The organism is Solitalea agri, assembly GCF_023914155.1.
Taxonomy (GTDB): domain Bacteria; phylum Bacteroidota; class Bacteroidia; order Sphingobacteriales; family Sphingobacteriaceae; genus Solitalea; species Solitalea agri.
Genome location: NZ_JAMWYS010000058.1, coordinates 173015 through 230685, shown reverse-complemented (window position 1 = coordinate 230685; position 57671 = coordinate 173015). Strand labels below are relative to the sequence as shown.

Genomic DNA, 57671 nt, shown 5'->3' with positions numbered 1-57671 from the left:
TCATCCTAAGGTTGATAAGATCTACTGGCCGGGTTTTGAAGACCATGCGAATCATGATATTGCTAAGAAACAAATGCGCGATTTCGGCGGAATGATGTCGTTTTCATTAAAAGGCGATAAAATGGATGACGCATTGAAAATTTTAAGCGGAACTCATTTGTTCTCACTTGCTGAATCATTAGGCGGTGTGGAATCATTAATTGGCCATCCTGCTTCAATGACCCATGCTTCTATACCTCGTGAAGAGCGCTTGAAAAGCGGTGTAACCGATACCCTTATTCGCTTAAGTGTGGGAGTAGAAGATGTTGAAGATCTGATTGCTGATTTAGAGCAAGCACTGGCGGCAGTTTAATTTAGTCCATAGACCATAGTCCATGGTTAGTAGTTAGAGAGAATGTACTTTAACTATTAACTAATTACTAAAATACTAATTACTAAAACTATGTTAGGCAATTTATTTGAAGCGAAGAAAAAGGCGGAAGAGATCAAAAATCGCCTTGAATACATTACTGTTACCGGGGAAGTTGAAAATGGGGCAGTTGTGGCTACTTGTAACGGTAACCGTAAGTTAATGGATGTTAAAATTAACCCAAGCGTTTTCAACGTTCGTGATAGGGAAGAAGTGGAAGAGTTGATAACTGTTGCGGTAAACAGAGCTTTGGAACAAGCCGATCAGTTAATGGCTGCTGAAATGAAATCGATTATGCCAAATATTCCGGGCTTAGGAAATTTAGGGTTTTAATAATATTGAGGATTCAGGGTTACGTATTGCGAGTTATTAGTTACGGGTTAATTAAATTGTTCTGTACAACTCATAACCCGAAACACGTAACTCGTAATCCAAGATCCAAGATCCGAAACCCGAAACTCATAATTCGTAATGCTACTAGATTTAAAGTCCTTCCTCGACTCAAAAGTTGAACAATACAATCAGCCCGGATTTATTAAAAACGATCCTATTTGTATTCCGCATCAGTTCACTAAAAAGCAGGATATTGAAATCATGGGTTTTTGGGCTTCAATGCTTGCCTGGGGACAACGTATTACCATCATCAATAAATGTAATGAACTGATCGAGCTAATGGATGGCGCTCCTCATCAGTTTATTACTCAACACGAAGAAAAAGATTTAAAACGATTTCTTCATTTTAAGCACCGCACCTTTAATGCAACCGACACCCTTTATTTTATAGAGTTTTTCAAGAACCATTATCTAAACTTTGAAAGTTTGGAAGATGCATTTTTGCCAGGCTCTGAACCTGAAAACCTTTCTATAGAAAATGCTTTAAATACTTTCCAAAAGCATTTTTTCTCTTTACCTGATTATCCTCATAGAACCCGAAAGCATGTTACCAGTCCGAATAATAAATCCACTTGTAAACGATTGAATATGTTTTTACGCTGGATGGTGCGCAAAGATGTTAAGGGAGTTGACTTTGGTATTTGGAATACCTTACAAATGAAAGATCTGCTTTGCCCTCTTGATTTGCATGTTGAGCGTGTGGCACGAAAACTAGGACTCATTGAACGCAAACAAGTCGACTGGCAAACAACACTTGAGTTAAGTAATAATCTACGCCTGTTAGACAAAAATGACCCGGTTAAGTACGATTTTGCCTTGTTCGGTTTGGGGATCGAAGAGAAATTTTAGAATGTATTAATTACGAGTTTTGAGTTGCGGGTTGAATGGCTGTGCCTTCGACTACGCTCAGGCAGACTGTAAGGTCGGTTAGATAATTCATCGATCGTCACGCTGAGCGGAGTCGAAGCGTTTTTTTTTTGATTTACCCCAATCTTTCCATTTAACTTCTACTTTGTCACCGGTTCTGGTGCATTCTTAAATTTTTTATACTTTCCCAGCATCAGACCAAGCCTATAAGTTATTGGAATAATTACTTTTTTAACAAATTTGGGTATTTCAGTGGTGTCGTATTCTGTTGAATAGCGAGTCATAAGGTAGGCGGCATCAAAAGTCTCCGGCCTTCCACTGCCTGATTTGTTTTGGGCAGCATATATAGCTGATAAGTAGAAAACAATTGTATTTGCCGGCTTTATCCAACCTTTGCAATTAAGGGTATCATCGCCTGCGTTCCAAAAACGATGGGGCGTACCACGCTTAAAAAGAACCGTCTCGCCTTCATTGGCATATTTTTTCTCCTGCCCATAAATTTGATAACCGATCTTTCCTTTTACTACCGTTAAAGATTCATCTTGTAACCAATGAGTATGCATTATTGGGCCACTTCCAGGGACAACAAAATTTTCAACAATCAGCCGATCTCCATCAGCCTCCTGTTGTACCTCTTGAAAGATTATTTTCTCTCCAATGCAATTTTCAATTGTGTGCGGATAGATTATTTCCATGACATGTTTAGTTAGTGTAGATTTATGATCTTAAATTTACGATTGAATTTGAGATAGATGATAACTTTATTTCTAAAATCTAATATCAAAAATCTAAAATCACTTGGTCATCTTCGAAGGCATCATTTTTAAATTTAAACAAAAAGGCGAAAAAACCGGCTGGACGTATATCGATGTCCCTTTGTATCTGGCTAATGAAATTAAACCCGGAAACAGGAGGGAAATTCGTGTAAGGGGGAGGTTAGATAATTTACCGGTGTCAGGCATGGTGCTTTTCCCGATTGGCGAGGGCAACTTCATATTAACGTTAAACGCTGCTTTACGCAAAAGGCTGGGAAAGTCCGAAGGAGCGATGATTCATGTGGAGCTGGAGGAAGATGTCGATTTCAAGATCGAAGTTCCCGAAGACCTTTATGAATGCCTTTGTGATGAGCCTGAAGCCATTCAGCATTTCGAAACCTTCAATAAATCAAACCAAAACTATTTCATTAACTGGATCAACAGCGCAAAAACAGAACCTACACGAGCCAAACGAATTGCTAAAACGGTGAGTGCCATGTTGAACAAATGGGATTTTGGTTTAATGATGCGCGATGGCAAACCGCGTGAGTAATTTTAATATGTTGAGCGATTTAATGACCAAATCGTCATCATGAATACCAATTCTTATAGAAAAAATGTGCTCAATTGAGCGTGGCTTCGACTCCGCTCAGCCTGACATTACATAGGTCATCTTGAGTGCGTAGATGAAGTGCAGTCGCGTTGAGCGTAGTCGAAACGTAGTCAAGGTAAGCCCGGCTTAGACTCTTCTCTGCCTCACATACATTTGGTCATCTTGAGTGTGTAGACGAAGTGCAGTCACGTTGAGCGTAGTCGAAACGCAGCATTTAAAAACCAATTTACCGACCAATAAATCTTACTTCGTACTTCTAAAATCTTAATTCCCTAAGTCCTATCTTTGGGCAAAATTGAAATTATGCTACCCGTAAGTCCCTACGCCGAAGATACCATTGTTGCTCTTGCTACCCCAGCAGGAACCGGCGCCATTGCCGTGATCCGCTTATCGGGTCCTGAAGCTATTAAAATTTGTAACAAGGTTTTCTTTGGAAAAGACTTAGAAAAACAAGCTTCGCATACTGTTCATTTTGGCACTATCCGCGAAAATGATGTGATCGTTGATGAAGTTTTGGCAACGGTATTCATTGCTCCAAGTTCATACACACGAGAAAATTCGGTGGAAGTTTCCTGCCATGCTTCGCCCTACATTATTCATAAACTTATTAATCTCTTTATTAAAAACGGGGCCAGAACAGCTAAACCCGGAGAGTTCACTTTACGTGCTTTCTTAAACGGGCAGTTAGATCTTTCGCAAGCCGAAGCCGTTGCCGACCTGATTGCCAGCCGTACAGAGGCTTCGCATAATATGGCTTTAAAGCAGTTAAGAGGTGGCTTTTCAAATGAGTTAAAGGCACTACGTCAGCAACTGATCGATTTTGCGGCGTTAATTGAATTGGAACTGGATTTTGCCGAAGAAGACGTTGAATTTGCTAACCGCCCGCAGTTAAAGGTGCTGATTGGCAGCATTCAATCGGTTATTCGTAAACTTATCTCTTCCTTTGATTTAGGGAACGCGATCAAAAATGGAATTCCGGTAGTTATTTCGGGTAAACCCAATGTGGGCAAATCCACACTTTTAAATGCTTTGTTAAATGAAGACAGGGCCATTGTATCGGAAATTGCAGGCACCACTCGCGATACCATTGAAGATGAAATAAACATTGGAGGCATCAACTTCCGTTTTATCGATACCGCAGGAATTCGCGAAACTTCGGATAAAATTGAAGCCATAGGAGTGGAGAAGGCTTACGAAAAGATCCGTCAATCGGCTTTGGTTATTTATTTATTTGACCCCGAAGAAACTTCAGCTGAAGAACTAAAAGCTATTGTCAACGAACTTTCAACTCATACTTCAGGTGATTCTATTTTGTTGGTTGCCAACAAGCTGGACAAAGGAAATGAAGCAGAGTGGAAGAAACGATATGAAGGTATTAATGGAATCCTGTTTATTTCGGCCAAAGATCGTATTCACCTCGACCTGTTCACCGAAACCTTATTGCAAAAAGCCCACGCCGACCAGCTTAATAATGATGAAACTGTAATTTCCAACGTGCGCCACCTGGAAGCTCTCCAAAAAACCAATGAAGCTTTAGATGATACCTTGCGTTTAATGGAGCAACCGTTTGGTGGTGAATTATTAGCTTTTGAAATCAAACGTGCTCTGCATCACTTAGGTGAGATCACAGGTGATATATCAAACGAAGACCTGCTGGATTCGATTTTTACAAGGTTTTGTATCGGAAAGTAATTTCGTCAACCAAGAATAAGGATTTTATTCAGAACCAGCTACCAACTGGTTCTGAACTCCAACTCAATCTTTTAATGAAGCGAGGATCTTCTCCATGCTTTCCGTAGCATCACCGTACAACATATCGGTATTGGATTTATAGAAGAGCGGGTTCTCAACGCCAGCGTATCCTACCGACATCGATCGCTTCATTACAATAACTTCATCTGCTTTCCAGGCTTCAATAACCGGCATTCCGTAAATCGGACTGGCTGGGTCATCCTGCGCCCCTGGATTCACTACGTCGTTAGCACCGATCACCATCACCAGGTCTGTATCCGGAAGATCTTCATTGATCTCATCCATCTCCAGAACAATATCATATGGCACATTCGCTTCGGCAAGTAGCACATTCATGTGGCCCGGCAAACGTCCGGCTACCGGATGAATGGCGAATCTCACTTTTTTGCCCGCCTTACGTAAGCGCTCAACCAGGTCGTGAATGGGATACTGCGCCTTGGCCACCGCCATGCCATAACCCGGAACGATCACTACAGATTTTGCTTCTCTCAAAAGATTGGCAACTTCTTCGTGCGTCATAGCAGTTACTTCTCCTTCCATGGCTTGTGCAGAACCTGTAGCTGCCACCTCTCCAAATCCTCCGAAGATCACCGAAAGGAAGGAACGATTCATGGCTTCGCACATGATGATGGAAAGAATGGCACCTGAACTTCCCACCAAAGCACCTGTAACAATCAGTAGATCGTTTCCCAGCATGAAACCCGCTGCCGAAGCCGCCCATCCCGAGTAGGAGTTAAGCATCGATACCACTACAGGCATATCCGCTCCTCCAATAGCCATTACCAGCATCACACCAATAAAAGCCGAGATGGCTGTCATGATGTAGAGATACAGCATGCCATCGCTTCCTTCAGCCTTTACAAATAAAACCCCAAGAACAATGCAAATAAACACTAACACAATGTTCACTACATGTCGTCCGGTATATAAAAGGGGTTTACTACGGATTTTTCCTTCCAGCTTGCCCCAGGCAACAATGGAACCGGTGAATGTAATGGCACCAATAAAAATCCCAACGAATACTTCAACTAAATGAATGATGTGTTCGGTAGGAGGAAGTGAGTGAGTGGATGAGTCCATATAAGAACCAAAGCCCACCAGTACAGCAGCAAGTCCCACAAAGGAGTGAAGGATAGCTACCAACTGAGGCATAGAAGTCATTTCTACTTTTGCAGCCAGAAATACGCCAATCACCGAAGCAATAGCGATAGCAGCGACGATATAGGTATGTCCTTCAACGCCTTGACCAAGTACAGTGGCAAGTATAGCGATGGCCATACCGATGATGCCGTAATGCACACCTCGTTTTGCAGATTCCTGTGAAGAAAGTCCGCCCAGACTGAGGATAAATAGAATACTGGTAAACAGATAAGCTGCTGTTTGTATTTCTTTTGCGATCATCATCTTTTTTTATTTTTTGAACATTTTCAACATACGGTGAGTAACAAGGAATCCGCCAACAATATTAATGCTAGCCACAAGAATAGCGACAAATGCTAAAATGGTAAGCGGACTAGAAAGATTATTGGTTGTTTGCAGAAGCCCTCCGACAATGATGATACCGCTAATAGCATTGGTTACTGCCATAAGAGGGGTGTGTAAGGAGTGAGATACGTTCCATATCACCTGCCAGCCAACGAATACGGCGAGCACAAACACCGTGAAATGCTGCATAAATTCGGCAGGTGCAAAGCGGCCAATGAGCAGCAAAAACAAACCAATCATAGCCAGACGGATGATCATGGATGTTGCTTGTTTTTTTGCAAGCTGTTGTTCATTTACTTTCTTTTCTTCAGCTTTCTCTGCGGCTGATTCTGTTTTAGGCTTAACAGGACTAACAGGCAGCGGCTGTGGCGGCCAGTTGATCTGACCATTATAGGTTACCATGGCGCGCGACACCACCGCATCTTCCATATCGATCTTGAAATGCTCTGCTTTGCCCATATCATCAAGCAAATGACAAAGGTTATTGCCATAAAGCTGCGAGGCTTGGTTGGGGAGCTGATTGAGTTTGCCAAGAATAGTAACACCGTTTGCAGTAGTATAAATTTCGCCGGGTTTGGTAAGTACACAATTACCGCCAGTTGAGGCGGCAAGATCAACGATGACAGAGCCCGGCTTCATTGCAGCCACGTGATAATCGAGGATCAGTTTTGGAGCTTCCTTGCCTGGAATCTGCGCGGTGGTAATGATGATATCCACTTCTTTGGCTTGTTCCAAAAAGAGTTGCATTTCGGCCTCCATGAATTCCTTGCTCATTTCTTTAGAATAACCTGAAGCAGTAGCACCGTCTTCATTAATGTTTACGGTTAGGAAAGAGGCGCCCATCGATTCGATCTGCTCGGCCACTTCTTTTCGGGTATCGAATGCACGGACAATAGCCCCGAGTGAATTGGCTGCACCGATAGCTGCAAGACCGGCTACACCGGCACCGATCACCAATACTTTGGCGGGTTCTACTTTTCCGGCTGCCGTGATTTGCCCGTTTAAAAAACGTCCGAAGTGATAGGAGCCTTCAATTACAGCGCGGTAACCCGCAATGTTGGCCATGGAAGAAAGTACATCCATTTTCTGAGCCCTGGAAATACGCGGAATGGCATCCATTGCCACGGCATTTACTTTTTTCAAGGCCAGTTTCTTAAGGAGTTCCGGATGTTGTGCAGGCCATAAATAGCTGAGCAGGACGAGTCCTCCTCGCATCATGTCAACTTCTTCAAGGTTTGGCTCTTTAACTTTTAATACAATATCTGATTGACCGTAGACTTCGGAAGCAGTTTGAACTATTTTGGCGCCAGCTTCTTCAAATTCTTTGTCGGTAAAATTTGCCTTAACACCAGCATTTTGCTGTATGCTTACCTGGAAGCCTTGCTTTATCAGGCGTTTCACTGTTTTGGGAGTTGCCGCTACCCGGAGTTCGGTAGGGGATACTTCCACTGGAATTCCAACTTTCATAAGGATTTGATTGGTATATCAAATAACTGAAAATGATTGACAAATTAAAATGACTTTACTCATGCAGCTATATTTCTTTTTAAATGCGGGAGAAAGGTGGATTGTGAGCAATAAACTGATTCTTTACTAATATTAATTACAACCGACACACAGGGTTACACAGAGAAGATTGAATTGTGAAATGTGAGCCTACTTTTTGTTTTGGGTTACTTTTCAAACGCTGAATAATCAAATTTTTGGCCACCAACAGATGCTTCGTACATCAGGCCGCCCTTTTGATGAGTAAATATCATAATGCCGTTGGTATACTTAGCATTTGCCGAGCCCCCTTCAGTAATTGCCACAGCAGAAGCTTGGGCCGAGAATTCAACCTTATCGGCCATAAAGTGATCTAATGATTCTTTATTTTCAAAAAAAAGCAGTTCCATGTACGCCTGACCGCCAAACTGAAAACCGATCGTTACCTGGGTCATTTTAGCTTTCCCTACAATTTTACCATGCTCATACACGATGCCTTTTCCCGAAGCTCCACCTACACCTACAGCTCCCTTGCCTACATTGGGAAAAATTGCGTACCCATAGGCGCCATCAAACAATTTTTTCAATAAGGCATCCGTGTGAAGAAATTCTTTTTTTGCATTATCACAATCAGCAATTAATCCCTTGTCCTTGTCTGATTGAGCTTTTGCTACAAATGCAATTAATAATATGAAGCAGAGTACTATTGATTGCACAACTGGTTTAATGAATTGCTTTTTCATTGCGATAAGAATTAATTTTAAAAAACTGATAATAAGATAATTAGAATACTACTCATCTTGTTTTAAAACGATTGAAATCGTTCAAATTCAATGCCTGTTTGCAACATCTTCATAGAGTAGGTAAACAGCTGATCTAATGTTAACTATTGATGATTTTTTTACCAAAATTGTGATTTGAGGAATAGAAAAGCATTGAAGGCATTTTCACCTTAATTATTTAAATATAAATCTGATAATCAACTCAAAACATCTTCTCGTAAAAAGCTCTGTTCCCCCAAAAGCCCTTTTTCACACCTGCTAGAACTCGATAAAGCCTCTTGATTAATTTAACCTAAAATATATACCTTTACCTCCGTACTTCGAGGGGAGTCCTGCCTTTTGCGTTGTACTTGTTAACTCTAAACCAAAATTATGAAGTTTAAATGTAGCCGTGCGTTGCTAGGTATTGGCCTTGCAGGGAGTTTGATGGCTTTTGATACGCCCACTAATGAATTTCCCAAAAATGATAAGTTGATTATTTTATTGCTGAACAGAATGATACAGTCAATGCATTATGATCCGCAGAAAATAAATGACGATTTCTCGAAAAAATTATTCTGGAGCTATATCGGTAAAATGGATGTTGAAAAGAAATATTTCTTGCAGCAGGATATTGAATATTTGAAGAAATATGAACTTCAACTGGATGATGAAATTAATAAAGAACAGCAATTAAGTTTTTTGAAAGCTGCTGACTCCCTGATGGATATCAGAATTGGCCAGGTATCGAAGTTTTATGGAAAAGCCTTTGAAAAACCGTTCATTTTTACTGAAAAGGAGGTTATTCAGCTCGACTATAGCAAAGTTTCTTATGCAAAAGACATAGCGGAACTTGAAAAATATTGGGCTAAATCGGCCAAATATAGCACACTGATGAAATTAACCGATATGATGGATTTGCAGAAGAAAACAAACGAAGCTGCTAAATCAACGGCCGAAATGGAATCAGAAGCAAGGGCCAAAGTGAAAAAACGCTACGAGAAACTGTTCAATAGTTTTGAAAATATTCCAAGCAAACCGACCCGTTTCGAGATGTATGCCAACAATATTGCAACTATTATGGATCCACATTCGTCCTACATGTCGCCAGTGAGCCAACGTAGCTTGACGGAACGTGTGTCGGGCACTTATTGCGGAATTGGCCTTGTTTTAAGTGAGCACGACGATTATGTGAAGATTGAAGATATTAGAACTGGTGGCCCTGCCTGGAAACAGGGAGAGCTAAAAACCAGTGATTTGATCCTGAAGGTTGGTGAAACCGGCAAGGAGCTGGTGGATGTGTCGGGCTATTCGATTAATGAATTAGTTAAACTTACAAGAGGCGCTAAGGGAACCTCGGTAACCCTGATGGTGAAACGATTTGACAATACAATTAAATTGATCAATGTGATACGTGACGAATTGAAACAGGATAATGTTTTCGCACGTTCTTTCGTGTTCAACGGTAAGCATAAGATCGGAATGATTGTATTGCCCGAATTTTATCTGAATCCCCAAAATCCTCTTGGGCCGGGAAGCAGTTCGTATGATATGGCCAGGGAGGTTCAAAAATTAAAAGAAGAAAATGTAGAAGGCATCATCATTGACCTTCGTGGCAATGGGGGTGGTTCTATGAGGGATGTGGTTAATATTGCCGGATTATTTATACCGGAAGGTCCGGTGGTGCAGGTGCGTACAGGTGATGGAAAAGTTCAAAGTATGGACGATAAAAATCCGGAAGTGGCCTATGATGGTCCACTTGCTATAATGGTAAATGAAAGGAGCGCTTCCGCTTCGGAAATTTTATCGGCTTGTATGCAGGATTATAAAAGGGCAGTAATTGTTGGCAGTCCGAATACTTTTGGCAAAGGAACCGTTCAACGGGTATTTGACTTAAAAGGAGCACTTACTGCAAATATGAACCAACAAGATGAAGATCTGGGTGGAGCAAAATTAACCATTCAGAAATTTTACAGGGTTAATGGAAGTTCTACCCAACTAAAAGGTGTTACACCCGATATCATTTTAAAAGACCAGTACTTTAGTACTGCTGAAAAGAATGAGCCTTTTGTGATGAATTGGGATGAGATCGCTCCTACAAACTATACTGCATGGCGCACTCCGGTGAATGTAGAATTACTACAACAAAAGAGCAAAAAAAGGGTAGCAGCTAGCCAGGCTTTTAAATTAATTGACGAGAACATTGAGCAGTATAAGAAACGGAGCCTGGATAAAACGGTGCCATTAAACATGAAAGCTTTTATGGCAGCGGAAAAAGCGAATTCAATACAAGCTGATAAGCAAAATAAATTGAAAGAGTTGGATCCGAAGTTAGATATGGTAAATATGAAAAACGATATTGCTGCCATGGAGGGTAATACATATTGGTCGGACACCAATAAAAGTATACTTAAAGCTTATAAAAGCGATCATTATATTGCTGAAACACTCAATGTGATCTACGATATGATCAATGAAAATGCTCAAACCCATAAATAAAAAATAAAACAGTATAAAGTTCGATAAGTGCTCTAGTATGGAACACAAACCTCCGACTGTAAAAGGCGAATTTAACCACCTTAAGTTAGGTGATAAGCCAATTAACAATATCCTTGCTACAATTCAGGAATTCAGGGATGGGAATGAAAAATGGTCTAGAGAAGGAGATTGTAGTTTAGGAATTGAGATCATCAAGCAATTTAACTGCATTATAAATGTGGCTGCAGGTGAATATTACCTAACTCCAAATATGAATTTCAAAAATTAAGATTAAGGAAGATCAAATAATAGTTTAGAAGGGTTGTTAAAATCCATGATGAGGACGACTATTGCTTATAGTCGTCCTTTATTGTTTCTTTTAGATTCTAAGTGACTATTTCAATCTCGCAGTCAGTACTATTTGGCACTTGAAAATGTTTACTTATTTTCGGTCCCAAGTTAGGTTGGAATTCATGGATGATATTTTAATACTTGAACAATTAGAAGCTGATGAAGCTAAAGGGTTCAAGATTTTATTTGATAAATATTACAAGTCACTCTGTTTGCAAGCTTTTATTTTATTGGATAATAGCGAAGAAGCTGAGGATGTTGTCCAAACTTTTTTCTTGAAATTATGGCAGGAGAAGCAATATCTTCAAATTGAAACCTCCCTAAAATCTTACCTTAAATCTGCGATTAGAAACACTTGCTTGAATAAGATCAAACAAAGAAAGACTTATTCAGAAGGCAGTATGGAAGATGCTTATTTGATAGCAGATGAAAACTCAGATAATGGTCTAGAAGATAAAGAATTGCAAATCCAGGTAGAAAATGCACTTAATTCGCTACCAGAGCAGTGCAGAAATATATTTATAACGGTTACTTTAGAAAATAAAAAATATCAGGAGGCGGCAGATCAGTTTGGGGTAAGTATTAATACGGTTAAAACTCAGTTAAAGAGGGCTTTTTCTAAAATGCGTGAACAAATGATTGGATTTAAATAAAATTTACAATTTCTTGTCACCCGATTTATCAAAAAAAATGTCTACTTATAAGGAATGAAGAATATTCTTAAAGAAAATATAGAACAATTAATCATAGATTATTTAATCGGAGATATTACCGATGAAGATCGTGTGCTATTGGAACGATTGATAAGTGAGGATGAAGAGGTAAAAGAATTATATCAGCAATCCAGGGAATCGTTTTTAGGTGCAAAGGCAGCTTTGTTTTTAAAACAGGTTGATCAGCACGCAGCATGGGATAAATTAAGCAAAACAATTACTCCTTCATTAGAGGTTAAAACAGCAAAAACTATTCATTTTAAAAAATGGCTCGTGGCAGCCTCCATTTTATTGCCCTTAGCCATGGTTTCTATTTTTATTGCAAGAAACTATTTTTCAAATAAACAGCAACCCCAACTGACTTATAAAAACGAAAAAGTAAAACTTTTTTTAGCCTCCGGAGAATCAATTGCCTTAGATCGTACTGCTAAAAACAAAACGGTAAATACAAATATGGCCGTTTTGCATAATGAACAGGGGACATTGCAATATGAGCTAAAGGATCAAAAAGATGCATTGAGTTATAATACCCTGGTGGTTCCACGTACTAAAGATTATAAAATCAAATTGTCGGATGGCACTGAGGTTTGGCTTAACTCCGATTCGGAATTAAGATTTCCTTTGGAGTTTAACGCCGATCAACGGGTGGTTTACCTAAAAGGCGAGGCCTTTTTTAAAGTAACGAAGAACCCCAAAAAACCATTTATTGTTAAAGTGAACGAATCATTGGATGTTCAAGTTCTCGGAACTTCTTTCAATGTAAATAGTTATGCTAGTAATGCTTTAAAGGTCGCATTGGTGGAAGGGTCGGTTAAATTAAATTCAAAAGGCGAGGAATCATTACTGAAACCAGGATTTATGGCGACTTACTCACCAGCAGGTGGATTTTCTCAAAGTACGTTTGATGATCAACTGGTACTTTCATGGATGCGAGGAATTTACTTTTTTAATAATGCGAATCTTAATGAGATTAATGAAATTGTACAGCGTTGGTATGATGTAAAAATTATGGCTGAACCCGGTGCTGACATTAGCATTTCAGGTGCTATTGAAAAAGATAAACCGCTTGAGGAGTTTTTGCAGAATTTATCCGCCACTTCTCAATTAAAGTACAAGGTAAAAGAGAATAACATTATTATACTTAATAAATAAAAAAGCGTTCTTTTCAATAAATAGAGCTATTCCTATCGCCTGATTTATTGAAATGGTTTTCGGAATTAAAGATTTACCCCATATAACAGCCACATAACAACGGCCCTTGCCCAACCGCAGGGCCTTTGTCCTTATATAAAGGTTTTTAATCCACAACAAAAGGCAACTCAACACTTCTTTCAATCCTTTATTTACTTCGCATTTTTATTTCAGTAACAAAATAGCACAACTGCTAATCCACATCTTCCTTTTTGTAGCAATAAAGTATAGATACAAAATGCGCTTGTAGTGATATTGTAGTAACAAGTCGCTCCTTATTAATCGCAGAAAAAACGCTTATTTATAATGTATTAAGGATATTGAAAATTACTTCAATCTATTAGCTGACATAATCAAAAAGTACCTCCAGGCTTCTTCATACGAACGTTCATTACAAGACAGATTTTGTAGGGAATAAAAAAAATACAAATAAAAAAAAATGTTGTCACCCGAAAACCAAATTTTATTGTCTTAATACAGAAATGAGCAAAATTTAACCTAAGTAACCAATTATGAATGGAGAAAATTTACAATTAAAGAAAAGATTACCACGAAGTCGCCAACTCATTGTGTTGCTAACTTTGCTGCTTTTTATTTGTAATTCTTTGCCATCCTTCGCCTTTCAACCTAAAGCGCAGGTAACATTGAAAGCAAATAATATCAGCATTGGCAGAGTACTCGCTGAGATTAAAAAACAAACCGGTTTAATTGCTTTTTACAGCAACAAGGTATTAAATGATCAGGAGAAGGTTTCAGTTGATTTCCGTCATACGGACGTTGAAGAAGTAATGAAATCGGTTTTAAAAGGCAAAAGTCTTCAGTTTGAAGTAAACGATAAGTTTATTTTGATTAAAACCTTAAATGAAACTAATTCTTCGTTAAACGCAAGTGAATTATCACAGGGAAAACTTAATCAAGATATTACCGGTAAGGTAATTGACGAAAAAGGAGCGCCACTTCCGGGAGTTAATGTTGTGGTTATGGGTACCAACCTTGCAACTCAAACCGATGGTGATGGTCAGTTTTCCTTACAGAATGTAAAAGAAAATGCGATCCTTACTTTTTCATTTCTGGGGTATCGCAGCTTACAGTTACCTGCGAAAGCTAAAATGAAGGTTAAGCTTGAACCAACTGAGCTTAACCTCAAAGAAGTAGTTTATACCGGTATGGGTATCAATCGTGATGCTAAAACTTTTACCGGTGCTACTGCAACTTTTACCGGTGACCAATTAAAAACCATAGGAAACATTAATTTAATTCAAAGCCTAAAATCATTAGATCCTGCTTTTATCGTTGTTGAAAATAATTTAAAAGGATCGGATCCGAACAGCACACCGATAATTGAAATTCGCGGTAAAACCGGAGCCGCAGGCTTGAGTTTAAATGATCAATTTGGCTCTGATCCCAATCAGCCATTATTCATTTTAGATGGTTTTGAAACCACCCTTCAACGGATCATTGATTTGGATATGAACCGTATCCAATCGGTTGTGATCCTTAAAGATGCGGCTTCTACGGCCTTATATGGATCAAAAGCGTCAAATGGTGTGGTGGTTGTTGAAACTGTAAAACCTAAAGAAGGTAAACTCCGATTTTCTTATACGAGTGACTTTAGGGTAGAAGCACCTGATCTGACGGTCTATAATTTAATGAATTCAACTGAAAAGCTCCAGTTCGAAAAGCTTGCAGGAAGGTACACAGCTAACACTTCTGAAGATCAGATTGGTTTGGACCAATCGTACAGTGCCCACCTTACTGCAGTTCAGCAAGGAGTGAATACGTATTGGTTAAACGAACCTGTTCAAATTGGATATACTAAAAATAATTCAGTTTCAGTGAGCGGTGGTGATCAAAATCTTCAATATGGTGTGGGTTTTAATTACAAACTGCAAGATGGTGTAATGAAAGGATCGGATCGTAATGGCTGGGGAGGAAATATGAATTTAGTTTATCGCAAATCAAAGTTATCTATTGCCAATAACTTTTCAGTAAACGGTACTTCTAATGCTAATTCTCCTTACGGCAGTTTCTCCACCTGGGCACAACAAAATCCTTATTATAAAAAGGATCCGGATGCCAAATGGCTTGAGCAAACCAGTGCCCCTGCTTTAAATTCAACTTTCATTCTTCCGCTGAATGTTCCAAATCCTTTATATAATGCTTTGCTGGGCTCATTTAATAATGGCAAAAGTTTAGATCTTACAAACAGTACGAATGTTAAGATTGAATTATTGCCGGAATTACGCTTAGACGGAGGTTTTCAAATAGCTAAAAGCGAGGGTTCTACTACGGTATTTACCTCTCCTGACAATACAATGTATGAGAATACTGATTTTACCCTTAAAGGAAAATATATAAATGGTAAGTCAGAAGGCTTTTCATATACAGGAAATGCCCTATTAACTTTTGGGAAAGTATTAGGTAAACACTCTATTACTGCGAATGCCCGTACTGAACTTTCTCACCGTTTTAACAGCTCTCTGGGTAACACTTATGTGGGTTTCCCTACTGGATCTAATGGAAACCCCCGATTTGCTTTTGGGTATGATGATAATGGTAAACCATCAGCTTCACAATCTGTCTATCGCACGGCTAATGCATTGGTATCGGCTAACTATTCTTATAATGGACGATATCTTTTTGATGGGTCGTATCGTTTAGATGGTTCAACCTCTTATGGTACCAACAATAGGATGACGCCTTATTATGCAGGTGGTATTGGCTGGAATCTTGCCAATGAAAAGTTCATAAAAGGTATTTCCTGGATAAATAATTTAAAACTTAGTTCAAATATTGGAGTTACGGGTAATCAAAACTTTGGAAGCGTAGCGGCATCATCTGTTTATACTTTTAACCCTTCATTTAACAAATTTGGACAGGCATTAAATTTAACTACGGTTGCAAATCCTGATATTAAAGCACAAAAGACCCTTCAACTGAGTAATAGTTTTAATTTCAGCTTGTTCAATAACAAGCTGGGTGGTTATTTTCAGTTTTATAATAAGTTCACAGACAATCTTGTTGTTAGTGTTAGCAATGCTTCTGCTACCGGCTTTACTAGTCACCAGGAAAATTTAGGAAATCTTACAACGAAAGGTTTTGAGATGAGGTTGACCTATAATGTCATCCAGAACCTTAAGAGCCGAATTAATTGGACGATCAGTGCAACAGCAAGCCATACCCAAAGTGCATACGGTGGGCTAGGAAACAAATTATCTAGATTAAATGCTACTCAAGAAGCGAGTAAAACTTATAAGCGTTTCCAGGATGGATACAGCCCTTCGGCTATCTGGGCTGCAAAGTCTTTGGGTATTGATCCTGCAACAGGCCGTGAAATGTTCCTGACACCAACCGGCGATTATACGTTTGAATATAATTATGCCGACATCCAACGTATTGGCAATACAGATCCATTTATTCAAGGGGTAATTACTAACGCTATCCGAATCAAGAGGTTCAATGTCAACATGTCTATGAGATATAGTCAAGGGGCCGATATCATTAACACAGCCTTATTTAATAAAGTTGAAAACATTTCTTATGCTCAACTTTCTTTAAACCAGGATGTAAGAGCCTTATATGAACGTTGGCAAAAGCCGGGTGATATAGCACAGTTTAAAGGCATTTCATTAACAGACGCAACTCAAATGTCGTCGCGATTTGTACAGCGGGAAAATGTATTTTCATTCGAATCGATCAGCGTGGGCTATAACTTCGAAAATGCAAAATGGATGAAGAACATGGGGATGAATGGTTTGAATTTTTCTGCCTATACCAATGATATCTTTAGAATTTCTACTGTTAAAAATGAAAGAGGAATAGACTATCCGTTTGCCCGTTCAGTTTCATTCAGTTTAAGGGCCTCATTCTAAAATCAAGGAATAATGAAAAGAAATTATATAAACTTAATATTAACGGCTGCTGCATTACTCGGCCTTGCTTCTTGTCAAAATTTTTTGGATGTGAAGCCTGAAGATCAGTTGTTGGAACAAACTGTTTTCTCTAATAAACAAGGTGTAAACCTGGCTTTAAATGGCTTGTATACCCGAATGGCCGGGGGTAGCTTATATGGTGAGAACCTGACATTAAGCACTGTGGAGGTGTTGGGACAACGCTACAACCTAAACAGTCTAAATGGCGCTTTTTATCCAGCCTCACAATATGCTTATGCTGAGAGTTCAGTGACGGGTAGAACAGGTGCGATATGGAACGAGGCCTACGCCACCATTATGAACATCAATCATTTTTTAAAAAACCTGGATGTTAATCCTAATCTTATAGATGCTAAAACGGATTCGATTTACAGAGGAGAGGTGATAGCCATGCGTGCGATGCTGCACTTTGATGTGTTGCGCTTATTCGGCCCGAGGTACAGCACCGCTGATTCGACACAAATTTCCATTCCTTATTATGATAAAGTGGAAAATGTGGCGAGACCTTTATTGCCTGCTAATGAGGTAATGAAAAACATTGTAACCGATCTGAACACTGCTGAAAAATTATTAAAAAGTGATCCTGTAATAACCGCTGGTGTAATGTCGACTACTACCAGTACGGATATGATGATGAATAGAAATTATCGCTTCAATTACTTTGCGGTTAAAGCCTTACAGGCCAGGGTTAATTTATACAGGGGAGATAAAGCCCTTGCTTTGGCAGCGGCCAAGATTGTTATTCAAGACGCTTCAAAATTTCCCTGGACAACATTTGCAAACAGTAATGAAAAAGTAAATCCCGACCGAATTTTTAGTACGGAGATGATTTTGGGTGCGTTTACTACTCAACTCTATTCTGCACATAATAGATTGTTTTTAGAAACATTGGAGGATAACACAATACTTGCTCCAACTGATAAAATTTTGAAAAGTGTGTTTGAGATAGATGATTCAGGAGCAGGTGTAGGTGCAAGGGATTATAGATTAAGATTGAATTGGGAGCAGCCTTCTTCTACCTCTACAAAACCATATCGTACATTCAGTAAATATGCTGATATCTCTAAAAAGACTCTTGGTTTTAGAAACACTATTCCACTGTTAAAGATCTCTGAAATGTACTACATCGCTGCTGAGTGTGAGTCTGATCAAAATCAAGCCCTGACTTATTTAAATACTGTACGAACTAACAGAGGATTAGATGCCCTTACCTCAGCTCCTAATTTACAGAATGAACTATTGAAAGAATATAAAAAGGAATTTTATGGAGAGGGTCAGTTGTTCTTTTACTATAAAAGAACAAATACAGCGTCTATCCAATCAGGAGTAGATGGCGCTCCGGCAATTGCAATGAATGCAAGCACCTATGTAGTTCCTCTTCCACTTTCTGAATCTCAATATCATTAATCGAATTAAATCATGAAGAAATTAGTATATCAACTTAGTACTTTATTGTTCATTGGTGCATTGACCTCTTGTGAAAAAGGTTTAATGACCTATCAAGGAGAGGATAATATTTATTTTGAGGAAGCAGGTGGTGCAATAGATACCAGACTTGCAAAGGATTCGACGGCAATATCTTTTGCCCCGGTAACAAATGCCGACTCTGTTGTAAAGGTGGTTGTAACAACCTCAGGTCTTCCGGTTAATTACGATCGGGAGTATAAGCTGGAAGTAGACCCACGCTCAACGGCTGTGTTAGGCACCCATTTTGAATTGCCGGCAGATAAAAAATTTGTAATCAGGAAGAATGTTATTCACGACACGATTCTCGTAAGATTAGTTCGCACTCCTGATATGTTAGATAACCAGTTTAACATCATCTTTAATTTACTGCCTAACGAGAGCTTTAATATCTTATTAAAACAGCGCTTGAATTCGGGACAAAAGCCGGTAAACTGTATTACTAAAAAGTTTATGGTTACGGATGCCATTCTGAAGCCAAGGACTTGGCAGATCGGTTTCTTTGGTAATTTCACCAGAAAAAAACTGTTTTTGATCTGTGAAGTTTCCGGCGCAACACCACTATACATGGATAAAATGTCACCTGGAGAAGGCTTATTTTATGGCAGACAGACACAACGCTACCTCAATGAGCAAAAAGCCTTAGGTAATATTATTTTGGATGAAGATGGTACAGCAATGAAGATGGGAATCTCCGCACAGTAAAGGAGTTTATTTTAAAGAAAAGGAAAACATGAAAAAAATATATTCTTATTTATTAGCCGGTTCAATACTGTTTGCAAGCTCGTGCAAAGAAGATCTTGGTAACTATGAATATCATGATATTAATAAGGTTACAATTGAGGACATTAGCGAAACAGGGGAAATTACTGCCATTTTTGGTGCGCCATTGACCATTAAGCCGGAGGTTTCTTATTCCCTGGATACCAAGGCTGATCCTTCCCGTTATAGTTATGAATGGACCTATATTGATCCTATCGATACAAGAATTCACGTATTAGCTACTACCAAAGATCTGGAGCTTGCGGGTCTTCCATTAAAGGTGAATTCTTATAAATTTTTTTATCGGGTTACAGATAAAGAAACAGGTGTTCGGTTTGACAAACCTTTTACATTAACTGTTAGAAATGAGATTAATGAAGGTTGGTTGTTAATGACGGAGGTTAATGGGAAGGCACAGCTAGATTTGCTTTCACTTAATCTGGATAATACAACATTTACCCCCATTAATGACTTATTGGCTAAAACAGGTTCGGGTTTAACATTAAAAGGTAAACCCCTAATGGTCTATACCTATGACATGGGTACTTTTATTGCCCCTGGAATTAACTTGCCTTATGGTTTTTACGTTGGAACCGATCAGGAAACGAATCGAATTAATCCGGAAAATTTCAGCTATTCAAGTAATTACAATGTTCAATATGAGATGTTTGGCTATCCTCTTCCGCAAAACTTTCATTATGATGTAATAAGAAAATGCGGACTTCAGCATTCCTACATGATTGCTAATGGGGACCTTTTTAATTATGATAAAACATATGGGCTTAGATACAGTACACCGCTTAATTATTCAAGTGGAAAGATATTTAAAATAGCTCCATTTATGGCCTTGAATGAAAATGACGCCAATACTCCCGTTGTAGTATTTGATGTGGAAAAAAAGCGTTTTGTAAAACATTCAGGCGGGACTCTTGCTACTGTTGCAATATATACGGATCCAACTGGAACTAATAAAAAATTCAGTTATAGTATTGGGATGGATCTTGTCTATATGGATTATTATCTAGGATTAAAAGAAGTATTGGCTATTTTGAAAAATGGGTCTAATCAGTACTATCTGGCTGGATTTATTCCAAATACCGGTGTCCAAAATTATTACGATCAGCTAACAGCTACCGATTTTGATAAAGCAGAAAAAATTGCCATCAGCCCTGACTTGGGATATATATTTTATAACGTTGGTGGAAAGGTGTATGAATACGATATGTTTTCAAAATCTACTAAACTTATGTTAGATATGGGTGCGCAAAATATATCTGCTTTGAAGTTTCAGGTATTTCATAAAACAAAATACAAAGACTCAAATAAGTTGATCGTATGTAGTTATGATCCGGCATTACCGGCAGAAACAAATGGTAAAATGGAAATGTTCACCGTGCCTACTGCTCATGGGGATTTAGTGTCGTATAAAACCTTTACCGGTTTTGGCAAGGTAGTAAGCTTACATTACAGGGAGCGCTAAAAAATTATGCCGGAAGTTAGCTCAACTTCCGGCTTCTTTACACCAATTGATTAAAAAACAGTAATGAAGAAGTTTTTGGTTTATGCCGCATTATTTTGCGGATTAGGGAGCTCTATCCCTGCTTTAGCAGATCAAGGCGCTAAAACAATAATTAAGGGAGATAATTTACAAGCGAGCGGAGTTAACGTATGGATTAAGAGTTCATTCCCTACGCTTTTGGCAAAGACTGCCGTTTCAAATGGTCACTTTGCATTGGAGATTGATTTAGCAAAGCCTGTTTTTTGTAACATGATGATCTCTGATCCGCGTTTCAAAGGAGGAATTGAAGTATTCTTAAATCCGGGCGATGATCTTAACCTTGCTGTAAAAGAGAATAAGCTTGTTTTTAGTGGCAAGGGAGGTCAGTTAAACCAGTTTTTTGTTGATCTGACACACAAATACGACTATCAAAATTCACAATATACGTTAAAACAGGTTTATACTAACCGGGTAAATGACATCAAAGCTTCAACTAACGAGGAAGTTGTACGGTACCGGGAAGTTTTATTAGGTTATACACAAGGGGAATATTTGGATAAGGTATTCGGTCCTTACATAGAATCTAAGGTGGTAGGTGAAACCGGTCTGATCAACAAGGTTAAATTCGATGATTTGGACATTCAATTGGTTCCGGGAATCGTTAATTATTATAACTGGTATTCGACCATTTCCGAAGTCATGTTTGCCAAAATGGAAACCGGTAAATTGAACGTTAAAAGCTTAAATACCTGGGTTGCAGACTTTGCCAAAGAAGTTAAAAACCAAAAATTAAGAGAAGATTACATCGTTGCTTTATTAGATCATGCTGCATTGGAAAGCGATGTTTTCACGATCAATGAAGTAGCTAAAGAAGCGATGCCGTTAGTAAAAGATCCTGCAACTATTTCGATGATAAATGCCGCTTTGGCAAAAGCTGAAAAAGGAAAAAAGAACTTTATCAACGCATTGCCTGGTACGGATATGAGCGAATTCACCTTCGTGCGTCCTGATGGCAGTACGGCTGCTATTAGTGATTATAAGGGTAAGTATATTTTCATGGATCTTTGGTCTACCTTCTGTCACCCATGTGTGGCTGAAATTCCTTTTCTTAAAAAACTGGAGCACGAAATGCAAGGTGAAGCCATTGTATTCGTTTCTCTATCCGGCGATAATGATGCTGAATTGTGGAAGCAGTTTTTGACGAAACGTAATCTCAAAGGTGAACAATTACTCATGAAAGAGGGAATGAGAAAAAATCCGTTTTTCAATAAGGTTGGCTTAACAGGTATTCCTCGCTTTTTGATCATCGACAAAGAAGGGAAAATGGTAAATGCTAAATGCTGCCAGCGCCCTTCAAATCCATTGTTAAAGATCTATTTAAAAGAATTATTAAGTAAGTAATCATAAAAATTAGAATGAAAAAAGTTTTAATACTTGCCGCGCTATTGCTTTCAAAAGTTTCATTTGCTCAGTTGAGTGAAATTCGCGGGGTGGCAAAAAATACAAATGATAATGCAATCAACCTCTATAGCATTGAAGATGGTGACTTGAAATTGGTAGCTAGTACAAAGTTATCTAAAGATGGGGCTTTTGGTTTTTTGTTTGATCCAGAGGCTGAAGGTTTCTTTGTTGTTGGTTCTAATAAAGCAATGGAAGGCCAGTTTCCGATGTACTTTAAAAAGGGTGATAAAACCGAAATTGCTATTGATGGCAAATGGATGAAGTTTATCGGTAAACAGACTCCTGAAAATACCATTCTTTCATCCTGGACCGATCTGACGCAGAATATAAAGGTAAAATCACTTTATTCTTTTTCATCGAGTACTTACGTAGACTTTTTCCCTGAATTTACCAAAGTTGCCGCTCAGGCTGATGCGTTCAGAAAAACGATTAAAACAAAGAATGTCAATTTTAATCGTTTAATGACCGCCGTGACCACTTTCGATTTGGACTTTTATGCGCTTAACTTTAAACAAACGCCTCGTAAAGCCCATCCAAAAGAGGAGGATCTGATTCCTTATTACAAAACCATTAAAAAGGAAAACTACCCTAATGATGATATTTTGTTGACCATGTATGGCGAAAGGTTCATCAATGGATATTTGAATTATACTGCTAAAGGGGACATGGATGCTAAAATGAATTTACTTGCAACTGATCATCAAAAAGGTGTATTTATTTTAAATAGAAACCTGGCATCTACAAAGAATTGGACTTACCATACATACGAGAATTTTGTCAAGAAATACGACCGCTATCTTCAAACATCTCCGGGCCTGCAACAACAAGTAAAAGACTTGGGGCTGAAATTATATTTGAAGTCATCGGGTGGAACGGGTAAAAATTTCAGCTTCCCTGATAAAGATGGCAAAATGGTGTCATTCAATGATTTTAAAGGCAAAGTGGTTTTGGTGGATGTTTGGGCAACCTGGTGTGGACCTTGTAAACAAGAGCTTCCTTATTTGAAGCAATTGGAAGAGGAGCTGCACGATAAAGATATTGCCTTTGTAAGTGTGACGATGGATGCTGAAAAAGATAAGGACAAATGGTTAACCATGATCAATGACATGAAAATGGGAGGCATTCAATTGTTCGGCGGCCCTCAAAATGAATTGCTGGATTTCTATCAGATCAAAACCATTCCACGTTTTATGGTATTTGATCGTGAGGGAAAAATTGTGAATGCAAATTCTGCGCGACCATCACAACCTGAATTAAAGGAATTGTTGCTTAAAGAACTTTCAAAAGAACGGTCATTATAGTGGACTAAGAGTTCATTCATAATGTCTGTTTGATCAGAATATTTTATTCATTATTTCAACTGCGGTCCCCAGGCCGCTGTTGTTTTTGCCAATCAATATAAACCTAACCTGCTCAAAGGTTACATAAAATAAATATGAAAAAATTAGTGATGCTGGCCTTCGCCATGTTGCTGGGCAGCACCTTGTTTGCCCAAATGAATGAAATTCGGGGAAAAGTAGGGTCAGATGCTTATCATGATCAAGACATTACCTTGTTTTCTATTGAGGATGGGGAGCCGGTTGAGGTGGCTAAAACCAAACTGGCGGAGGATGGCTCTTTTGGCTTTTTGTTTACCCCCGCATATGAGGGTTTTTATGTTATTGGGTGGACGGACTTTCCTAGAGGTAAATTTCCGATCTATTTTAAAAAAGGGGATAAAGCTGAGGTCTCGATTTATAATAAATCTATAAAATTTGTGGGCAAGCAAACTCCTGAAAATACCATTCTGTTTTCATGGATTCAACTGACAGAAAGCCTGAAGAATAAATCCCTGTACTTTGCCGACAATAGCACGTTTCGTGATTTCTTTCCGCAGTTTACTAACGTTGCAGCCAAAGCCGAAGAATTCAGAAAAACCATCAATACCAAAAATGCCGGCTTCAATGAGTTAATGAAAAAGGTGACGGGTTATGATCTGGATCTTTACGCATTGAACTTTATGCGATCACCGCGTAGTGAATATCCTAAGAAAGAAGAGCTTATCCCTTATTATAATACCATTGTTTCAAAGGATAAATTTAACAATGACGAGGTATTGCGAATGCTTTATGGTAAGCGTTTCATGGACCTGTATGCTGATTATGCAGTGCAAGGTAGGTCAACCTTGGACAATAGATTAACCTTCTTTAATTCCGACAAGGTTAAAGGAGCATATGTTCTGAGCACTGGTTTAGCGATCAAGCAAGTGAAAAATTACGCTCAGTTTCAAGCGGTAGTTGAAACATACGGTAAGTACTTTCAATCTGAATATCAAAAAAAGGCAGTCGAAAAACTGAGTTCGAAATACTATAGCGCTGAAACCGGTGCCAAGCCGGCAGCCAATTTCACTTATCCTGATCAAAACGATAAGATGGTTTCATTGAGCGATTTTAAAGGAAAAGTGGTATTGGTAGATGTGTGGGCTACCTGGTGCGGTCCCTGCAAACAGGAGATTCCTTCATTAAAAGTGCTGGAAAAAGAATTCGAGGGAAAAGATATCGTCTTTATTTCAGTATCACTTGACGAAGAAAAAGACAGACAGAAATGGAAGAATATGGTGAAGGATATGAATTTGGAAGGTGTTCAACTTTTTGCAAGTGGCTGGAGCAAAATCACCCAGGATTATGACATCAAGGCCATTCCCCGATTCATGGTATTCGACAAAAAAGGAAACGTGGTAACCGTTGATGCTCCTCGTCCTTCGAATCCTAAACTGAAAGAATTATTGCTTTCTGAATTAAGCAAGAACCAGGAAGCCGTTTTAGGAACCAAATAGATTAATAGTAGATTATCAATAACCTTTTTGTAATTGACGGACCACATGAAAAAGCTATTTGCATTTTTAATTTGTCTGCAAATTTTTAAGCCAACATTTGCTCAAAATAACAGTTTGAATGTTGAGCAATTACAGGCCGAAGTTAAGCAAGGCATTAAACAGGCCTACAATGCATCAGTTCGTATAATTGCTTATAATTCCGAATTACAAAGCGGAGTGGGAGGCAATTTCAGTGGCGTGGTGGTGGATAAAAAGGGGCATATTCTTACCGCAGGACATGCGATAACACCCAATGCTATTTACCTGGTAACTTTTCCCGACGGGCGGCAGGTTAAAGCCAAAGGCTTAGGAGTGATCGCCAATGCAGATGCCGGCATGCTGGTAATTACCGATAAAGGAAAGTGGCCGACTGCGAAAATGGGATGGTCTTCAATACTGGAAAACAATATACCCTGCCTCAGCATAGCTTGCCCCGGTAGTTTGGGACTCAATAACCCTACAGTACGGTTTGGATACATTTCTAACAAACTGCATGATAATGGGTATATACAAAACACTTGTTTAATGGAACCCGGAGATTCCGGAGGGCCACTTTTTGATCTGCAGGGAAGAGTCATTGGCATACATAGCCGAATAAGAGATGTCCAGGAGGACAATTTCGAAACCCCTATAGATGTTTTTAGAAAATACTGGACAGTATTGCAGTCACCGCAAAATCATACCGCCTTTATTCCGGAAGATAAGTTTTCACCGGATAAGAAGGCGCAAGAAAAACCTGTTCCTGAAATAGCAGCATTAAGTTCAAGCTTTAAGGCACAAAATTCAGAATTACAGCAAACAGTATTTGCGGTAAAAGATTCGGTTCAAAAGGCTTCGATCTTGTGTACCCTGGTCAATTTGAAGGGCCTATTTCCTGAGTCAGACTTAAGTGGCAAAAGTTTCTTCATTAGCAAAAGTTCTGAGATAGGAGAGTATCCGACAATTGAAGTGGTTGCTGGGAAGTTTGTAAGTGCCAAAGTGCTTAATCGTGATGAAAAGAACGATTTGGCACTGCTGGAAGTTTCTATGGAAATAAATGGCGGCGTTGCTCTTCAGTCAATTAATACCGATTCGGTTTCTTTTGAAGAAGTCGGCAACTTTTTAATTTCCCCACAACCACAAAAAGAAGGGATAATGAGTGTGCTGGGCAACCGCTTTTTAGCAATACCCAAGTCGCCAGCCGCTTTTTTAGGGTTAGGTGTTAATTTCAATACAGATACCCATAAGATCACAGTTACAGCTATTTATCACGAATGGACAAACGGGAAGGCTGAAAATATTAAAAAAGGTGAAAATGATATTCAGATCGGTGATGTGTTAACCAGAATAAATAATGAGCCGATCTTAACTGTGGATGGCTTGTCGAAGGAATTATCCAAGCATGATATTGATCAATCGGTAAGCCTTCAATACACTAAAAAATCAGGAAATACGCTCACCAAAGATGTTGTTCTTAAACATTATTACGTAGCGCCTAGCACTTCTGTTGATCACTTTATAGAAGGAAAAAGCCAAAGGCGGGATAATTTCAAAGAGGCTTTGGTTCATGATGGAAAATTAAACCCCACCGATTGCGGAGGGCCTTTATATGGAATAAATGGCAAGTTTTACGGAATAAACATTGCCAGGTTCAGCCGTACAACAAGTTTGGCAATGCCGACTAAAGTAATTGTACAATTTGTTAAAGAGTCTAAAATAATTTTATAGGAATCCAACCAATTTTATATTAAAAAAATGAAAAAACAGATTTTAAGTTTTCTGCTAATAATCAGTGCGATGGGAGCCTGGGCTCAAGGCATTGAGTTCGAGCATTCTTCATGGAAAGAAGTTGTTCAAAAGGCAAAGGAACAAAATAAGCCCATTTTTGTGGATGTATATACCAGTTGGTGCGGTCCGTGCAGAGTGATGGCTGCAACGGTGTTTACTAAACCTGAGATTGGAGATAAATACAACAAAGGATTTATAAGCGTAAAAATTGATGCCGAAAAAGGTGAAGGAATTGACATTAAAAAGAAATACGAGGTACAGGCTTATCCTACCTATTTATTCATTAATCCGGCTGATGAGTCTCTTATTGGGAAAGCGACAAGTTCCATGTCAGCTTCAGAGTTTGGAGATGTAGCCGACAAGATGCTGGCTAAGTTTTCCGGCAAAACCGAAATCAGCATAAAGGAAATGACTGCCACATTTGATTCGGGCAATTATGATGAGGCCTTCCTACAGACCTATATAAAACGTTTAAAGGCTGAAAGGTATAATAATATGGTAAGCCGGCCTTTAGAGCAGTACCTAAATAAATACATGTCACAACTGCCTACCAATGATCAATTGTGTTTTTTAGCTGAAAACTTTAAGGGAGGGGCTAAAGTATATGATTACCTGGTTAAAAACTATAAAACAATTGATGCGCTGCTTTGCAAAAAGGATGGTCTTTCAGCCGCAGATTTCGACCGTGAATTAATGAAGGAGACCGAAAAGTCATTCGATTATTTAGGCGGAAAATCGAAAGCTGAAAAGGAAGATCTGTTAAACAAGAGAATTGCTAATCTGACCGCTATTGTGTTGAACGAATCGAAAAGAGATAAAAAGATTTTGGAAGCCAAAATGAAAGTCTATTCTGCAACAGCGGATAGTATTCAACTTTTACAGGCAACGCGCGAATTTATAACCAGGTTCGTTTTGCCGGAAGATCAGACTGGGTTCATAAATCGTAGTGTTATTATCATCGATAAAAATGCTCCTGAACCCATTCTTCCAATCGAATCTGGCCATGCAGCAAATTCATGTGCAAGTTATGCTTCTGCACTTTTAAAGCTGTCTACTCAAAAACAGGATAAAGAATTGGCTATGAACTTGTATAAAAAAGCTCAAGCGCTAACTCCTGCTTCTTGCTACTTTACCAACGTCATGAATACAGCATTGTATAACCTTGGCGATAAAAAAGCAGCAATAAAACAGCAAACGGCCGTTCTCAAAGAGATGAAGAAAAATAATGACGAATACCTGGAAGATGCCGAAAATTTACTTCAGAAAATGAAGAATGATGAGACCAAGGTTACATTCGTGTCTTATAAAACGAAAAAGATAGCTGCCCATTAAGATTTTTTTCAATACTATTTTAGCTTTAATTACCCAGACAATATAGGTCTGGGTTTTTAATTTTTAAGTTTTTAACATGCTAGTGAACAGAATAATTAAACGAATTTTAGTGCTTACTTTATTGGTTGCTTTTGCCTTTAATGGTATTGCCGGTATGGTCCTTCTGTAAAGCAGCTGGAATTGTTGAAAGACTTTAAAGTGCTTTATAAAGGAATTAACAACAGTATGGGACATAGAACTCCGACTGTTCAGGGTGTATTTAACCATCTTAAGCTAGGTGATAAACAAATTAACCAATTACTTGGTACAATTCAGGAATTCAGGGATGGAGATGAAAAATGGTCGAGAGAAGGGGGATGGGAGTTTAGGAATTGAGATCATCAAGCAATTTATCTGCATTATAAATTTGCCTGCAGGCCAATACTATCTAACTCCAAATAAGAATTTCAAAAATTAAGAATGATTTGAAAATCAAATATGAAGAAGAATTGGCCTTGCTAATAGAGAAGTAACCAAGCGAAATAAACAAATAATAACTTTATAGAAACCTATACAAAAAGCCCTAATTACATGGCTTTTATGTATAGGTTTCTTTTTTGGTTGTTGCAAATCTATTTATAGACAATGAAATTTTCTCATCCAGCAACAATTGTTGGTACTTAAAGAGTGGTTAAGTTTTATTTAAATGGTTGATAGTTAGTAGTAAAACGCCGATATTTAACTTGCTTTGAGAGGCTCATTTGGGTAAGGCTGGCAAGCGTTTGTTTTTATCGTTTTCCGTTATTACAGGTTAATTTCTTTGTATTCCACTAGGTGCTTTAAGGTAAAATTGACGGACTTAATGATCTTATGCCGTAATGTCTACCCGCGCTTGCAAATAGCTTAGTTATCTATATTAAATTTTGAAGCTTTTTTAAGTTTTTGAATACTTATTGAATGCAGAACTAAGGTTTTTAAGGCTTCGCTATTTTGTAAGGTTTTAGGTGAATTTAATGAGCTTTAAAAGATTGCCCAGCTGCTTATTTAATTTGAAAAGTAAAAGGTCATAAAACTTAACAGTCATAAATTTTGTTCGAAATACACTAAAATATTTTCTCTTATGGAGATAGAGAAAGGAAGCCCTTTAGACAGCAACCATGACTCGGATTTGTACTACAGAATCTTGGTGGAAAATTCAATGGTAGGAGTTTATATTATTCAGGATGACAAAATTCAGTATGTAAATCCACGGGGTGCTGAAATATTTGGCTATGAACCAGGTGAAGTGATTGGATTGCTGGTAGAAGACTTTATTATTGATGAGGAAAAAGAAAGAACACGGATAAATATTCGTACCAGAATTCAAGGGGAAAAGGAAAGTATACATTATGAAACAATAGGTCGGAAGAAAACCGGGGAATTAATTTACATAGATGTATACGGTAGTACAATTATTTATAAGGAAAGGCCTGCGATAATAGGTTCTATGATAGATGTTACCGAGCGTGAAATAGCAAAGCAGCAATTGTTGAAAGAAAAAAATCTACTTGAGTCGATCACAAACAGTCTGCCTGGGCCATTTTCACTTTTTGGTCAGGATGGAAAATTTCGACGCTGGAATAGGCGATTCGAAATAATTTCTGGATTTAGCCCTGAAGAAATACTAGAAATGACACCAAGTGACCTCTTTGAAGGTGCCGACAAAGAAAAAATTCAGAAGGCCATTGAACAAACTTTTAATGAGCGACCAACTGTAGTTGAAGCAACCGTTATTTCCAAACAAAAAAGGAGAACACCTTATGTTTTCAGCCCCAGTTTAATTGAATATGACGGTATACTATGTATAATATCTCAAGGCTTTGATATAAGCACTAGAAAAAAAAATGAAGAAAAATTAATAAGATCAGAAGCCAATCTTCACATGATTTTTAATGCTAGCGACACTGGCTTTATCTTATTGGATAATAAATTTCACATTGTATCATTTAATCAAGAAGCAGCGGATATGATTGATCGGGAGTTTGGGGTAAATCTTAAACGCAAAGCTAATATTATTCCTTTCCTTTCCGACGACCAAACAGAATTAAAAACCTTTATGAATGAGGTGATTAAAGGGGAGCAATTTAATTATGAAAGAAGTTTTATTAGAACAGATGGTACCACCCATTGGTATTCAATTAAAATGTTTCCGGTTAGGAATACCCAAAAAGAAATTTTTGGTTTGATGATTTCTCTCTCAGATATCACGGAGACAAAAAATAATGAAATTATTCAGCAGCAAAGAAACAAAAATCTTGAGCAATTTTCTTATATCGTAGCCCACAACCTAAGAGGACCTATTGCAAGAATTCTGGGGATTTCAGAAGTTCTTAATGGGCCCTCAATTAGTCATGAAGAACATACTGAACTAGAGCATTTTTTGTTTGATGCTGTCAATCAGCTCGATGAGACTATAAAAGATCTTTCACATATATTAGAGATAAAGAAGGGTATTCGGGATAAGGAAGTTGTGAACTTTTCACAATTAGTGGAGGAAATTAAAATGAGCATTCAGGATGTATTTGAGAAAGAAAATGTTCGTATAACTACCGACTTCTCTGCTGTTGATGAAATGAACACCACCCACAGCTATCTTAAGAGTGTTTTCTATAATTTAATATCAAACAGTGTAAAGTATAAACAACCAGGGAAAGAACAGGTCATAGAAATAAGAAGTGAGAAAAATAATGATGATATTAAATTGTTTTTCAAAGACAAAGGACTCGGTATAGATCTCAAGACAAAAGGAGATGAAGTGTTCGGCCTTTATAATCGATTTCACCAACATATAGAGGGAAAAGGACTTGGTTTATTCATGGTAAAAACGCAGGTGGAACTTTTGGGAGGTAGTATTCAGATAAAAAGTGAACCCAATGTTGGTACGGAGTTTATTATTGAATTTAAAGAGATTGTTTAAAATAGAGTTTATAAAAACTAAAAAAGGTCACTCCATAATAGATTGTGACCTTTTTTAGTTTCTTATCGAACTAATTCTTAATGAAAGCTATTCTTCATGGCATTGTGCATGGTATTAGCACTCCAATAACCACTAGCAATAATACGGCGAATAGTGAAAAGTGGATCTTCCTGATCTTTTTTATCAGCCAGGCTGAATGCTGCTTTAAAGCCTCGTTTCTTTAACTCTGGAAAGGCTTCTTTGTTCCATAAGCCAAAAGGGTAGGCAAAGTAGTCAATTTTTTTACCAGTAATTCCCTCCAGGGTTTTTGTAGGCTTTTCAATTTGAGTTACCCAATCTTCGCCCTGGTATTTTTTAACGTTATGATGATCCCAGGTATGGCTGCCAATTGTGTTGCCTTCGTCAGCAAGTTTTTTTATTTGATCTTTGGTCATGTATTTAGGTCGGCCAATAGATACCGTCATAATAAAGTAAACTCCTTTATATCCGTATTTTTTCAATTCTTCATTAGCGATCAAAAATTGGTTTGCTTCTGTATCGTCAAAGGTCAACATAACCGGTTTCGATGGAAGCGGATCGCCATAAACCAAATAATTATAAACCTGATCAGGTAAAACAGTATGATAGCCACTGTCGGCAAGCAGTTTTATATGTGCCTTAAATGTATTTACCGGAATAATATAATCTTTGGCAACTTTTGAGTCTGATGCTTTCCAATCGCGGATTTGGTGATAACAAAGAATTGGCACTTCTTTGCGAGCCAAAATTTCGGCAACCGAAGCAGCTTTTCTATTGCTGTTATCGGTTGTGGCAGGAGTTGAGGCAGCTGCTGAATCCGCTTTAGGTTCAGCTACAACACCTGAATCCGCAGTTGATTTTTCTTCTGTCGATTTACCTTTTTGACCACAAGAAACGGTGGCAAACAGCATCCCCGCAAGTAGTGTATATTTTAAATAGTTCTTAATCATAACATGAAATAAAGGCTGCAAATTAAATGAATGGATAGGTGTAAATCAATGGTTGAGTGAAAAGAATTTTTTAAGAGATAAGTACCATGGATATTGGTTTATAGAATTGGTAGCATCCCGGCATTAAGGAAAAATTAGGGCTGCAATGAGACTTATTGTGGTAGGCGGCCATTTGGTTGAAATGGTGTTTAAACAAGTGATTTAATAAGTTTTATTAACGAAAAATTTCTCTTAAGTTCTATTAATCCATCTTTACAAACAAGGTAAATTTTATTGTTATCGTAAATGATAGATCCATAAGGTTTCTCTGTAATCTCTTTTTTAAAACTAACAACATCCCATTTATGGCTATTAAATTGAGGTAGGTGAATTGTATTAATATGTGTCATAGTCCCACGTAAAAAATGAAAAATCCGTTCAATTGGCCAATTTTGCCAGTCTATAATTATATGGTATTCAATAGGGTTAATTCTTCTTGCTCTAACAAGCTTTTCGGTTGATTGCTTATGTGGATTTATTGGTCTATTATTTTCTAAAGCCGTTAATACCTGAAGCATAAGTTTGCTCCCTATTTCCAAATATTTTTGTCTGTATTCTTTAAGCGAGGTTCCTAGTTTTAACGGAAAACTCTCCTGCAATAAAATATCGCCTGAGTCTTCTCCCGAATCTATTTTATGTACTGTTACTCCTGGATTTAAGTCCATATAGTAGTAAACCCAAAAATCAGGGTTGGGGCCTCTGTAATTAGGTAATAGTGATTGATGCAGATTAATGGCACCGTATTTAGGTATATTAAATATTTCTTTTTTTAACAATTCCGTCATTCCATGAATAAGTATAATTTCAGGATTTAAACTTGAAACCCATTTTTTAAGTTGATCTTGTTTGTTTTTGAAAGCAACAAAAAGTGGTATTTTATACATTTTAGCAACAGATGGTAGCTGTGTTACTTTTTTATGATTTAAACGTTGAAAATTATCATATATAACACATAAAATCGATCTCAATTGGGTAGGATTATTAGATCGTGACTCTACTATTCCAATAACCTGATGACCAGATGTTATTAATGACTCAAGAATAATTGAATTCCTTGTTCCTATATAGATAACTTTCATAGAAACTAAAGCAGTTAATAAACCATACTTAAATTAATTAGTTGAATTTTTTGAGTAGTACAAAAAATATTGTAGCTTGATTTTCAGCTATTTATAACAAGTTTCTTCTGTTAAGCTGAATGTGATAACTAATCACTTGTTCATCTGGAAAAATGCACAAAATTAAAAAATTAAATAAATGATTATATGAGTGGTATGTTAATTGAATTCTATTAATAGAACCATAGGTATATTATGAAAATAAGGTGCCAAAAGATATCTGTAAACTAAAAGGGCTGTGCTTGTAATTATCTGATTGTGTGAAGTTTGTGTAAATATTTACACAGTTTGTTGCATTTTACTTATTAATTATTAATTGTCAAGACCTAAATGGCATAGTTCTTTCATTACTATAATTAAATCATTAAAATGAAAAAATTATTCTTTGTTATGGCAACTGTAGCAGTTTGCTTAACCTATATTGGTTGTTCGTCTCAACGTGGCGAAAATAAATCCAACACGAGTGATTCAACGAATTATGATAACTCAGGTGTCAAAACAGATAGTATTCCTCCTGTAGATACAACCAAAAGAGATACTTCGCGCAAAGACTCTATTTAAGAAAAACAGAGCTTTTACTCAAAGAGGTAAAAGAAAAACGCCGGTTTCCTGGCCTTTTCTTTCCTTTTATATTTATATTTTTCCTCTAGGACATCAGCTTTTACTGTATGACCTGAAAGGACAGGTAGCGTTCGGCTTTTTCATCTACAGATTAATCTAAAGCTTTTCATAAAAAAATATTATCGTTGCTATTCTGCTTATCTTGATGATGTTTTCACCTATAAAAATGAAAAACACGAAAAAGCATTCCAACAAACTCCTTCGTTTCTGGAAACTTCTAGGGCCAGGTCTTGTAACAGGGGCGAGTGACGATGATCCATCTGGCATTGCAACTTACTCGCAGGCGGGTGCTGCTTTCGGACTATCAACACTTTGGACCTCTATTGTTGCTTTTCCACTTATGGCTGCCATTCAACAGATGTGCGCAAGAATTGGTTTGGTGACCAATCATGGTTTAACCGGAACACTTAAAGAGCATTACCCAAGACCGATTTTGTATCTCATGTTGTTGTTTAGTTTTCCAGCCATTGTAATGAATATAGGTGCCGACATTGCAGGGATGGGAGCGGTCGGGAATCTACTTTTCCCTGCTATTGATGCTACCTATTTCAGTGTTGTTTTCACCATTATACTCTTAGGACTAATCATTTATTTACCCTATCTAAAAATCGCTTCGATACTTAAATACTTGTGTATTGTGATGTTGGTTTATTTTATTGTTCCGTTTTTGTATAAACAGGATTTGATGAAAATATTTAAAGCGACATTCATCCCAACTATCAAGTTTAACAAAGAGTTCATTGCCATACTTGTTGGCATATTGGGCACCACAATTTCCCCGTACCTTTTCTTTTGGCAGGCATCTGTGGAAGTAGAAGAAATGCAACATAAGAAAAAACACCTGATGGTGAATAAAAAGATAATCCATGACATGAAAGAAGATGTGGATTTTGGAATGGCATTCTCAGGATTTGTTATGTATTTTATTATTCTTACCACTGGCACTGTTTTGTTTAAAGGGGGTATTCATCAGATCGAGACCGTGGAGCAAGCGGCTATGGCATTAAAACCTTTAGCAGGCAATTTGGCCTATCTTCTTTTTGCTATAGGAGTAATCGGTACAGGACTAATAGCCATACCCGTATTGAGCGGCTGTCTTTCATATATTTTTACTGAAACCTTTGGTTGGGAAGAAGGACTCGATAAAAAATTTCATGAAGCAAAAGCCTTTTATGTCATCATTGCTATTTCTCTGATACTTGGATTATCGTTGAATTACATTGGTATTTCACCCATTAAGGCTTTAATTTATACAGCTATTCTTTATGGATTAACAGCTCCCGTTTTAATTGCAATTATTCTTCATATTTCTAACAACAAAAAAATAATGGGAGAATATGTAAATGGAAGAATTTCAAACGTACTAGGTTTTTCAGCCGTAATTATTATGACTGCAGCGTCTGTAATTTTAGTTTACCTACAACTGAGTGGAAACTAATAGAGAGTAGTGATGCTGCCCCAAAACACATCTTCATGTGCTATGGGTAGTTGTGGCAATGGCGTGAGCATAAGGATTGACCAAGGAGAATTTACTCACTTGAATAGTTTAAAATAGAATGACAAAAGATAGGCCCTTCTAATCGACAAGTCCGACGAATAGTCCGACGAATAGTCCGACATCATTTCCTTTTTATGTCGAAATCACCGGTATGGCTTAAAATAAAAAAGCCCTTTAAAGTCAATTAAAGGGCTTTTTTATGTTTTATCTTGTTAAAGACGCGGAAAGTGAGGGATTCGAACCCCCGGACCTGTTACAGTCAACGGTTTTCAAGACCGCCGCATTCGACCACTCTGCCAACTTTCCGGAGGCAAAAGTACAAATTCAGGACAGACTGCCAAATTAAATTTTCAAAAAAACGCTAATTAGCTGGTTTTAAGCTTGTTTTTTTGTCCAGACGGATTGCTGCGTATTTTCCAATTGGGCGATTCACCTTCCGATGCAATTACTAAACTTCTTTTCGATAGCACTATACTAGCATTTAATTCGTAGCCGATCAGGATGATCATCGAGTTGATATACAGCCAGATCATAATAACGATTAAGGTTCCTATGGAGCCATAGAGCTTGTTATAAGCCCCGAAGTGGTTAATGTAATAGGCAAATCCGATTGAAACGATGATGGCTAGAAACATTGCCAATACAGAACCTGGTGTTATAAACTTTTTAGACCTGGAAGTTGAAGGACCGTAGTAATACAATAGGGAAGTGGCGAATAAGAATAACAAGGCAATTACCAGCCACCGGAACGATTGCAATACAAAAACCAGGAACCAACCTTTGATCAACCCTTCAGATTCCAAAAAGTTAATGATGAATTCGCCGGCAATTAAAAAAGTAATACCCACCACTAATGAGATAGCGATATAAACGGTTAGTAAAAGCGCGATTGTTCTTTTCTTAATAAAAGTTCTTCGTTCAGCAACTAAGGACGCTTTGTTAAATGCTCGCATTAACGAGTTTACACCGTTGGTTGAAAAAAACAATGCCGTTATAAAACCAAATGAAAGCAAGCTTACGTTTTGATTCTTAATAATATCAAACAGCGTGTCTTCGGCTGCTTTATAAGCGTTATAAGGCAATATCTGCATCAATAAGGATAACAAATGATCTTGAAAACCGTCAACCGGTATATAAGGAATTAAGGTGAATAAAAAGATAATAGCTGGAAAGATAGCCAGCATAAAACTATAAGCCAGTGACGATGACTTGGTCACTAGTGATTCTTTCTTCAGTTCATTAAAAAAGAATACTGCCACAGTGTAAAGCGGGAGTTGCTGAAATCCGGGCAAAGCAGTACGTTTTGTCCATAAAATGAACATGCGATACAAGCTAAATTTATTCAGTAACCGTTCTACTTTTCCCATCTAATAATTACGAAGTATAAAACTAGCATTTAAAACTATTCAAAATAAGGTTTTAGCTTCTCCATAAATTCTTCCGGAGCGTGACAAGGTTTATTTGTCCTCATGTCAACAAACACCAGTTTTGTATGCGCAATGGTAATTAGATCGCCCGCCTCATTAAACAATTCATAATCGAAGTGGATGCGAATAGCAGGCTTATGCTTAACGGTCGTTTTTATGGTAATCTCGTCATCGTAACGAGCCGGTTTTACATATTTAACATTCAGTTCCAGAACCGGCATCATAATTCCTGATTCCTCAAAACTTTTATAGCTTAAGCCCATACTACGTAGCATTTCAACACGGGCAACTTCCAGAAACTCGGCATAATTTCCGTAGTACATATAACCCATTTGGTCTGTTTCGCCGTATCGTACGCGTAGTTTGGTTTCGTGTGTAAACATTTTATATTAGATATTAGATATTAGATGTGAGAAATAGGATAGCGGAATGAATGTCTAATATCCTAATCTCGAATCTTGCATCCCATTTTATTTGGCTCCCTGACAATACTATTCCGGGAATTTGGTTAATAATTGAGAGATACGAGATTTGAAATATGGGCCATGGTCTCAAATCTCAAATCTCAAATCTCAAATTTCAGGTCTATCTTGCTCCCGGAGGACAGTGCTCAACTAAATAAGTTGTAAGAAGATTAAACAGGTGCTTATCAGTTCCTTTACCCTCATTTATTGAATGTGAGCGATTAGGGTACACCATCATACTGAAGGGTTTGCCGGCTTCTATCAAGGCATTCACCAGCATTTCATGATTTTGGTAATGCACATTATCATCGCCGCTGCCATGCACCAATAGTAAGTTTCCTTTTAATCCGCTTACAAAATTAATAGAAGAACCTTGTTTATAGGCATCCACCGCTTGTGGTAACAGCCCCATATAGCGTTCTTCGTAAATATTGTCATACGTTAAAAGATTAGCCACTCCAGCAACTGCCATACCCGTTTTAAATATATCGGGGTATTTAAACATCAGGTTTTGGGTGGAAGAACCTCCTCCGCTCCAGCCCCAAACAGCAATGCGGCTGCTGTCTACCCATTTCCATTTTAAGATCTCTTTAGCGGCCATTGCCTGGTCACGAATATTCAGATTTCCGATATTTTTAAAGATCGCTTTGCGCCATTCACGGCCTTTGGCAACAGGTGTACCACGGTTATCCAACGAAATGATCACATAGCCTTGGCTTGCCCAAGATTGGTGCCAGCTGTTGGGTGAAAAACTGTCTTTAACCGTTGCGGCTGCAGGTTCTCCATATAGATCGAATAAAACCGGATACTTTTTAGTTTCATCGAAATTTGCAGGTTTAATTACCCAGCCATCAATAGTAACACCATCAATAGTTGTAACCTGAAAAAAGCTTTTGGGGTTTGGCAAGTATTGTTTTAATTGCTCAGCTGTCAGGTTATAGCTTTGGCCTTCTTTTAACCTTTTTTTAGAAGCTAAACTAATAAACTCTTCAGTTGGAGCAGTTTGATAATTTGAAAATCCATGAACTGCATATTGGGCATCAGGAGAAATATTGTATTTATGCGTGCCTTTTTGAGCTGCCGGAGAAACTAAAACTTCTGAACCTTTTCCATCTAAAGTAATGCAGTATAAGTATTGTTGAGTGGCATTCTGAGTCGAGCCGTAGAAATAGAGTACTTCTTTCTTCTGATCAATTCCAACAATATCCATTACATCGTATTTACCTTTGGAAAGCAATCTTTCATTTGAGCCATCCTTATTCAAGCGATACACATGTCTCCAGCCGTCCTTTTCACTAGTCCATAAAAATTCTTTTCCATTGTTTATAAAATCCCATCCAACGCGATCGTATTGCCAGAAGTAATTCATATCGATCCATGCTGCATCGCTTTCTTCGTAAACCTTTTTAGCCAAGCCTGATTGCGTGTTTACTAAATACAGCTTACAACTGTCTTGCTTACGGTTTAACTGCTGAACCATAACTTCATTGCTGTTACCGGCCCAGTCCATACGTGGAAGGTAGTTTTTTACAGGATCTCCAGGAATATCCATCCATTTTAGTTGGGCTGATTGAACATTTACCACACCAATTTTAGCCTTTGATGGATCATAACCTACTTTAGGATACTCCACCGGAACATTGAATGAATAAATAGAGTCGGTAGTATTCAGCATTAAGTAATTACCAATTTTAGAAGCATCTATTTGCCAGAAAGCAATTGATTGTCCATCCGGACTCCATCTGAAGCCATCCCTGCAAAACAACTCTTCTTCATAGGCCCAATCAAAGGTTCCATTGATGATGCGGTTGGTACCATCGGTTGTTAATTGTTTGATGGCTCCGCTTTTTAGATCCTCAACATAAATATTATGCTTACTTACATAAGCGGCTTTTGAACCATCGGCAGAAAGTTTAGCAAACTGAAGTGAAGATTCAGGTAACGAGTTGCCCAGTTTTTTAAGTGATTTGCTATTAACGTCATAGAGCCAAAAATCACCCCTCGTATTTTCGCGCCAAACCCTCTTAGAGTTGGAGAATAGAACTATTTTTCCAGTTGCAGGGTACCAAGTATAGGCTTCAACCGGAAGTGTAGCATTATTCACGATTAAGCTTGATGAAGCCACGAGCACTTTTCGTGAAAAATTGTTGGCCGGATCATATTCTACTATTTCAAAACCTCCCGTAACTTCTTCCAGATTTGTAAATAGGTGACCAGTTTTATTCCACTGGATATCTCCAAAGTTCATGTTTTCATTTTGAGGAGGTAATGCAGAAAGCGATTGATAGTTAAGACTGGCTGGAAGAGGTTGTGCATTAAGAATAATAACACAACTTCCCCAAAAAAGTACGGAAAGAAGAGATTTCTTAAGGATAGACTTCATAAAATTGATTTTTCAAGGAATAAACAAAAAAATGCAGCGTAATTTACAACGCTGCATGTAAGTTTTTATATCGAAAGGGAATTTACTTAATTCCTCTGGCATCTAAAGCTTTCTGGAACTTTTTAGCATTAATAATATGCTGTTCCATAGTTTCGGCAAAGGCGTGACGACCTGAGAAATCATCTTTTGCACAAAAATAGATGTAGTTGTGTTTTTGATAGTTTAAAACCGCATCAATTGCTGTTACCGAAGGCATTGAAATAGGTCCAGGCGGCAAGCCTGTGTGAACATAGGTGTTATAAGGCGATGGATTTGACATCATTTTACCTCGAACCCTCGAAATGGTAAAATCACCTTCAGCAAAAATCACCGTAGGATCGGCTTCCAGTTTCATTCCTTTTTTCAGGCGGTTTAAATAAACGCCAGCCACGATTGGCATTTCATCAGTTTTCTTGGTTTCCCAATAAACAATTGATGCTAAAACACTTACTTTCTCCGGACTTAAACCCAATTCTTCAGCTTTCTTCTTGCGTTCCGAAGTCCAGAATTTTTGATATTCGTCATACATCCTGCTGAAAAACTTTTGCTGATTGGTGTTCCAGAAAAGTTCATAAGTATTGGGAATGAATACAGTAAAAACAGTTTCAGGAGTAAATCCAAACTTACCCACAAATTGCTCATCGTTAAGCATTGTTAAAAACTTAACAGAGTCTATTTCCAACTTACGGGCAACGTAACCGGCAAATTGCGATTTAATGCGAATATTGTTAAATGTTAAACGTACAGCTTCCTGGTTGCCGGCTTTTAGCATGTTAATAAGCACGCGATTGCTTATGCCTTTTGAAATACGGTAACGACCTGCTTTAATGTTGCTATCGTTGTATTTCATGAAATTGGCACTCCATTTAAAGCTTTCTACATTTTTTAATAGATGATTTTTTTCCAGACTGTCGATCACATTCTTAAAAGTTCCTCCTGTAGGTATATACAGATAGGCTTTCTGTTCAAAATCTCCGGTATTTGGCTTTAAAAGTTTAAAATAGAAATAGCCGCCTATTGATAATGCGCCTATTAAAATAATGGCTAAAACACCTAAAATTATCTTTTTCAATTTGCTGTAGTTTGGTTTAGCTGATTGATTAATTAGTTAGTCTTTTGATTGAAAGTATTCCTCCTTTGAGGTTACGTACATTGGTAAAACCTGATTGTTCCAGTAGCTGAACAGCCGTTTTACTTCTGATTCCATGCGCACAGATCAAGATCAATTCATCTTCTGAATCAAAATCCAAATCCTCTATTGTACTGGTGAGCTTTCCTAAAGGAATATTTGTTCCACCGATATTAAATGTGTGAAATTCCAGTTGGTTTCTAACATCAATTATATGAAGTGATTCACCTTTATCTATTCGCTCTTTTAATTCAGCTGCACTAATATCCATTATTCCTGATGCAAAAATATATTGATCATCGATCCTTGTTGAATGGTTGTTGTATCTCCCAATACGTACGGCGGATCTTGCTTGTAAACTTTTGCCTGAGTTGAGTCAGATATTTCTCCATCATAAGTAACTTTACCCAATAGCAATGAATTACCTCTGATGGTAAATATGGCCTCTTGTAATGTTAAACCGGTTAAGTCGGGAATATTGATCGACGCAGCGCCAAATCCATTTCCCAAAACCAGGCCAACAGTGGCGCCTTTAGGTAAACCGGTGCCGGCATTGATGGTCATGCCACGGTAGGTAACGCCCAAAACAACATCTTTAGCAATGTCTGATTTGTAAATCATTTCACCCATTTTTAGCCCATAACCTTCAATAACAGCGCGAGCCTCAGTTAAGGTTTTTCCTTCCAGATCAGGCAGTTTAATTTCAGGGGGAGTGAATGACTGTATCAATAAATAAACTGTACGGCCTTCTTTAACCTCTGTTTTAGGGTCAGGGTCTTGCTGTACAATTGTTCCTGGGATTTTACCCTGTATAAATACGGTATCTACTTTAAATTCTATATTTCCTGAAGCTGTCAAATCCTCGGCTTGTTTAACAGTTAATCCCGATAGGTCTGGTAAGGTTAAACTTTCTCCATGTTTGGTAAATACTCTTAACGAAAATATTGCGATAAATACCAGCAGAAATACCAATAAGGCTGCAAATATTAGATTTTTACGAAATTCTGGAGTTAGTAAAAAGGCGAAAAATTTCTTAAACATGTAGTGCTGTTATAAAGTTCTCAAACTTAATTAAAGTTTTATAAAAACCTAAATAGACCTAACCTGCAGAAAAGCCGCTAGGTTCATAAAATTGCCGTAAAAAAACAAAATTGTTTTGTGAAATTTTAGCCATTGCAGGTAAGGTGCTTTGATCCAAAGTTTTAATTTGTCGGGCAAATAAAATGCGTTTGTTTTTCTTCATTTCAAACGCTTCAATAGGTAATTGGATTATATTTGCTCAAACCAAAAAAAGACAATCATAGAATTTAGCAATCCATGAAAAAGACAATAGCTTTACTTGCCGGAGGTTATTCTGGTGAACACGTGGTTTCTTTGAAATCGGCAGCTCAAATTGAGAAAAGCATTCCTGCTGCTAAATACAATGTTTATAAGATCATCATTACCCGCTCAGGCTGGACGTATATCGATGCTTCTGGGCAGGCTTATGAAATTGACAAAAATGATTTCTCGTTAACTATTAATGGTCAAAAAATAAAATTCGATTGCGTTTTTATTGCCATTCATGGAACCCCTGGAGAGGATGGAATGTTACAAGGTTATTTCGAAATGCAGCAGATCCCCTATACCACTTGTGATAGCTTCACTTCGGCCTTAACATTTAACAAAAGCTATACAAATTGTGTTGTTGGTTCAGCGGGTGTTAACGTGGCTAAATCATTACAATTGTTTAGTGACCAAACTTATAGTACCAATGATATTTTGTCGAAGCTCAAACTACCGGTATTCGTTAAGCCAAATAACGGAGGGTCGAGTTTAGGTACTTCAAAAGTAAAAGTTGCGGAAGAATTAGCCGAGGCTATTGAGCGCGCCTTTAAAGAAGACGGTCAGGTGCTGGTGGAAGAGTTTATTAAAGGTCGTGAGTTTTCATGCGGGGTGGTAAAGCGTAATAACGAAATAACCGTATTGCCGGTAACTGAAATTATTAGTTCAAACGAGTTTTTTGATTTTGAGGCTAAATATACTCCAGGTTTAACTCAGGAAATTACACCTGCTGATATTGATCCTGAAACACTTAAAGTTGTTCAACAAAACTTAAAAAGGTCTTATGCAAGGTTAAACTGTAGGGGAGTGGTTCGTATCGATTTCTTCTTGCAGGATGGAACCAATGAGTTTTATTTCCTTGAAGTGAACACGGTTCCTGGCCAAACAGAAACTAGTTTAATTCCACAGCAAGTGGCAGCAATGGGATGGGATATTAGCGAATTCTACGCTTCGATAATTGAAGAAGCAATGAGATAAATTTTAGAATTACGGATTTCGGGTTGCGTTTTAAAAATTAACCCGAAATCCGTAACTCGAAATCAATAATTAAATAGCGTACTTCTCAATGATCCACTCAGGAATAACTTCCGACCTTCCAGTCTTTGTATTTACCATCGTGTAATCAAACCAGCCACTGCTACATAATTTTCCAGTTTTATTACGATGGATTTCAAACCCAACTTTCAGATCCTTTTTTGCAATACTGATGATCCAGGTTTTTACGGTAAACACATCTCCTAGCAACAAAGGACGTTTGTACTCAACAAAAGCCGTATTGATCACCCAGCCATAATTCAAAGCCAGAAACTCTTCCATGGGCATTTTATAAAAACGCTCCATCTGATCATAACGGGCAGCCAACACATAATCGAAATATTTACTGTTATGAACGTGATTGTTCATATCTATATCATCGGGACGAACCTTTAGTTCACTTTCAAATGCTGTATATTGTTTTTCACTCATGCTTTAATTTTTCTGAATTGCAAAATTAAGGGAAAAGCAGGAGAGAATTTCCGGCTTTAGTTTTTTATTGTTTAGGAGGATTTACTTGTCATAGTAAATGAGCGATTTGTATCAGTTTTGAAATGGGAGAGAATCTGCTCACGACAATTTAGATATAGAAAAAATAGTTATTTTGGAGGACAGAAGCCGTTGATTTGTTATGATTGAAAATGAAGAAAGGATTCAGTTAAATGAAAAATACACGCAACTAAACTTAAAATAAATACAACGAGTTGCATAAAGCGACTCGTTACTGGCAAGTGTAAAGACTACCACTCAAACAACAAACTGACAAATAAGAAATATGTATTATCCGAACGACATAGAAGAAATTTGCTACGAGCAAGAACATATAGACAAGGTTTGGGAAGAAATGAAACAAATCATTCCCGAATATTTTCAGCGATATATTGACACTGAAGGCGGACACGGTATTCAAGACAGCGAAGCAGAAAAACTTGCTACAAAATTTGGTTCAACTTCAAAACCAAAAAACAAACCGAAAGAAACCAAAAAAATATTAGATAGACTAATTAAAGAAGCAATTGATGACTTTAATAAGGAACGTCAACCCTATTTAGATATTCTTGACTTGGAATCACTTGAAGAATACAAACACGATGTAAACTCTTTTAAAAACACCATCCTAAAAAATCAAATACCAATTATCCGCAAAACACTTCAAAACAAACAGGCAAAAGAACTTGACAAATTTAGAGCTGCCTTTAATACAGCCCAGCCAGGACATTTGTTTGAAGTGACTTCAAACATTATCAAGTTGGCTAATGAATGGAAAAATGACTGGTATGATGGTAAAGAATTTGAAAAAATCGACAACTGCGATGATTTAGGTTATTATGACTTAGATGAAGAAGGCTGCACTGCTTTTGGAGTTATTGGTGGTGGTATAAAAAGTGAATTTATATTCAAGCTATTCCCAGAAATGTATCCTAGTCGAAGTCGAGAAGCTGTTTGGTCATTATATTATTTGAGTAGCAAAAAGAAATTTGGCTGTAAGGAAGATTCTCAATTCTTGATGATAAACGCTGACGAAGGAACAACTCAGCAAAATTATTTCTACCCCTACGGACTTTTCGCATTTTATGCACTACGAATATTTAATAAACTCAAAGAATTATATGCAAAACACGGAATTAGTTTGCCAATAGAATACAGATTTGTTGCAGTTGACAGCTTTCTATCTTTTGTAGCAAGAACACACCAAGAAGAAATAAACGTCTTAAAACAAAATTCTCTAAACTACCATTATGACTACTAAAGCTGTTGAAGTTTTTGAAAAGGAATTTCCTGCCTTAGCAAGACAGTTTTCTCTAAAACCTTTTCAAGAGAAAGTAATCAATCAAGTTATCTCGAACGGTTCAACTTTGGCTGTAATGCCAACAGGTGGTGGAAAATCATTGATATACTGGGTTGGTGCTAAAGCGTTAAAAGGAACCTGTTTGGTGGTTTCTCCGCTAATCGCATTAATAGATGAACAAGCCGAAAAACTTACAGCCTCCGGCTGTAATGTTTTGGCTATTCACGGTGGTATGGGTGCTTCTGAGCAAATTAAGCAACTCAAGGCATTCGCAAAAGGTGAATCCAATCCTGATTTTATTTTTGTCAGTCCTGAAAGAATGTCTACAGATGGATTTTTTGAGTATTGCATTTCTTTGCAAAAGGACAAGATAAAATTAGTTGTAATAGATGAAGTGCATTGTATTAGTCAGTGGGGCTTTGATTTTAGACCATTTTATAAGCATATACCAACTTTTTTAGAATCCGTTTTTGAAAATCAGCGACCAAAAGTTCTTGGACTTACTGCGACCATTAACCCAAGAGAGCTTATTGACGTAACGAATGATTTTCAAATTAATAAACAATCAATATTAAAAGATGATGTTCTTCTTCGTTTTGACATTGATTTGAAAGTTGAAAAACTAACAAATGAAGATGAAAAACGAGAAAGGATTTGGGAGATAATTGATGACCACAAAACCGAAAAGGTATTAGTTTATTTGTATCGCAAATATCACAAAGGAGGCGTTGAAGATTTATGTGAAGTCGCAAATCAGAAAGGTTTTAATGCTTTGTCCTTTCACGGAGATATGACCAGTTCTGAACGGCAAAGAATAATATCAGAATACAGAGAAGGTTCGACAAACCTAGTTTTTGCTACTAACGCTTTTGGAATGGGTATTGACATTCCTAACATTCGTGTTGTAATTCATTTTATGTTGCCCGAATCTATTGAACAATATTATCAAGAAATAGGAAGAGCAGGCCGTGACCAAAAAGGAGCAACAGCATATATGCTCTATTCCAACAAAAATGTTCAAGTTCGAAAAACTCACTTTATTGACAAATCTTTTCCAAACCAAGATGAATTAAAGCACCTTTTTACCAAAGCCACAAACAATGAAGTAGGAAGAAAAACACTTCAATATTTTTCGGAAGAAGAATTACAATCTGCATTACCATATTTCTTGAATTGCAATGCTATATCAATTGACGGAAAAGGCTTCACAAACTTGAAAGTTTTTAAATCAAACTCAAATTCTCGTTTAAAAGAAATTGTTGATTCTTCAAAAACAGGGATGGTAATCCCCGTTTTGGCAAGGTCGGAGAATGCAGGTTTATCTTGTAAAGAATTTTTCAATATCACTTACAAAGCACTGGTTGACGAGCAAGCAACTTTAAGCAAAAACCTTGATAAATGCTTGTTAATAAAAGCAACCGAAGCAGAATTGACAACAGAGCAAATTGAAAATATAAATAAAGAGACAGCTAGAAAGAAAGAATACAAGCATAATCTTTTAGACTATCTTGTTTATTTGCTTGACAACTTTGACAGTTCACAATCATTACACCAAGAAATAGGCAGATACTTAGGAGTAAATAAGCATTTGCTTGGAAAAATACATAAGACAGAAAACGGAATTTGGGTTCGTTCTAAATCAGAAGTAATTATTGCAAACATTCTATACCGTTCGGCTATAGACTTTCAATATGAAGAAAAACTCTACTACAACGAAAGCCAATGGAAAGAACCAGACTTTACAATTAGACATAACGGTAAGACTTGGTTTTGGGAACACCTTGGACTATTAGGTGACGAGCAATACAACGAAAACTGGCAAGAGAAAAAGCAAATTTTTAAAGACCTCGGAGTATTTGACAATGTAATTACAACAACAGAGAGTGCAGTATTGAGTGACAAAGCAAACGACTTAATTAAGAAAATAAAAACGGGCGAACAATCACAACAGAAAGAACACCAGCCAGTAAAAACTAAGCGTTCGTAGTGTCCGCAGGAAGAGCGATGAAGGCTGTGTTGAACGGAATCTTCGGTAGCGGTGGGTCTTATGGACTTGTCGTAGGAGGTATTGAAGAAATTGGAAGCAGGAGGAGTGTCCTGCTTTTTTTTGAGCCTTTTTTCAGGTGAAAATGGCCATGTTCGTTCGCATAGGGAGTAAGTTCCCTTACCCGAAACGATTGGTTTTTACAGGGAAGTAAATTTTGGCCCTCGCCATCGGCAATCTGGTACGTTACGGTTATTGTTTAGGAACTTTCAAATTCTAATGTGAAACTGAATGAGAAGAGTAATACTAAATGTAGCAATGACACTTGATGGCTTTATAGAAGGCCCCAATGGTGAGCTCGATTGGCTTGTAAGGGATGATAAAATAGATTTTGGCGATATTCTGAATGAGATCTTAATATTTGTTGCATACGGCCGGTCTGCGCCCCTTGTATTATTTGTACTTTTAAATGATTCCTTCGTGAATACATAAAAATAACAACGGATGCATGGGTGAGAAAGGACGTTTCTGAAAATCACTATTCAAATTATCCATGAAAATTATTGTAGCCGATACATACGAAGACTTGTCGCTGCAGGTGGCAAATGATGTGGTTCAGTATTTAAGCAAGGCTGGTACGCCTTTATTCTGCCCCGCTTCTGGAGATACTCCGGCGGGTTTATATGCTGAATTAGTAAAACAACAGCAACAAGGCATTATTAACACGTCGAACTGGCGATTTGTGGGCTTGGATGAATGGGGAGGAATGAATGGCGAGGATGAAGGCAGCTGCCGATTTTATTTAAATAAACAGCTCTTCTTTCCAATCCAAACCCCTGAAGAAAACATTGTTTTTTTTAATGGGAAAGTAGAAAATCCCATTGTAGAATGTGAACGTATAGAGGAATTTATCGACCATCATAAAGGCATTGATGTAGTTGTGCTGGGTTTGGGTATGAACGGGCACATAGGTATGAATGAACCTGGAACTTCTTCTGATTTATATTCACATGTTTCCACACTGGATACGGTGACGCAAGAAGTGGGTCAAAAATATTTCTCATCACAAAAAAAACTGTTAACCGGATTAACCCTTGGTGTTGCCTCTATTATGGACGCCAAACATGTGATATTGATGGTTAGTGGCGAAAAAAAATCTTCCATAGTGAAAAAAGTAATTGAAGGAGCGATTACAACGGAAGTCCCTGCAAGCCTGCTTCGTAACCATCCGAGTTTTTGCATTTATATGGATAATGCAGCCGCGGGTTTGGGATAACATTTAGAAACAAAAAGGGGGTGAATGAGTTCAATTCAAAATGCTTATAACGAAAAATCCCAGTTTCCATTCTGAAACCGGGATAATTATTCAAAATCGTCAACTTATTTCAGGAGAAATGTTTAATCAATGATGATGTTTTTTGCCATGGCCATGCCCACGATCATGATGTCCTTCATAATGTTCTGAATACCGAACTTCATCTCTCCATTTACCATTTTTCCAATGTCCAGGAGGGATGTGACGATACCGGTCTTCATGACGGCAATATTCTCTGTAGGTTACCTGACGAGGTCCGCAGTAGCCATATGGATAACGGGCTCTATGCGTGCTGAAATACCGATAAGGATTCGCTCCATTATACTCAAGCACAACCTTATAACCGGCATATAGATCATAATTTCGATAACGAGCAGGCAATGAGGAAACCCTTACCCAGGCGTTACCATTATTGTAGATAAAATGGGCGTCAACAACATCATAATAACATTCAACATCCGGTAAATAATAATAACGAGCCTCGGTATAACCATAAGGAGCCCACATTGGCGGGGTGCCAATGCTAACATTTACAGATACTTGGGCCGCTGACCTTGAACAAACTAATGAGACGAGAGCAACAATCAAAAACACAACTTTTTTCATATCATTTCATTTTATTACTAATAAGTGCCAAAAACAACACCATTAGTTGCTTAATAACACGTTTATTACAATAAACTAAATTGAAAGAAAGCCCTTATTCTCTTCTGAAATTTATTTACCTTGTGATTATCAATAACTTAACATTTTATTCGTTATGAAAAAACTTACGCTCTCTCTCTTTGTATCATTATTTGCTGTTTTTATAACTCAGAAAAGTTTTGCCCAAGATGCTAAATCGCAATTGGAAGTAACACGGAGTGCACTGCAAACCATGAAACAAGATGTAGTTTCTCAGGCTATGAATCTAACCGAGGAACAATCAACTGTTTTTTGGCCTTTGTATCGTGAATTTCAAACAGCAAAGGCCTCATTAAATGATCAAAGTATTAAGCTGATTGAAGATTACGCTAAATCTTATGATACAATTACGGATGATGAAGCGCTGGCTCTTACTAAACAATTTCAATCAATTCAAAAGCAGCACCTGTCACTTGAAAATAAATACATTAAAAAATTTCAGAAAGTTTTACCAGGTAAAGTGGTGGCAAAGTATTTTCAAACGGAAAATAAACTCGAGGCAATTGCTAAATATGATTTGGCAGGTTCAATACCATTAATAAAATAAACAAGTATTAATTGAGGGCTGCTTTTCGTTTTCCGTTATTTAGTTTTATCTTTGCACCTCAATTAATTATTTGTTTAACGCTTTAATACCATTCAAGAATGTATTTAAGTTCAGAAGTAAAGAAAGAAATCTTTAAAAAACACGGCCAGAGTGAAACTAACACTGGTTCTGCAGAAGGTCAAATCGCGTTGTTTACGCACCGCATTAAACATTTGACTGAACACTTAAAGAAAAATAAAAAAGACTTTGGTACGCAGTTAGCCGTTCAGAAACTAGTTGGTAAACGTCGTTCACAATTAGATTATCTAATGAAGAAAGACATTGCTCGTTACCGTGCAATTATCAAAGAACTAGATTTAAGAAGATAGTTTAAGATTTTATTGAAAAGAGCCGTCTTTTATATCCGACGGCTCTTTTTCTTTTACTTCTACTATAACTTATCAGGCTTAACATTCATTTAAGCATTGTGATAAGTTTTCATCATAGGATAAATAAAAGTCCCTAAATATAAATCGCGGTTAACCAGATAAGTATTGAAGTTTTACTTATTTTTAATCGCAAATAAGTTGTAGAAAAATAAATATGTCGCAAATTGGAATTACAAAAACGTTTGATATTGGTGATGGAAGACTAGTATCAATCGAAACAGGTAAACTGGCTAAGCAGGCTGATGGCAGTGTAGTGGTGAAAATGGGTGATACCATGTTATTGGCTACTGTTGTTTCGGCTCAAGAAGCTAAACCAGGTACCGATTTTTTACCGTTGTCTGTAGATTATCAAGAAAAATATGCATCTGCCGGTCGTATTCCTGGTGGTTTTTTACGTCGTGAAGCTCGTCTTTCCGATTATGAAGTATTAATTAGCCGTTTAGTTGACCGTGCATTACGTCCTTTGTTTCCTGATGATTATCATGCTGATACTCAGGTAATGATCAGCTTGATTTCTGCTGATAAAGATATTATGCCGGATGCATTAGCTGCATTAGCTGCTTCTGCTGCAATTACTATCAGTGATATTCCATTTAATGGTCCAATCTCTGAAGTTCGTGTTGCTCGTATCGATGGTAAATTTGTTGTAAACCCTACTATTAAAGAATTGGAATTAGCTGATATGGATATCATGCTTGCCGGTTCTGCAAAAGACATCGTAATGATGGAAGGGGAGATGAAAGAGTGTTCAGAACAAGATATGATTGAGGCGATTCAAGTTGGCCACAATGCTATCAAAATTCAGGTTCAGGCTCAATTAGAATTACGTGAATTAACAGGCAACAAGCCTAAACGTGAATATAACCACGAAGACAATGATGCCGATCTTAAAAACCGCATCAGAGAAGAACTTTATGCTCAAATTTACGAAGTAGCTAAAGGTGGTACCAGTAAAGATGAACGCGGAGTTGCTTTTAAAGCAGTACGTGATGCCTTTATTGAAAAAGTAACTGCTGAAAAAGGCGAAGATGGTTTAGATGAGGTAACGAAAATGCTTATTAAACGTTACTATCACGATATCGAAAAAGAAGCAATGCGTAATATGATCTTAAACGAAGGTGTTCGTTTAGATGGTCGTAGCGTAACTCAAGTTCGTCCTATTTGGTCAGAAGTTGATTATTTACCTGCTGCTCATGGTTCAGCTGTGTTTACTCGTGGTGAAACGCAATCTTTAACAACTGTAACATTAGGTGCTAAAGATGATGAGCAAATGATCGATGGAGCTATTTTCTTCGGTTATAACAAATTCTTATTGCATTATAATTTCCCTGGTTTCTCAACTGGTGAAGTTCGTCCTAACCGCGGTCCGGGTCGTCGTGAAGTGGGTCATGGTAACCTTGCCATGCGCGCATTGAAACAAGTATTACCTGTTGAAGGCGATAATCCTTATACTATCCGTATCGTTTCTGATATTTTAGAATCTAACGGTTCTTCATCAATGGCTACCGTTTGTGCTGGTACTTTAGCCTTATTAGATGCAGGTATTAAGCTTAAAGGATCTGTTTCTGGTATTGCAATGGGGTTAATCTCCGACAGTGAAACCGGTAAATTCGCTATTTTATCAGATATCTTAGGTGATGAAGATCATTTAGGTGATATGGACTTTAAAGTAACCGGTACTGCTAATGGTATTACTGCTTGCCAAATGGACATTAAGATTGACGGTTTATCATACGAAACATTAACTCAAGCATTAAACCAAGCTCGTGAGGGCCGTTTACATATCTTGGGTGAAATGAATAAAACCTTATCTGCTCCACGCGAAGATTACAAACCTCATGCTCCACGTATTATCGAAATGTTGATTCCTCGTGAGTTTATTGGTGCTGTAATAGGCCCAGGTGGTAAAGTAATTCAGGAAATGCAACGCGAAACTGGCGCAACCATCAATATCGAAGAAGTTGGCGAATTTGGTAAAGTTCAAATCTTTGGTACTGAAAAAGAAAGTGTTGACAGAGCGGTGGCTAAGATCAAAGGAATTACTACAGTTCCTGAAATCGGCGAAGTTTATGAAGGTACAGTTAAAAACATTCAGCCTTTCGGTGCTTTTGTTGAGATTTTACCGGGTAAAGATGGTTTATTGCACATTTCAGAAATTGACTGGAAACGTTTTGAAACCATGGATGGCGTTTTAGAAATTGGTGAGAAAATTAAAGTTAAATTGCTTGATATCGATAAGAAAACAGGCAAACTTAAATTGTCACGCAAAGTTTTAATCCCTCGTCCTGAGCGTCCGGCTGGCGAAAAGAAAGAAAACACCAACAACAATCAGCCTCAATAAGCTGATAAATGCAAATACGAAAACGCCTTGGCTTAGCTAAGGCGTTTTTTTTGTCTTTATATTCTGGTTTATAAACAATCAATGTTTAGAGTTATTGCAAGTTGAATTTTGATTTAATCTACTTAATGAACAATACATTGAGTACTTTTGCGCCAGAATGAAAAACACATTATCAATTAGGATAATTTGTTTTCAAAACAAAACAAAATGAAACATATAATTGCTCCTTCAATTTTATCGGCTGATTTTGCCAACTTACAAGATGATGTAGAAATGATCAACGAAAGCAGCGCCGACTGGTTTCATGTGGATGTTATGGACGGTGTATTTGTACCGAATATATCATTTGGATTTCCGGTGGTAACCGCTGTAAATCATCATGCTAAAAAACCATTGGATGTTCATTTGATGATTGTTGACCCTGATCGTTACTTGGAAGATTTTAAAAAAGCAGGTGCTTCTATTTTAACCGTTCATTACGAAGCTTGTACTCACTTGCATCGTACTGTAAGTAAAATTAAAGAGCTGGGTATGAAAGCAGGGGTAGCCCTTAATCCGCATACTCCGGTAAATGTTTTAGAAGATATTATCAATGATCTTGACTTGGTACTGATCATGTCGGTAAATCCTGGTTTTGGCGGACAAAAGTTCATTGAGAATACCTATGAAAAGATCAGAACCTTACGTCAATTATGCGAGCGTAAAAATGCCACTGTGATCATTGAAGTTGACGGAGGCGTAAATAAACATAACACAGCTGCATTATTGAAAGCAGGAGCTAATGCCTTGGTGGCAGGTAATGCTGTTTTCTCAGCCGAAGATCCTATTGCAGAAATTGCCGAATTAAAGAAAATAAACATCGAAGCTCTACAAGCCTAATCGGTTTGTCATAATTTTGAATCTTGTTTTTATAACAGTTAAGAATTTATCGTAATAAGAAGATAATCAATTGTATAAACAGGATTTGGTTTTAAATCTATTGATTATATAGATTTTGAGTTTCGGATATATCTACCTTGTTTGATTTATTTATTCATTAGTAAGGAATAGCTTTGTTCCTAAAATCTATTTGATATTTGATTGAGATATTCCGTTATTGATATGACGGAATATCTTTTTAATTTTTTCATCATAAGCACCTATTTATTCTAATAATTGAACTTTTTTTAAAATATTAGTTTATAATTGATAAATTTGTCAATAATAACTAGTAATTGTTAGAAATAGCAATGTTAAACTGTTAAATTAATAATCTTAAGTAAAAATCATGAAACACAATTTCGGAGCCGGTCCTGGTATTTTACCGCAGGAAGTACTTAAACAAGCTGCAGAAGCAGTTTTGAATTTTAATAACAGTGGATTATCGATTTTAGAGATATCCCATCGTACTGCCGACTTTGAATCCGTTGTTTCCGAGGCTTGTAGTTTAGTTAAAGAATTACTGAATCTTAATGATGATTACGCCATCACCTTTTTGCATGGTGGTGCAAGTACTCAGTTTGCTATGGTGCCTTATAATTTATTAGGAGAGGGAGAAACAGCGGCTTATCTGGATTCAGGAACTTGGGCTAGCAAAGCAATTAAAGAGGCTAAATTTTTTGGAAATGTAAACGTTGTGGCATCATCTAAAGAGGCAAACTACACTTATATTCCCAAAGAGTATTCTATACCAACTGATGCAAAATATTTCCATGTAACATCGAACAATACTATTTACGGTACGCAGTTGCATGAATTCCCTGAATCACCAGTTCCATTGGTGAGCGATATGTCGTCTGATATTTTCAGCCGTGTATTCGACGCCAATAAATTCGGGTTGATCTATGCTGGTGCACAGAAGAACATGGGTGCCGCCGGTGTTGCTTTGGCTGTAGTTAAAAAAGAGCTTTTAGGTAAAATTGAACGTAAGATTCCTGCAATGTTTAATTATCAGTTACATATTGATAATGGATCAATGTATAACACGCCTCCTGTATTTGCTATTTATGTTGCAATGTTAACCTTGCGTTGGGTGAAAGAGCAAGGAGGTGTGGCAGCTATGGAAAAAATCAATAACAAAAAAGCTGCTACTTTATATGCTGAGATTGATAGAAATCCATTGTTTAAAGGTACTTGCGCAGTTGAAGATCGTTCAAGAATGAATGTATGCTTTGTAATGGACAATGCCGACATTGAAAAAGAATTCCTTGACTTTGCTAAAAAAGCTGATATCGTAGGGTTGAAAGGTCATAGAAGCGTTGGTGGTTTCCGTGCATCTATTTACAATGCATTACCTCAATCAAGTGTAGATCATTTGGTAAGTATAATGCAGCAATTTGAGCAATTAAAAAAATAATCGAACTAAATTTTCATTGACCTATATATGGCAAAAATATTAGCAAACGATGGTATCGATCCAATTGGCAAAGCCATGTTGGAACGTGCCGGACATACCGTTGATACACAAAACATTCCTCAAGATCAATTGGCTTCACGTTTAAATGAATACGATGCTATCACCGTTCGATCGGCAACTAAAGTTCGTAAAGATTTAATCGATGCTTGTCCGAACATTAAATTAATTGGACGCGGTGGAGTTGGTATGGACAATATCGACGTTGAGTATGCCAGAGGAAAAGGCTTGGCTGTTGTTAATACGCCTGCTTCTTCATCTCTTTCTGTAGCTGAATTAGTTTTCGCACACTTATTTACTGGGGTACGTTTTTTACAGGATGCAAATCGTAAAATGCCGGTAGAAGGCAACACTCAGTTTAATGATCTAAAAAAAGCTTATACAAAAGGAATTGAGCTTCGTGGTAAAACCATTGGTATTTTAGGCTTTGGACGTATAGGTCGTGAAGTGGCAAAAATTGCATTGGGTTTAGGCATGGAAGTTTTAGCCTACGACTTATATGAGTTTAATCCTGAAGTTGAGCTTACTTTCATGGGCGCTTCAAAAGTTAAACTTCATGTTAAAGTAGCTACCAAAGAAGAGTTGTTGAAAAACAGTGATTTCATTTCAGTGCATACGCCGGCGGTTGAAAAACCAGAGTTAGGTGCAGAAGAATTCGCACAAATGAAGAATGGAGCCTTCGTTGTTAATGCATCTCGCGGTGGGGTAATTGACGAATCGGCATTATTGACGGCTTTAGAAAGTGGCAAAATTGCATTTGCAGGTTTGGATGTTTTCGAAAACGAACCTAAGCCATTAGGAGCATTGTTAACTCATCCACGAATTTCCTTGACTCCGCATATTGGAGCATCAACTGTTGAAGCGCAGGAGCGTATTGGTACTGAATTGGCCAATTTGATCATCGACTTCTTTAAAAACTAGAAAGATTTAGTTTAATATATTGCAGGCTGCCCAAAAGGCAGCCTTTTTTTATGAGTTTCTATGAGAAATAAAGTGGCTGTCTACAGATTTTAAAGGCGATTGCCGCTTTTTTGTGCCTTTATTCTAGTCCAGACTTCATTCCTGTTTATACTTTCTGTCACTTCTTTATAACAGATTAGTTGTAGTTGGCTGTAACTCGGTTGTTACAATTAATGAAATATTAACAGGTATACAACAGATATTGATAAAAACTTTAACATACACTTAACACAAATTACATTTAGAGTATCATAAGGAGTTAAAAATCATGTTTTTATAAATATTATGTAAATATTGAAGGAATACAATAAAAAGAAATTTACAATTAAGCCAAAGGTATTGTTAACAATCAAGGAAGCCGAAAATTGTATAGAGTAGGCATAATTTACTAACCAATTTAAAAATGAAAAAAAGCTTTTACCTTCTAAGTGCAGTTGCCTTACTAGCTGTAGCTTCTTGTCGCAAAGAAAGCGATTCCATTAATCAACCATCGGAAAACACTCACCATGCCTTAGGCTTATTATTTCAAACTGCTGAAAAGTATAACAGTTTTCAGAAAATAGATGTAAATGCCCTAAGAAAGAAACGAGTGGAAGGTGTAAACGCAACAGAAGATGTTCCTACTAGTTATTTTATTGATATGCCAACTCCTGGAGATCAAGGAGGTGAATCATCATGTACATCATGGGCAACTGCTTATGCTGCAACAAGTTCATTTGAGCATAATTTTGATGGTATGGCTTATCCTGCAGCACAAAGAAGCCCTGCTTATGTTTACAATCAAGTTAACTCATCGAGTGATTGTAGTGCGGGTACTTACTTTTCTGACAATTTAAACGTTCTAAAAAATCAAGGAGTGTGCAGCCTTACTGAAATGCCTTATCAGGATGGTTTGTGTAACATTCTGCCTACGTCTCAACAAACTCAAGCGGCTAGTACACATAAGATTACTAGCTGGGGAACAGTTAATTATAAAAATATCACTGATGTAAAAACACTTGTGAGCTCAAATGTACCAGTGCTAATTGGATTTACGGTTGATGACAGTTTTTATAACATGGGTAAAAGCGGTTGGGTTTGGAAAAAGAAATCTGGAAGATCATATGGAGGACATGCCGTAGCGATAATGGGCTATGACGATGCCAAGCAGGCTTTTAAGGTACAAAATTCGTGGGGAACGGGCTGGGGCTTAAACGGTTACTTTTGGATTGATTATGGACTTTTAAGTTCAGGTGCAACTAATCCTGTTTATGAGGGTTATGCAGCCTACAATTAATAAGAAATAAAAGTTAGCTAACCAGGCTTTGATTTCTTAAAAAATAATACCCTTTAAATAGGATCAAAAAACGCGGCTGTTCATTATTGAACAGCCGCGTTTAAATTATTCTGATAAATTTATCGTTGAAATTAATAACCTGTATATGAGTGTGGACTAAACATGCGCAACTCTTCTTTAACAGCATCACTTACATTTAGGCCATCAATAAAATTCTTGATACTTTTTTCGTTAATCTGCTCGTTGGTACGAGTTAATTCCTTTAACGCTTCATATGGTTTAGGATAACCTTCACGACGAAGTACCGTTTGAATTGCTTCAGCAACAACCGCCCAGTTATTGTTTAAGTCGGTATCTATGGTAGCTTTATCTAACAATAACTTGTTGAGTCCTTTTAAAGTGGCTTTAAAGGCAATTACTGTATGAGCTAATGGAACTCCGATATTACGTAATACTGTTGAGTCGGTTAAATCACGTTGTAGACGAGAAATAGGAAGTTTTGCAGCGAAGTGCTCTAGCAATGCATTGGCAATACCCAGGTTTCCTTCAGAGTTTTCGAAATCGATAGGGTTAACCTTGTGAGGCATAGCCGATGACCCAATTTCTCCTGCTTTGATTTTCTGACGGAAATAATTCATGGAAATATACGTCCA

General features: G+C 37.5%; 50 protein-coding genes and 1 tRNA gene (2 of these 51 running past the window's edge). 34 read left to right on the top strand and 17 right to left on the bottom strand.

The window, feature by feature from the left end; genetic code table 11:
- The 3 genes from NF867_RS17080 to NF867_RS17070 form a co-directional block, all read left to right on the top strand.
- Positions 1–352, top strand: partial view of a trans-sulfuration enzyme family protein gene (locus tag NF867_RS17080; protein WP_252589609.1) — the 3' end only. 794 nt of this gene lie to the left of the window's left edge; only the last 352 of its 1146 coding nucleotides appear in the window; the start codon falls outside the window, past its left edge; the stop codon is at positions 350–352.
- Between the two features lie 90 nt (positions 353–442).
- Positions 443–742, top strand: a complete 300-nt coding sequence (locus NF867_RS17075; protein ID WP_252589608.1) for a YbaB/EbfC family nucleoid-associated protein — start codon at positions 443–445, stop codon at positions 740–742.
- Between the two features lie 138 nt (positions 743–880).
- Entirely contained in the window at positions 881–1651 is a 771-nt protein-coding gene (locus tag NF867_RS17070; RefSeq protein ID WP_252589607.1) for a TIGR02757 family protein, read from the top strand.
- Between the two features lie 158 nt (positions 1652–1809).
- Here NF867_RS17070 and NF867_RS17065 read toward each other — a convergent pair whose 3' ends face one another.
- Positions 1810–2364: a cupin domain-containing protein gene (locus NF867_RS17065; RefSeq protein WP_252589606.1), complete on the bottom strand. Its 555-nt coding sequence runs from the start codon at positions 2362–2364 to the stop codon at positions 1810–1812.
- A 103-nt stretch (positions 2365–2467) separates the two neighbouring features.
- Between NF867_RS17065 and NF867_RS17060 the strand changes: the two genes are divergently transcribed.
- Complete coding sequence (locus NF867_RS17060) at positions 2468–2977, top strand: YdeI/OmpD-associated family protein (protein WP_252589605.1); 510 nt, start codon at positions 2468–2470, stop codon at positions 2975–2977.
- A 363-nt stretch (positions 2978–3340) separates the two neighbouring features.
- The gene (mnmE, locus tag NF867_RS17055; protein ID WP_252589604.1) at positions 3341–4729 is read left to right on the top strand and encodes a tRNA uridine-5-carboxymethylaminomethyl(34) synthesis GTPase MnmE; all 1389 of its coding nucleotides are present in this window, start codon (positions 3341–3343) and stop codon (positions 4727–4729) included.
- Positions 4730–4792: 63 nt separating this feature from the next.
- On the opposite strand, the gene pntB is transcribed toward mnmE, so the two are convergent.
- The 3 genes from pntB to NF867_RS17040 all read right to left on the bottom strand — a co-directional run bounded on the left by pntB (position 4793) and on the right by NF867_RS17040 (position 8502).
- Positions 4793–6190, bottom strand: coding sequence for a Re/Si-specific NAD(P)(+) transhydrogenase subunit beta (pntB, locus tag NF867_RS17050; RefSeq protein WP_252589707.1), 1398 nt, complete (start codon positions 6188–6190; stop codon positions 4793–4795).
- 9 nt (positions 6191–6199) lie between these two features.
- On the bottom strand, positions 6200–7741 hold the full coding sequence (locus NF867_RS17045; protein WP_252589603.1) for a Re/Si-specific NAD(P)(+) transhydrogenase subunit alpha: 1542 nt from the start codon (positions 7739–7741) through the stop codon (positions 6200–6202).
- 206 nt (positions 7742–7947) lie between these two features.
- Positions 7948–8502: a lipid-binding SYLF domain-containing protein gene (locus tag NF867_RS17040; protein ID WP_252589602.1), complete on the bottom strand. Its 555-nt coding sequence runs from the start codon at positions 8500–8502 to the stop codon at positions 7948–7950.
- A gap of 411 nt (positions 8503–8913) precedes the next feature.
- On the opposite strand from NF867_RS17040, the gene NF867_RS17035 reads away from it, so the two are divergent.
- The 15 genes from NF867_RS17035 (at position 8914) to NF867_RS16965 (ending at position 31258) form a co-directional block, all read left to right on the top strand.
- Positions 8914–11019 carry a carboxy terminal-processing peptidase gene (locus NF867_RS17035; RefSeq protein ID WP_252589601.1) on the top strand — a complete coding sequence of 702 codons (2106 nt, stop codon included), beginning with the start codon at positions 8914–8916 and terminating at the stop codon, positions 11017–11019.
- Positions 11020–11056: 37 nt separating this feature from the next.
- Positions 11057–11287 (top strand): hypothetical protein, encoded by a 231-nt coding sequence (locus tag NF867_RS17030; RefSeq protein ID WP_252589600.1) that lies wholly within the window; start codon positions 11057–11059, stop codon positions 11285–11287.
- Between the two features lie 184 nt (positions 11288–11471).
- Positions 11472–12002: an RNA polymerase sigma-70 factor gene (locus NF867_RS17025; RefSeq protein ID WP_252589599.1), complete on the top strand. Its 531-nt coding sequence runs from the start codon at positions 11472–11474 to the stop codon at positions 12000–12002.
- 54 nt (positions 12003–12056) lie between these two features.
- A complete protein-coding gene (locus tag NF867_RS17020) occupies positions 12057–13214 on the top strand; it encodes a FecR family protein (RefSeq protein ID WP_252589598.1) in 1158 nt (385 codons plus the stop codon).
- A gap of 551 nt (positions 13215–13765) precedes the next feature.
- Entirely contained in the window at positions 13766–17125 is a 3360-nt protein-coding gene (locus tag NF867_RS17015; RefSeq protein WP_252589597.1) for a SusC/RagA family TonB-linked outer membrane protein, read from the top strand.
- 12 nt (positions 17126–17137) lie between these two features.
- On the top strand, positions 17138–18592 hold the full coding sequence (locus NF867_RS17010) for a RagB/SusD family nutrient uptake outer membrane protein (protein WP_252589596.1): 1455 nt from the start codon (positions 17138–17140) through the stop codon (positions 18590–18592).
- A gap of 12 nt (positions 18593–18604) precedes the next feature.
- Positions 18605–19354: a DUF4843 domain-containing protein gene (locus tag NF867_RS17005; protein WP_252589595.1), complete on the top strand. Its 750-nt coding sequence runs from the start codon at positions 18605–18607 to the stop codon at positions 19352–19354.
- Positions 19355–19382: 28 nt separating this feature from the next.
- A complete protein-coding gene (locus tag NF867_RS17000; protein ID WP_252589594.1) occupies positions 19383–20891 on the top strand; it encodes a PKD-like family lipoprotein in 1509 nt (502 codons plus the stop codon).
- Positions 20892–20954: 63 nt separating this feature from the next.
- Positions 20955–22310, top strand: coding sequence for a TlpA family protein disulfide reductase (locus NF867_RS16995; protein WP_252589593.1), 1356 nt, complete (start codon positions 20955–20957; stop codon positions 22308–22310).
- 14 nt (positions 22311–22324) lie between these two features.
- Positions 22325–23671: a TlpA family protein disulfide reductase gene (locus tag NF867_RS16990; RefSeq protein ID WP_252589592.1), complete on the top strand. Its 1347-nt coding sequence runs from the start codon at positions 22325–22327 to the stop codon at positions 23669–23671.
- A gap of 134 nt (positions 23672–23805) precedes the next feature.
- Positions 23806–25185, top strand: a complete 1380-nt coding sequence (locus NF867_RS16985) for a TlpA family protein disulfide reductase (protein ID WP_252589591.1) — start codon at positions 23806–23808, stop codon at positions 25183–25185.
- Between the two features lie 45 nt (positions 25186–25230).
- Positions 25231–26931, top strand: a complete 1701-nt coding sequence (locus NF867_RS16980) for a trypsin-like peptidase domain-containing protein (RefSeq protein ID WP_252589590.1) — start codon at positions 25231–25233, stop codon at positions 26929–26931.
- A gap of 27 nt (positions 26932–26958) precedes the next feature.
- The gene (locus NF867_RS16975; protein WP_252589589.1) at positions 26959–28323 is read left to right on the top strand and encodes a thioredoxin family protein; all 1365 of its coding nucleotides are present in this window, start codon (positions 26959–26961) and stop codon (positions 28321–28323) included.
- A 180-nt stretch (positions 28324–28503) separates the two neighbouring features.
- Positions 28504–28698 (top strand): hypothetical protein, encoded by a 195-nt coding sequence (locus tag NF867_RS16970; RefSeq protein ID WP_252589588.1) that lies wholly within the window; start codon positions 28504–28506, stop codon positions 28696–28698.
- Between the two features lie 724 nt (positions 28699–29422).
- Complete coding sequence (locus tag NF867_RS16965; RefSeq protein ID WP_252589587.1) at positions 29423–31258, top strand: PAS domain-containing sensor histidine kinase; 1836 nt, start codon at positions 29423–29425, stop codon at positions 31256–31258.
- Between the two features lie 77 nt (positions 31259–31335).
- Here NF867_RS16965 and NF867_RS16960 read toward each other — a convergent pair whose 3' ends face one another.
- A complete protein-coding gene (locus tag NF867_RS16960; RefSeq protein WP_252589586.1) occupies positions 31336–32226 on the bottom strand; it encodes a polysaccharide deacetylase family protein in 891 nt (296 codons plus the stop codon).
- Positions 32227–32414: 188 nt separating this feature from the next.
- Positions 32415–33344: a methionyl-tRNA formyltransferase gene (locus NF867_RS16955; protein ID WP_252589585.1), complete on the bottom strand. Its 930-nt coding sequence runs from the start codon at positions 33342–33344 to the stop codon at positions 32415–32417.
- 429 nt (positions 33345–33773) lie between these two features.
- Here NF867_RS16955 and NF867_RS16950 point away from each other — a divergent pair, with 429 nt between their 5' ends.
- Positions 33774–33944 carry a hypothetical protein gene (locus NF867_RS16950; protein WP_252589584.1) on the top strand — a complete coding sequence of 57 codons (171 nt, stop codon included), beginning with the start codon at positions 33774–33776 and terminating at the stop codon, positions 33942–33944.
- Positions 33945–34170: 226 nt separating this feature from the next.
- Entirely contained in the window at positions 34171–35442 is a 1272-nt protein-coding gene (locus tag NF867_RS16945) for an NRAMP family divalent metal transporter (RefSeq protein WP_252589583.1), read from the top strand.
- Positions 35443–35723: 281 nt separating this feature from the next.
- Here the strand turns inward: NF867_RS16945 and NF867_RS16940 are convergent.
- The 8 genes from NF867_RS16940 to NF867_RS16905 form a co-directional block, all read right to left on the bottom strand.
- Positions 35724–35808: transfer RNA gene (locus NF867_RS16940), tRNA-Ser, on the bottom strand.
- Positions 35809–35867: 59 nt separating this feature from the next.
- Positions 35868–36869 (bottom strand): YihY/virulence factor BrkB family protein, encoded by a 1002-nt coding sequence (locus NF867_RS16935; RefSeq protein WP_252589582.1) that lies wholly within the window; start codon positions 36867–36869, stop codon positions 35868–35870.
- A 35-nt stretch (positions 36870–36904) separates the two neighbouring features.
- Positions 36905–37312: an acyl-CoA thioesterase gene (locus tag NF867_RS16930; RefSeq protein ID WP_252589581.1), complete on the bottom strand. Its 408-nt coding sequence runs from the start codon at positions 37310–37312 to the stop codon at positions 36905–36907.
- A gap of 202 nt (positions 37313–37514) precedes the next feature.
- Positions 37515–39776 (bottom strand): S9 family peptidase, encoded by a 2262-nt coding sequence (locus tag NF867_RS16925; protein ID WP_252589580.1) that lies wholly within the window; start codon positions 39774–39776, stop codon positions 37515–37517.
- 82 nt (positions 39777–39858) lie between these two features.
- Positions 39859–40887, bottom strand: coding sequence for an endolytic transglycosylase MltG (mltG, locus tag NF867_RS16920; RefSeq protein ID WP_252589579.1), 1029 nt, complete (start codon positions 40885–40887; stop codon positions 39859–39861).
- Positions 40888–40915: 28 nt separating this feature from the next.
- Positions 40916–41215 (bottom strand): rhodanese-like domain-containing protein, encoded by a 300-nt coding sequence (locus tag NF867_RS16915; protein ID WP_252589578.1) that lies wholly within the window; start codon positions 41213–41215, stop codon positions 40916–40918.
- Complete coding sequence (locus tag NF867_RS16910; RefSeq protein WP_252589577.1) at positions 41215–41985, bottom strand: PASTA domain-containing protein; 771 nt, start codon at positions 41983–41985, stop codon at positions 41215–41217. Before NF867_RS16910 ends, NF867_RS16915 begins: the two co-directional genes overlap by 1 nt.
- A gap of 58 nt (positions 41986–42043) precedes the next feature.
- Complete coding sequence (locus NF867_RS16905; protein ID WP_252589576.1) at positions 42044–42187, bottom strand: hypothetical protein; 144 nt, start codon at positions 42185–42187, stop codon at positions 42044–42046.
- A 74-nt stretch (positions 42188–42261) separates the two neighbouring features.
- Here NF867_RS16905 and NF867_RS16900 point away from each other — a divergent pair, with 74 nt between their 5' ends.
- Positions 42262–43245, top strand: a complete 984-nt coding sequence (locus tag NF867_RS16900; protein ID WP_252589575.1) for a D-alanine--D-alanine ligase — start codon at positions 42262–42264, stop codon at positions 43243–43245.
- 69 nt (positions 43246–43314) lie between these two features.
- Here NF867_RS16900 and NF867_RS16895 read toward each other — a convergent pair whose 3' ends face one another.
- Complete coding sequence (locus tag NF867_RS16895; protein WP_252589574.1) at positions 43315–43734, bottom strand: acyl-CoA thioesterase; 420 nt, start codon at positions 43732–43734, stop codon at positions 43315–43317.
- Positions 43735–44077: 343 nt separating this feature from the next.
- Between NF867_RS16895 and NF867_RS16890 the strand changes: the two genes are divergently transcribed.
- The 4 genes from NF867_RS16890 to NF867_RS16875 all read left to right on the top strand — a co-directional run bounded on the left by NF867_RS16890 (position 44078) and on the right by NF867_RS16875 (position 48351).
- Positions 44078–45052 (top strand): hypothetical protein, encoded by a 975-nt coding sequence (locus tag NF867_RS16890; RefSeq protein WP_252589573.1) that lies wholly within the window; start codon positions 44078–44080, stop codon positions 45050–45052.
- Entirely contained in the window at positions 45042–47078 is a 2037-nt protein-coding gene (locus NF867_RS16885) for a RecQ family ATP-dependent DNA helicase (protein ID WP_252589572.1), read from the top strand. The genes NF867_RS16890 and NF867_RS16885 overlap by 11 nt, the downstream gene beginning before the upstream one ends.
- Positions 47079–47366: 288 nt before the next feature.
- Positions 47367–47567 carry a dihydrofolate reductase family protein gene (locus tag NF867_RS16880; RefSeq protein WP_252589571.1) on the top strand — a complete coding sequence of 67 codons (201 nt, stop codon included), beginning with the start codon at positions 47367–47369 and terminating at the stop codon, positions 47565–47567.
- Between the two features lie 61 nt (positions 47568–47628).
- A complete protein-coding gene (locus tag NF867_RS16875) occupies positions 47629–48351 on the top strand; it encodes a glucosamine-6-phosphate deaminase (RefSeq protein WP_252589570.1) in 723 nt (240 codons plus the stop codon).
- Between the two features lie 126 nt (positions 48352–48477).
- On the opposite strand, the gene NF867_RS16870 is transcribed toward NF867_RS16875, so the two are convergent.
- A complete protein-coding gene (locus NF867_RS16870) occupies positions 48478–48996 on the bottom strand; it encodes a hypothetical protein (RefSeq protein ID WP_252589569.1) in 519 nt (172 codons plus the stop codon).
- Between the two features lie 154 nt (positions 48997–49150).
- Here NF867_RS16870 and NF867_RS16865 point away from each other — a divergent pair, with 154 nt between their 5' ends.
- The 7 genes from NF867_RS16865 (at position 49151) to NF867_RS16835 (ending at position 57018) form a co-directional block, all read left to right on the top strand.
- Positions 49151–49621, top strand: a complete 471-nt coding sequence (locus NF867_RS16865) for a hypothetical protein (RefSeq protein WP_252589568.1) — start codon at positions 49151–49153, stop codon at positions 49619–49621.
- Between the two features lie 98 nt (positions 49622–49719).
- Entirely contained in the window at positions 49720–49989 is a 270-nt protein-coding gene (gene rpsO, locus NF867_RS16860) for a 30S ribosomal protein S15 (RefSeq protein ID WP_014680096.1), read from the top strand.
- Positions 49990–50203: 214 nt separating this feature from the next.
- Entirely contained in the window at positions 50204–52390 is a 2187-nt protein-coding gene (pnp, locus tag NF867_RS16855) for a polyribonucleotide nucleotidyltransferase (RefSeq protein ID WP_252589567.1), read from the top strand.
- 207 nt (positions 52391–52597) lie between these two features.
- Positions 52598–53269 (top strand): ribulose-phosphate 3-epimerase, encoded by a 672-nt coding sequence (gene rpe / locus NF867_RS16850; protein ID WP_252589566.1) that lies wholly within the window; start codon positions 52598–52600, stop codon positions 53267–53269.
- Positions 53270–53657: 388 nt separating this feature from the next.
- Positions 53658–54725 carry a 3-phosphoserine/phosphohydroxythreonine transaminase gene (serC, locus tag NF867_RS16845; RefSeq protein ID WP_252589565.1) on the top strand — a complete coding sequence of 356 codons (1068 nt, stop codon included), beginning with the start codon at positions 53658–53660 and terminating at the stop codon, positions 54723–54725.
- Positions 54726–54752: 27 nt separating this feature from the next.
- Positions 54753–55703 carry a D-2-hydroxyacid dehydrogenase gene (locus NF867_RS16840; RefSeq protein WP_252589564.1) on the top strand — a complete coding sequence of 317 codons (951 nt, stop codon included), beginning with the start codon at positions 54753–54755 and terminating at the stop codon, positions 55701–55703.
- A gap of 442 nt (positions 55704–56145) precedes the next feature.
- The gene (locus tag NF867_RS16835) at positions 56146–57018 is read left to right on the top strand and encodes a C1 family peptidase (RefSeq protein ID WP_252589563.1); all 873 of its coding nucleotides are present in this window, start codon (positions 56146–56148) and stop codon (positions 57016–57018) included.
- A gap of 131 nt (positions 57019–57149) precedes the next feature.
- Here NF867_RS16835 and purB read toward each other — a convergent pair whose 3' ends face one another.
- Positions 57150–57671: the 3' end of an adenylosuccinate lyase gene (gene purB / locus NF867_RS16830; protein ID WP_252589562.1), read on the bottom strand. 822 nt of this gene lie beyond the right edge of the window; the window shows 522 of its 1344 coding nt (coding positions 823–1344); the start codon falls outside the window, past its right edge — the gene reads right to left on this strand; the stop codon is at positions 57150–57152.

Bases quoted from the DNA above. Each gene is read 5' to 3' on its own strand.
- NF867_RS17075 (WP_252589608.1), top strand. From the start codon at position 443: ATGTTAGGCAATTTATTTGAAGCGAAGAAAAAGGCGGAAGAGATCAAA.
- NF867_RS17070 (WP_252589607.1), top strand. From the start codon at position 881: ATGCTACTAGATTTAAAGTCCTTCCTCGACTCAAAAGTTGAACAATAC.
- NF867_RS17065 (WP_252589606.1), bottom strand. From the start codon at position 2,364: ATGGAAATAATCTATCCGCACACAATTGAAAATTGCATTGGAGAGAAA.
- mnmE (WP_252589604.1), top strand. From the start codon at position 3,341: ATGCTACCCGTAAGTCCCTACGCCGAAGATACCATTGTTGCTCTTGCT.
- pntB (WP_252589707.1), bottom strand. From the start codon at position 6,190: ATGATCGCAAAAGAAATACAAACAGCAGCTTATCTGTTTACCAGTATT.
- NF867_RS17045 (WP_252589603.1), bottom strand. From the start codon at position 7,741: ATGAAAGTTGGAATTCCAGTGGAAGTATCCCCTACCGAACTCCGGGTA.
- NF867_RS17040 (WP_252589602.1), bottom strand. From the start codon at position 8,502: ATGAAAAAGCAATTCATTAAACCAGTTGTGCAATCAATAGTACTCTGC.
- NF867_RS17035 (WP_252589601.1), top strand. From the start codon at position 8,914: ATGAAGTTTAAATGTAGCCGTGCGTTGCTAGGTATTGGCCTTGCAGGG.
- NF867_RS17030 (WP_252589600.1), top strand. From the start codon at position 11,057: ATGGAACACAAACCTCCGACTGTAAAAGGCGAATTTAACCACCTTAAG.
- NF867_RS17025 (WP_252589599.1), top strand. From the start codon at position 11,472: ATGGATGATATTTTAATACTTGAACAATTAGAAGCTGATGAAGCTAAA.
- NF867_RS17020 (WP_252589598.1), top strand. From the start codon at position 12,057: ATGAAGAATATTCTTAAAGAAAATATAGAACAATTAATCATAGATTAT.
- NF867_RS17015 (WP_252589597.1), top strand. From the start codon at position 13,766: ATGAATGGAGAAAATTTACAATTAAAGAAAAGATTACCACGAAGTCGC.
- NF867_RS17010 (WP_252589596.1), top strand. From the start codon at position 17,138: ATGAAAAGAAATTATATAAACTTAATATTAACGGCTGCTGCATTACTC.
- NF867_RS17005 (WP_252589595.1), top strand. From the start codon at position 18,605: ATGAAGAAATTAGTATATCAACTTAGTACTTTATTGTTCATTGGTGCA.
- NF867_RS17000 (WP_252589594.1), top strand. From the start codon at position 19,383: ATGAAAAAAATATATTCTTATTTATTAGCCGGTTCAATACTGTTTGCA.
- NF867_RS16995 (WP_252589593.1), top strand. From the start codon at position 20,955: ATGAAGAAGTTTTTGGTTTATGCCGCATTATTTTGCGGATTAGGGAGC.
- NF867_RS16990 (WP_252589592.1), top strand. From the start codon at position 22,325: ATGAAAAAAGTTTTAATACTTGCCGCGCTATTGCTTTCAAAAGTTTCA.
- NF867_RS16985 (WP_252589591.1), top strand. From the start codon at position 23,806: ATGAAAAAATTAGTGATGCTGGCCTTCGCCATGTTGCTGGGCAGCACC.
- NF867_RS16980 (WP_252589590.1), top strand. From the start codon at position 25,231: ATGAAAAAGCTATTTGCATTTTTAATTTGTCTGCAAATTTTTAAGCCA.
- NF867_RS16975 (WP_252589589.1), top strand. From the start codon at position 26,959: ATGAAAAAACAGATTTTAAGTTTTCTGCTAATAATCAGTGCGATGGGA.
- NF867_RS16965 (WP_252589587.1), top strand. From the start codon at position 29,423: ATGGAGATAGAGAAAGGAAGCCCTTTAGACAGCAACCATGACTCGGAT.
- NF867_RS16960 (WP_252589586.1), bottom strand. From the start codon at position 32,226: ATGATTAAGAACTATTTAAAATATACACTACTTGCGGGGATGCTGTTT.
- NF867_RS16955 (WP_252589585.1), bottom strand. From the start codon at position 33,344: ATGAAAGTTATCTATATAGGAACAAGGAATTCAATTATTCTTGAGTCA.
- NF867_RS16950 (WP_252589584.1), top strand. From the start codon at position 33,774: ATGGCAACTGTAGCAGTTTGCTTAACCTATATTGGTTGTTCGTCTCAA.
- NF867_RS16945 (WP_252589583.1), top strand. From the start codon at position 34,171: ATGAAAAACACGAAAAAGCATTCCAACAAACTCCTTCGTTTCTGGAAA.
- NF867_RS16935 (WP_252589582.1), bottom strand. From the start codon at position 36,869: ATGGGAAAAGTAGAACGGTTACTGAATAAATTTAGCTTGTATCGCATG.
- NF867_RS16930 (WP_252589581.1), bottom strand. From the start codon at position 37,312: ATGTTTACACACGAAACCAAACTACGCGTACGATACGGCGAAACAGAC.
- NF867_RS16925 (WP_252589580.1), bottom strand. From the start codon at position 39,776: ATGAAGTCTATCCTTAAGAAATCTCTTCTTTCCGTACTTTTTTGGGGA.
- NF867_RS16915 (WP_252589578.1), bottom strand. From the start codon at position 41,215: ATGGATATTAGTGCAGCTGAATTAAAAGAGCGAATAGATAAAGGTGAA.
- NF867_RS16910 (WP_252589577.1), bottom strand. From the start codon at position 41,985: ATGTTTAAGAAATTTTTCGCCTTTTTACTAACTCCAGAATTTCGTAAA.
- NF867_RS16905 (WP_252589576.1), bottom strand. From the start codon at position 42,187: ATGAAGAAAAACAAACGCATTTTATTTGCCCGACAAATTAAAACTTTG.
- NF867_RS16900 (WP_252589575.1), top strand. From the start codon at position 42,262: ATGAAAAAGACAATAGCTTTACTTGCCGGAGGTTATTCTGGTGAACAC.
- NF867_RS16895 (WP_252589574.1), bottom strand. From the start codon at position 43,734: ATGAGTGAAAAACAATATACAGCATTTGAAAGTGAACTAAAGGTTCGT.
- NF867_RS16890 (WP_252589573.1), top strand. From the start codon at position 44,078: ATGTATTATCCGAACGACATAGAAGAAATTTGCTACGAGCAAGAACAT.
- NF867_RS16885 (WP_252589572.1), top strand. From the start codon at position 45,042: ATGACTACTAAAGCTGTTGAAGTTTTTGAAAAGGAATTTCCTGCCTTA.
- NF867_RS16880 (WP_252589571.1), top strand. From the start codon at position 47,367: ATGAGAAGAGTAATACTAAATGTAGCAATGACACTTGATGGCTTTATA.
- NF867_RS16875 (WP_252589570.1), top strand. From the start codon at position 47,629: ATGAAAATTATTGTAGCCGATACATACGAAGACTTGTCGCTGCAGGTG.
- NF867_RS16870 (WP_252589569.1), bottom strand. From the start codon at position 48,996: ATGAAAAAAGTTGTGTTTTTGATTGTTGCTCTCGTCTCATTAGTTTGT.
- NF867_RS16865 (WP_252589568.1), top strand. From the start codon at position 49,151: ATGAAAAAACTTACGCTCTCTCTCTTTGTATCATTATTTGCTGTTTTT.
- rpsO (WP_014680096.1), top strand. From the start codon at position 49,720: ATGTATTTAAGTTCAGAAGTAAAGAAAGAAATCTTTAAAAAACACGGC.
- pnp (WP_252589567.1), top strand. From the start codon at position 50,204: ATGTCGCAAATTGGAATTACAAAAACGTTTGATATTGGTGATGGAAGA.
- rpe (WP_252589566.1), top strand. From the start codon at position 52,598: ATGAAACATATAATTGCTCCTTCAATTTTATCGGCTGATTTTGCCAAC.
- serC (WP_252589565.1), top strand. From the start codon at position 53,658: ATGAAACACAATTTCGGAGCCGGTCCTGGTATTTTACCGCAGGAAGTA.
- NF867_RS16840 (WP_252589564.1), top strand. From the start codon at position 54,753: ATGGCAAAAATATTAGCAAACGATGGTATCGATCCAATTGGCAAAGCC.
- NF867_RS16835 (WP_252589563.1), top strand. From the start codon at position 56,146: ATGAAAAAAAGCTTTTACCTTCTAAGTGCAGTTGCCTTACTAGCTGTA.